44 protein-coding genes and 3 pseudogenes (2 of these 47 cut by a window edge) are annotated in these 57,671 nt (G+C 70.2%); 15 read left to right on the forward strand and 32 right to left on the reverse strand.

Going from position 1 to position 57,671, the window contains the following annotated elements; all coding sequences use genetic code 11:
• From OG520_RS11390 to OG520_RS11420, 7 genes are all read right to left on the reverse strand, one after another.
• A protein-coding gene (locus tag OG520_RS11390; RefSeq protein ID WP_406013087.1) for a DEAD/DEAH box helicase family protein crosses the window boundary here: on the reverse strand, positions 1-931 show its beginning. The gene continues 2,708 nt to the left of window position 1, outside the view; 931 of the gene's 3,639 nt are visible here — the first part of the coding sequence; it begins with the start codon at positions 929-931; its stop codon lies off the left edge, out of view.
• 144 nt (positions 932-1,075) lie between these two features.
• Positions 1,076-2,230, reverse strand: a complete 1,155-nt coding sequence (locus tag OG520_RS11395; protein ID WP_406013088.1) for a restriction endonuclease subunit S — start codon at positions 2,228-2,230, stop codon at positions 1,076-1,078.
• Complete coding sequence (locus tag OG520_RS11400) at positions 2,227-3,753, reverse strand: N-6 DNA methylase (RefSeq protein ID WP_406013089.1); 1,527 nt, start codon at positions 3,751-3,753, stop codon at positions 2,227-2,229. The genes OG520_RS11395 and OG520_RS11400 overlap by 4 nt, the downstream gene beginning before the upstream one ends.
• Before the next feature lie 89 nt (positions 3,754-3,842).
• The gene (locus OG520_RS11405) at positions 3,843-4,163 is read right to left on the reverse strand and encodes a DUF397 domain-containing protein (protein WP_406016462.1); all 321 of its coding nucleotides are present in this window, start codon (positions 4,161-4,163) and stop codon (positions 3,843-3,845) included.
• A 414-nt stretch (positions 4,164-4,577) separates the two neighbouring features.
• Complete coding sequence (gltX, locus tag OG520_RS11410) at positions 4,578-6,050, reverse strand: glutamate--tRNA ligase (RefSeq protein WP_406013090.1); 1,473 nt, start codon at positions 6,048-6,050, stop codon at positions 4,578-4,580.
• A complete protein-coding gene (locus OG520_RS11415; RefSeq protein ID WP_399333206.1) occupies positions 6,043-6,819 on the reverse strand; it encodes a fumarylacetoacetate hydrolase family protein in 777 nt (258 codons plus the stop codon). The genes gltX and OG520_RS11415 overlap by 8 nt, the downstream gene beginning before the upstream one ends.
• A gap of 148 nt (positions 6,820-6,967) precedes the next feature.
• The gene (locus tag OG520_RS11420) at positions 6,968-7,156 is read right to left on the reverse strand and encodes a hypothetical protein (protein ID WP_266427080.1); all 189 of its coding nucleotides are present in this window, start codon (positions 7,154-7,156) and stop codon (positions 6,968-6,970) included.
• Between the two features lie 579 nt (positions 7,157-7,735).
• On the opposite strand from OG520_RS11420, the gene OG520_RS11425 reads away from it, so the two are divergent.
• The 9 genes and pseudogenes from OG520_RS11425 to OG520_RS11465 all read left to right on the forward strand — a co-directional run bounded on the left by OG520_RS11425 (position 7,736) and on the right by OG520_RS11465 (position 19,687).
• Complete coding sequence (locus tag OG520_RS11425) at positions 7,736-11,491, forward strand: nitrate- and nitrite sensing domain-containing protein (protein WP_406013091.1); 3,756 nt, start codon at positions 7,736-7,738, stop codon at positions 11,489-11,491.
• Positions 11,492-11,914: a roadblock/LC7 domain-containing protein gene (locus OG520_RS11430; protein WP_003966009.1), complete on the forward strand. Its 423-nt coding sequence runs from the start codon at positions 11,492-11,494 to the stop codon at positions 11,912-11,914.
• 133 nt (positions 11,915-12,047) lie between these two features.
• The gene (locus tag OG520_RS11435) at positions 12,048-12,455 is read left to right on the forward strand and encodes a DUF742 domain-containing protein (protein ID WP_003966010.1); all 408 of its coding nucleotides are present in this window, start codon (positions 12,048-12,050) and stop codon (positions 12,453-12,455) included.
• The gene (locus tag OG520_RS11440; RefSeq protein WP_072487286.1) at positions 12,436-13,017 is read left to right on the forward strand and encodes an ATP/GTP-binding protein; all 582 of its coding nucleotides are present in this window, start codon (positions 12,436-12,438) and stop codon (positions 13,015-13,017) included. Before OG520_RS11435 ends, OG520_RS11440 begins: the two co-directional genes overlap by 20 nt.
• Positions 13,018-13,364: 347 nt before the next feature.
• Positions 13,365-16,508 (forward strand): nitrate- and nitrite sensing domain-containing protein, encoded by a 3,144-nt coding sequence (locus OG520_RS11445; protein ID WP_406013092.1) that lies wholly within the window; start codon positions 13,365-13,367, stop codon positions 16,506-16,508.
• A gap of 10 nt (positions 16,509-16,518) precedes the next feature.
• The gene (locus tag OG520_RS11450) at positions 16,519-16,932 is read left to right on the forward strand and encodes a roadblock/LC7 domain-containing protein (RefSeq protein WP_006127847.1); all 414 of its coding nucleotides are present in this window, start codon (positions 16,519-16,521) and stop codon (positions 16,930-16,932) included.
• A gap of 89 nt (positions 16,933-17,021) precedes the next feature.
• Positions 17,022-17,645 carry a DUF742 domain-containing protein gene (locus OG520_RS11455; protein WP_406013093.1) on the forward strand — a complete coding sequence of 208 codons (624 nt, stop codon included), beginning with the start codon at positions 17,022-17,024 and terminating at the stop codon, positions 17,643-17,645.
• On the forward strand, positions 17,626-18,207 hold the full coding sequence (locus OG520_RS11460) for an ATP/GTP-binding protein (protein ID WP_014048542.1): 582 nt from the start codon (positions 17,626-17,628) through the stop codon (positions 18,205-18,207). Before OG520_RS11455 ends, OG520_RS11460 begins: the two co-directional genes overlap by 20 nt.
• A gap of 302 nt (positions 18,208-18,509) precedes the next feature.
• A pseudogene (locus OG520_RS11465) lies at positions 18,510-19,687 on the forward strand (IS30 family transposase).
• Between the two features lie 69 nt (positions 19,688-19,756).
• Here OG520_RS11465 and OG520_RS11470 read toward each other — a convergent pair.
• From OG520_RS11470 to OG520_RS11510, 9 genes are all read right to left on the reverse strand, one after another.
• Positions 19,757-19,960: an acyl-CoA carboxylase epsilon subunit gene (locus OG520_RS11470; RefSeq protein ID WP_399333216.1), complete on the reverse strand. Its 204-nt coding sequence runs from the start codon at positions 19,958-19,960 to the stop codon at positions 19,757-19,759.
• A gap of 69 nt (positions 19,961-20,029) precedes the next feature.
• Positions 20,030-21,613: an acyl-CoA carboxylase subunit beta gene (locus tag OG520_RS11475; RefSeq protein WP_072487290.1), complete on the reverse strand. Its 1,584-nt coding sequence runs from the start codon at positions 21,611-21,613 to the stop codon at positions 20,030-20,032.
• A gap of 153 nt (positions 21,614-21,766) precedes the next feature.
• Positions 21,767-23,035 (reverse strand): carbohydrate ABC transporter substrate-binding protein, encoded by a 1,269-nt coding sequence (locus OG520_RS11480; protein WP_406013094.1) that lies wholly within the window; start codon positions 23,033-23,035, stop codon positions 21,767-21,769.
• Entirely contained in the window at positions 23,032-24,036 is a 1,005-nt protein-coding gene (locus tag OG520_RS11485) for a hypothetical protein (RefSeq protein ID WP_406013095.1), read from the reverse strand. The genes OG520_RS11480 and OG520_RS11485 overlap by 4 nt, the downstream gene beginning before the upstream one ends.
• A complete protein-coding gene (locus tag OG520_RS11490; protein WP_406013096.1) occupies positions 24,033-25,442 on the reverse strand; it encodes a hypothetical protein in 1,410 nt (469 codons plus the stop codon). The genes OG520_RS11485 and OG520_RS11490 overlap by 4 nt, the downstream gene beginning before the upstream one ends.
• Positions 25,443-27,788 (reverse strand): tetratricopeptide repeat protein, encoded by a 2,346-nt coding sequence (locus tag OG520_RS11495; protein ID WP_406013097.1) that lies wholly within the window; start codon positions 27,786-27,788, stop codon positions 25,443-25,445.
• Entirely contained in the window at positions 27,785-29,167 is a 1,383-nt protein-coding gene (locus OG520_RS11500; RefSeq protein ID WP_406013098.1) for a serine protease, read from the reverse strand. Before OG520_RS11500 ends, OG520_RS11495 begins: the two co-directional genes overlap by 4 nt.
• A gap of 163 nt (positions 29,168-29,330) precedes the next feature.
• Positions 29,331-33,206 carry an endo-alpha-N-acetylgalactosaminidase family protein gene (locus OG520_RS11505; protein WP_406013099.1) on the reverse strand — a complete coding sequence of 1,292 codons (3,876 nt, stop codon included), beginning with the start codon at positions 33,204-33,206 and terminating at the stop codon, positions 29,331-29,333.
• A gap of 141 nt (positions 33,207-33,347) precedes the next feature.
• Positions 33,348-34,406 (reverse strand): GlxA family transcriptional regulator, encoded by a 1,059-nt coding sequence (locus OG520_RS11510; protein WP_406013100.1) that lies wholly within the window; start codon positions 34,404-34,406, stop codon positions 33,348-33,350.
• A gap of 158 nt (positions 34,407-34,564) precedes the next feature.
• On the opposite strand from OG520_RS11510, the gene OG520_RS11515 reads away from it, so the two are divergent.
• Together OG520_RS11515 and OG520_RS11520 are read left to right on the forward strand one after the other, a co-directional pair.
• On the forward strand, positions 34,565-35,401 hold the full coding sequence (locus OG520_RS11515; RefSeq protein WP_406013101.1) for a S1 family peptidase: 837 nt from the start codon (positions 34,565-34,567) through the stop codon (positions 35,399-35,401).
• Positions 35,402-35,502: 101 nt separating this feature from the next.
• Positions 35,503-36,474 carry a GlxA family transcriptional regulator gene (locus OG520_RS11520; protein WP_266427040.1) on the forward strand — a complete coding sequence of 324 codons (972 nt, stop codon included), beginning with the start codon at positions 35,503-35,505 and terminating at the stop codon, positions 36,472-36,474.
• Positions 36,475-36,484: 10 nt separating this feature from the next.
• Here the strand turns inward: OG520_RS11520 and OG520_RS11525 are convergent, their stop codons facing one another.
• Together OG520_RS11525 and OG520_RS11530 are read right to left on the reverse strand one after the other, a co-directional pair.
• Positions 36,485-37,357, reverse strand: a complete 873-nt coding sequence (locus OG520_RS11525; protein ID WP_399335616.1) for an MBL fold metallo-hydrolase — start codon at positions 37,355-37,357, stop codon at positions 36,485-36,487.
• Between the two features lie 92 nt (positions 37,358-37,449).
• Positions 37,450-37,860: pseudogene (locus OG520_RS11530) on the reverse strand (ATP-binding protein); the annotation flags it as partial.
• A gap of 111 nt (positions 37,861-37,971) precedes the next feature.
• Here OG520_RS11530 and OG520_RS11535 point away from each other — a divergent pair.
• The 3 genes from OG520_RS11535 (at position 37,972) to OG520_RS11545 (ending at position 40,496) form a co-directional block, all read left to right on the forward strand.
• Complete coding sequence (locus OG520_RS11535; RefSeq protein WP_406013102.1) at positions 37,972-38,796, forward strand: helix-turn-helix domain-containing protein; 825 nt, start codon at positions 37,972-37,974, stop codon at positions 38,794-38,796.
• Positions 38,793-39,056, forward strand: a complete 264-nt coding sequence (locus OG520_RS11540; RefSeq protein WP_406013103.1) for a DUF397 domain-containing protein — start codon at positions 38,793-38,795, stop codon at positions 39,054-39,056. The genes OG520_RS11535 and OG520_RS11540 overlap by 4 nt, the downstream gene beginning before the upstream one ends.
• A 210-nt stretch (positions 39,057-39,266) precedes the next feature.
• Positions 39,267-40,496 carry a glycoside hydrolase family 64 protein gene (locus tag OG520_RS11545; protein WP_406013104.1) on the forward strand — a complete coding sequence of 410 codons (1,230 nt, stop codon included), beginning with the start codon at positions 39,267-39,269 and terminating at the stop codon, positions 40,494-40,496.
• Positions 40,497-40,559: 63 nt separating this feature from the next.
• On the opposite strand, the gene OG520_RS11550 is transcribed toward OG520_RS11545, so the two are convergent.
• The 3 genes from OG520_RS11550 to OG520_RS11560 form a co-directional block, all read right to left on the reverse strand.
• On the reverse strand, positions 40,560-40,754 hold the full coding sequence (locus OG520_RS11550; RefSeq protein WP_406013105.1) for a hypothetical protein: 195 nt from the start codon (positions 40,752-40,754) through the stop codon (positions 40,560-40,562).
• 83 nt (positions 40,755-40,837) lie between these two features.
• Positions 40,838-41,449 carry an ALF repeat-containing protein gene (locus tag OG520_RS11555; protein WP_406013106.1) on the reverse strand — a complete coding sequence of 204 codons (612 nt, stop codon included), beginning with the start codon at positions 41,447-41,449 and terminating at the stop codon, positions 40,838-40,840.
• Between the two features lie 218 nt (positions 41,450-41,667).
• A complete protein-coding gene (locus OG520_RS11560) occupies positions 41,668-42,192 on the reverse strand; it encodes a hypothetical protein (RefSeq protein ID WP_266427027.1) in 525 nt (174 codons plus the stop codon).
• A gap of 272 nt (positions 42,193-42,464) precedes the next feature.
• Between OG520_RS11560 and OG520_RS11565 the strand changes: the two genes are divergently transcribed.
• Positions 42,465-43,091: a YceI family protein gene (locus OG520_RS11565; RefSeq protein ID WP_399335604.1), complete on the forward strand. Its 627-nt coding sequence runs from the start codon at positions 42,465-42,467 to the stop codon at positions 43,089-43,091.
• A 102-nt stretch (positions 43,092-43,193) separates the two neighbouring features.
• On the opposite strand, the gene OG520_RS11570 is transcribed toward OG520_RS11565, so the two are convergent.
• The 11 genes and pseudogenes from OG520_RS11570 to OG520_RS11620 form a co-directional block, all read right to left on the reverse strand.
• Complete coding sequence (locus OG520_RS11570) at positions 43,194-44,204, reverse strand: NAD(P)/FAD-dependent oxidoreductase (protein ID WP_399335641.1); 1,011 nt, start codon at positions 44,202-44,204, stop codon at positions 43,194-43,196.
• Positions 44,205-44,335: 131 nt separating this feature from the next.
• Positions 44,336-46,972, reverse strand: a complete 2,637-nt coding sequence (locus OG520_RS11575) for a SpoIIE family protein phosphatase (protein WP_406016463.1) — start codon at positions 46,970-46,972, stop codon at positions 44,336-44,338.
• Between the two features lie 200 nt (positions 46,973-47,172).
• On the reverse strand, positions 47,173-48,561 hold the full coding sequence (locus OG520_RS11580) for a hypothetical protein (protein WP_406013107.1): 1,389 nt from the start codon (positions 48,559-48,561) through the stop codon (positions 47,173-47,175).
• A gap of 54 nt (positions 48,562-48,615) precedes the next feature.
• Positions 48,616-50,070 (reverse strand): GH1 family beta-glucosidase, encoded by a 1,455-nt coding sequence (locus tag OG520_RS11585; protein WP_406013108.1) that lies wholly within the window; start codon positions 50,068-50,070, stop codon positions 48,616-48,618.
• A gap of 72 nt (positions 50,071-50,142) precedes the next feature.
• Positions 50,143-51,393 (reverse strand): ABC transporter ATP-binding protein, encoded by a 1,251-nt coding sequence (locus OG520_RS11590; RefSeq protein ID WP_406013109.1) that lies wholly within the window; start codon positions 51,391-51,393, stop codon positions 50,143-50,145.
• Positions 51,354-52,193, reverse strand: a pseudogene (locus OG520_RS11595) (ABC transporter permease); the annotation flags it as partial. The gene OG520_RS11590 and the pseudogene OG520_RS11595, both read right to left, overlap by 40 nt.
• 3 nt (positions 52,194-52,196) lie before the next feature.
• The gene (locus tag OG520_RS11600) at positions 52,197-53,177 is read right to left on the reverse strand and encodes an ABC transporter permease (protein WP_406013110.1); all 981 of its coding nucleotides are present in this window, start codon (positions 53,175-53,177) and stop codon (positions 52,197-52,199) included.
• On the reverse strand, positions 53,174-54,232 hold the full coding sequence (locus OG520_RS11605) for an ABC transporter ATP-binding protein (RefSeq protein WP_406013111.1): 1,059 nt from the start codon (positions 54,230-54,232) through the stop codon (positions 53,174-53,176). Before OG520_RS11605 ends, OG520_RS11600 begins: the two co-directional genes overlap by 4 nt.
• 30 nt (positions 54,233-54,262) lie before the next feature.
• Positions 54,263-55,936 carry an ABC transporter substrate-binding protein gene (locus OG520_RS11610; protein WP_399335592.1) on the reverse strand — a complete coding sequence of 558 codons (1,674 nt, stop codon included), beginning with the start codon at positions 55,934-55,936 and terminating at the stop codon, positions 54,263-54,265.
• A 79-nt stretch (positions 55,937-56,015) separates the two neighbouring features.
• Positions 56,016-56,990, reverse strand: coding sequence for a LacI family DNA-binding transcriptional regulator (locus OG520_RS11615; RefSeq protein ID WP_406013112.1), 975 nt, complete (start codon positions 56,988-56,990; stop codon positions 56,016-56,018).
• Between the two features lie 481 nt (positions 56,991-57,471).
• On the reverse strand, positions 57,472-57,671 hold the 3' end of the coding sequence (locus tag OG520_RS11620; protein WP_406013113.1) for an IS1380 family transposase. The gene runs 1,198 nt beyond the window's last position; the window shows 200 of its 1,398 coding nt (coding positions 1,199-1,398); its start codon lies off the right edge, out of view — the gene reads right to left on this strand; the stop codon is at positions 57,472-57,474.

Raw genomic sequence — 57,671 nt, forward strand, 5'->3', positions numbered from 1 at the left:
CGTAGCCCTTGCCGGAGGCGGTCTGCATGCCGGTCACCGGACGCTCGACGGTGAGCTTGCCCGCCGGGTCGGTCCCGGTGGCCGCCAGATCCCAGCCGGCCTCCTTGAGGAGGAGGTCTATGAACGTGTCGCGGGTGGCGGCCTCGTCATAGTCGTGGGTGTCCTGGACCTTCTGGTTCGCGGCCTTGGCGGCGGCGACCTGGGCCCGGAGCCCGGCGAGCTGGGCGGCGAGGGCTTCGCTCGCGGCGCGGGCCTTGCCGAGCTCTTCCGCCTGCTGCTGGTAGCGCTTCTGGTCCTCCTCCGCCTGCTTGCGCAACTCCGTCTGCTTCTTGAGGCGGGCCTCGGGAGAGAGCGGGCGCGGAATGGCGGTGGAGTCGAACTCCATGCCCGCGGTGGGAAGGTCGCGGGCCTGGCCCGTGTAGGTGCGGGCGAACCAGTAGAGCGAGTGGAACAGCTCGCGCAGGCTCGCGACGGCGGCCTGCGGGGGCACGGGGGTCTGCTTGTGGACCGCGTGATTGCCCTGGCGGCGGATGATGTCCATCTTCGCGTTCACGGTGGGCCCGACGAGCGTCCGGAACGACGGCTCGTGGAGCATCGCGTTGAGGTCCATCTTGTACGGGGCGCTGAGCGAGGCGTCCTTGTCGTACATCCAGTGCACGGCCAGCTCGATCGCCCGGCGGGCGTAGAAGCAGGCGGTCCGGGGGTCGGCGTAGGCAAGGCGCTCGGCGCGGCCGGCTTCTTCGTAGAGGGCCGGCCACTCAGCCTCGAGGAACCCGAAGTTCCCGGCGGGGCGGGCGAGGTGGCGGGCGGCGGCTTGGTCGGGTGACCGGTACGCGGTCGGGGGGCCGGGAGTGGGGCGGGGGCCCGGCTTGGGGCGACTCGACTCGCCCCTGCCGCCGCCGACGCCGTCGTTCCCCTGATTGCTGGCCATCGCTGTGGCGCCCCTCTCCCCTTGCTCCGGTCGCGGTACGCGGCCGTGAGCTACGTGATGTGGCAGCGCCGACCGCGACCCGGGTCTCCCCAGACCGGGCGCGGTCGGCGTGGTGGTGCAGTGATTTGCGTGCGGTGTTACGGGTTATGCGGCTTCATGATCCCAGAGCCGGCCGGCGAAGGCACGTCGTTGGAGCGATTCGGAGAGTTCATCGAGGGTGGCGAGATACTTCTCATGCAGCATCCGGCTCTTGCGAATTCCGGCGACTCGTCGCACATATTTTTGCTGCACTTCTAGTGGCGGAAGTCGCACAGGCAGGGCTTTGATCAAACCCATATTGAGGCCTGACATAATCGCCCCCTTAGCCACCTTCGACAAATATGAGCGACTCTCGGGATGTTCTAGGAAATAGCTGTGCAAAAACTCGGGAAGGCACTTGGTTCTATCAAGCGTAATACAGCACAAGTGCTTGGTATTAATAGAAACAGGAATATCGTCCGGAACGACAGCAGACCGGCCACAAGTTCCCATGATGGTGATCAGAAGATCTCCGGGGTGCACCGTATAGCGAGAAAGCTCTTGATATTTTTCTTCTGAAATATATCGACGCTCGCCCCATCTGAATTCATTCTTGACGGCGTTATCGATGCCAAGGACCGAGATGCCCTCATCGGTGAACTCCTCACGCAGGAGCTGACTCCCAAACGGCCCAGTCCTCATACCCCCCTTCTCGGAGACTGCAAGATCTGCGACATGGACCTTTCGCCAGTCCTGCTGGAGGGTGCCGAACATATCGAGGAAGGTGGACCGGACGAGTTCGTCAAGGAGGGCGATGGCCTCGCGGCGCTTGGCGCGGAGGGTTTCCACCTGGTCGAGAACTGCGGCGATACGCTTCTGCTGCGCGATCGGCGGCAGCATCACTCTTTTCGCATATGCGTCGTCGCGGTTCAGACCAGGAATCGCTGCCGCCCGATTCATTTTCGTGAGCCCCAAGGTAGGGAGCAAGTGGCTCAGCCACTTCAGGTCGACCGAGGTCGCCCCCCTGTCGATGAAATACGTAGTATCGATGGGCCAACACGCTTCTGACGAATAATGAACTTCGCCGAATGAGCCCTTTCTCCCGATGATAATGGCCGTACCGTCGGTGAGGGCAGATGAGTGGCCGCCCACCGGCCCATTCGATCCATACACGCTGAACGGGCCACCATCCCGGCTGCCGGCGGGGAGGCTCTTTCCATATTTGAACTCGCAAATATCGCCGAGCGAGACGCTACTCCAGCGAGGAGGGGTTGCAGTCATGCCAGCATCCCCTTAAGGTCCTCCGCACCCTTGGCGATCTCGGCATCGAGGCGTTCCAGGTCGGCCAGGATTTCGAGGGGGGATCGGGTCCTGATCTCCTCGTGGACGATTTCCTTGTAGCGGTTCAGGGAGAGGTCGTAGCCCTCGGCGGCGATGTCCGCCTTGGGGACGCAGAAGCTCTGCTCCGTCCTTGCGCGGTCGCGTTCTGAGGTGTCTCGGTTGAACCAGCGGGTCAGGACGTCCGGGAGGTTGTTCTTCTCGTGCTCCTCCTCGGTCAGAGGCTTGTCCACAGGCATCGGGCGGACGCCGAGGCGGTCTTCCGGGAGGAGTTCGTTGCGCTTGTCGTCCAGGGAGAGGCCGTCGGCCTCAACGTCGTAGAACCAGACGTCCTCCGTGCCACCACTGTCGGTGCGGGTGAAGAAGAGGATGGCCGTCGAGACACCGGCGTACGGCTTGAAGACGCCGCTTGGGAGCTTCACCACCGCTTGGAGCTGCTGCTCCTCGACCAGCGTGCGGCGCAGCTCCTTGTGGGCCTTCGTCGAGCCGAAGAGCACACCGTCCGGGACGATGACCGCAGCCCGGCCGCCGGGCTTGAGGAGGCGCAGGAACAGGGCCAGGAAGAGGAGTTCCGTCTTCTTGGTCTTGACGATCGACTGAAGGTCCTTCGCCGTCGACTCGTAGTCGAGGCTGCCCGCGAAGGGCGGATTGGCGAGGATCAGGGAGTACTTCTCGGACTCACCGGCCGCCGACTCCGCGAGAGAATCGCGGTAGCGGATGTCTGGGTTCTCCACACCGTGAAGGAGCATGTTCATCGAGCCGATGCGGAGCATCGTGGAGTCGAAATCGAAGCCGTGGAACATCGACTCGTTGAAGTGCTTGCGCTGTTCCGCGCCAAGCAGAGCTTCCTTGTGGGTGCGCTTGACGTACGACGACGTCTGCACCAGAAAGCCCGCCGTGCCGCAGGCCGGATCGCAGACCTCGTCGCCGGGGCCGGGCCGGGTCATCTCGACCATCAGGTCGATGATGTGCCGAGGCGTGCGGAACTGGCCGTTCTGGCCGGCCGAGGCGATCTTCGCGAGCAGGTACTCGTAGATGTCGCCCTTGGTGTCGCTCTTGTCCATGCCGAGGTCGTCGAGGAGGTCGACGACCTTCGCGAGAAGGTTCGCGTTCGGGATGGTGAAGCGGGCGTCCTTCATGTGGTGCGAGTACGTCGAGTCGTCGCCGCCCATGCGGCGCAGGTACGGGAAGACGCCTTCGGCGACCAGCCCGTACATGATCTCGGGGTCGCGGACCTTGAAGTTCTGCCAGCGCAGGTCCTGCTGGTCCGCGTCGAAGAACGGGGCGGGGTCAGGCATGCCCGTGGCGTTCGCCCTGCGGTCCTTGACCGTCTGGAGCTCGTCCAGGCGCTTGATGAAGAGCAGGTACGTGATCTGCTCCATCACCTCCAGCGGATTGGAGATGCCACCCGACCAGAACGCGTCCCAAACGCGTCCCACCTTGCTCTTCACTTCACCAGTAATCACCCTGCGAGCTTACTTCCGCCCACTGACACCGGGACGCCGCTCCGGCAGACCCGACTCTACGTTCCGTAGCGGCGGAGTCACAGCATCACTCAGGGTTGCGCCCCGAGGCTCTCGTTCTCCTTGATCGATGCGACCGGAGCGGGCAGGCCGGCCCGGGTTGCGACGAGTATCACGTCCGGGTCGTCGCTCTCACGCAACCGGAGCGTGCCGTCTGGCGCAGCGGCCGCATTGACGCAGTTCGCGGCCTCGCCGCTGAACGATGACGGTGTCCAGCTGCGGAAGCGGGCCACCGGACCGGACGATGCCGTGGCCGGCGCCGGAAAAGGTTCCGATCCCGAAGGGGACCACGAAGCCGGTAACGGGCAGACGCTCGATCCGGCCAAGCCGGATGCGCCGCCCGTACTCGTCATCGGCGGATTCACCGTTCCCCGCTCCCAAGTCAAGGAGCTGACCTGGGACTTCCTCAACGTCCAGAAGCACTACCGGTCCCAGTTGCAGCACGTCATGCATCTGTCCGGGCTGATCCAGCACCTCCGTGGGGTCGTTGACCGAGACGTTCCAAGCTCAGCCGGCCCACGAACATTCACGCGGGATGATGGTCCTCGACAGCCGCACCAAGGTGAAGAACGCGCCCAGCGTGCACTGCGTGACCGGCGCACCGCGCAGTCCTCCAGCCTGATGTTCGGCGACGGGAAGCGTGGGGGAGCTGGGGCCGTCGTCCCCGGGCAGCAGTCCGGCCCGCGCGGGTGCCGCAGTCGCCGTGAACGGCCGGAGGCCGGGGCTCCCCTGAGGGAACTCCGGCCTCCGGTGTACGTACCGGACCGTTACGCGGCCAGCTTCGCCAGGGCCGCGTCCACGCGGGCCAGGGTCTTCTCGCGGCCCAGGATCTCCAGGGACTCGAAGAGCGGCAGGCCGATCGTGCGGCCGGTGACCGCTACGCGGACCGGGGCCTGGGCCTTGCCGAGCTTCAGGCCGTGCTCCTCGCCCGCGGTGAGGACGGCGTTCTTCAGGGCGTCCGCGTTCCACTCGGCGTCGGCCAGCTTGGCGCGGGCCGTGGTGAGGAGGGCGTCGGAGCCCTCCTTCATCGCCTTGGTCCAGGACGCCTCGTCCGTCGCCGGCTCGTCGAGGAAGAGGAAATCGACGTTGGCCGTGATGTCCGAGAGGACCGTGACGCGGGTCTGGGCGTGCGGGGCGATGACCGCGAACCGGTCCGCGTCGAAGGCCTCCGGGGCCCACGGGGCGAACGGGGCCTTCAGCCAGGGGCCGCAGGCCTCGGTGAACGCCTTCACGTCCATCCTGCGGATGTGCTCGGCGTTGATGTGCTCGCACTTCTTCAGGTCGAAGCGCGCCGGGTTGGCGTTGACGTCCTCGATGTCGAACGCGGCCACCATCTCCTCGATGGAGAAGATGTCGCGGTCCTCGGCGATCGACCAGCCCAGCAGGGAGAGGTAGTTGAGCAACCCCTCGGGCAGGAAGCCGCGCTCGCGGTAGAGGTTGAGCGAGGCCTGCGGGTCACGCTTGGAGAGCTTCTTGTTGCCCTCGCCCATGACGTACGGCAGGTGGCCGAAGGCGGGGGTGTCCTTGGCGATGCCCAGCTCGATGAGCGCCTTGTAGAGGGCGAGCTGGCGCGGGGTGGAGGAGAGCAGGTCCTCGCCGCGCAGGACGTGGGTGATCTCCATCAGCGCGTCGTCGACCGGGTTGACCAGCGTGTAGAGCGGGGCGCCGTTGGCTCGGACGATGCCGTAGTCCGGCACGTTCTCCGGCTGGAAGGTCAGCTCGCCGCGGACCAGGTCGTTGAAGGTGAGCGCCTCGTCGGGCATCCGGAAGCGGACGATGGACGTCCGGCCCTCGGCCTCGTACGCGGCGATCTGCTCGGCGCTCAGCTCACGGCAGTGGCCGTCGTAGCCGGACGGCTTGCCGGCGGCGCGGGCGGCGTCGCGGCGGGCGTCGAGCTCCTCGGTGGTGCAGTAGCAGTGGTACGCGTACCCGCCCGCGAGGAGCCTGTCGGCGACGTCCTTGTAGATGTCCATGCGCTGCGACTGGCGGTACGGGGCGTGCGGGCCGCCGACCTCGGGGCCCTCGTCCCAGTCGAAGCCGAGCCAGCGCATCGAGTCCAGGAGCTGGTTGTAGGAGTCCTCGGAGTCGCGGGCGGCGTCGGTGTCCTCGATGCGGAAGACCAGCGTGCCGCCGTGGTGCCGGGCGAAGGCCCAGTTGAACAGGGCGGTGCGGACCAGGCCCACGTGGGGGTTGCCGGTCGGGGAGGGACAGAAACGTACACGGACTGGTGCGTTAACCACGCTTGATCACCTTGTTGGTGAGAGTGCCGATGCCTTCGATGGTGACGGCGACCTCGTCGCCGACATGGAGGGGTCCGACCCCTGCGGGAGTGCCGGTGAGGATCACATCGCCCGGGAGCAGCGTCATGGCTTCCGTGATGTGGACGACCAGATCCTCGATCGAGCGGATCATGTCGCTCGTACGGCCCAGTTGGCGTTGCTCGCCGTTGACCGTGGCCTGGATGGTCAGGTCGTGGGGGTCGAGGTCGGTCTCCACCCAGGGGCCGAGCGGGCAGGAGGTGTCGAAGCCCTTGGCCCGCGCCCACTGCTTCTCGCGCTGCTGGGCGTCGCGGGCGGTGACGTCATTGGCGCAGGTGTAGCCGAAGATGACGTCCTTCACGCGCTCGCGCGGCACTTCCCGGCACATGCGGCCGATGACCACGGCCAGTTCGGCCTCGTGGTGGAGTTCGTTCGAGAAGGAGGGGTACTCGATCGCGTCGCCGGAGCCGATCACCGAGGTGGTGGGCTTGAAGAAGGCGACGGGGACGTCCGGTACCTCGTTGCCGAGTTCCGCGGCGTGCTCCGCGTAGTTGCGGCCGATGGCCACGACCTTGTTGGGGAGCACGGGCGGCAGGAGGCGGACCTTGCTCAGCGGGACCTTGGTGCCGGAGAGCTCGAACTCGGCGTACGGAATGCCCTTGATGATGTCGAGGACGAGACCATCGGGCCCCTCGCCCTCGACGGCGCCGAAGGCGACATTGCCGTCGATGGAGAACCTGGCGATGCGCACGGGATGCTGTCGCCCCTCACTTGCTGGCTGAAGACTGACGCTCCAGGCTAACGCGTTGCCCGGCGGGGATTGCCCCAATTGCCGGGCGGCGTGACGGGCCGGCCCCGCCGGGCGGGGCATCGGCTCGGGTGAGGGGACGGCTCCCGCGTCACTCCGCGACGGCGGCGGTGACCGGGGCCACCATGAGGATGGTGCGCCGGGGGTTGGCCGTCTGGGTGGGCAGGTCCACGGCGTGCTCCGGCTGCTCCGGCGTCCGCAGATCTTCGGCGTCCTTGAGGTGCGCCAGCGTGGTGCGCCGGGGGTTGGCAATGTTGCGGAACATCATCGTCGTCTTCATCTGCCGTTCGGACCCTGTCGGTACGGGCGCCGCCCGGAGGGGCGCCGGTTGTCGGATTTGCCATCCCTGTAAAGCGTCAGGCTAAACATCCAATTCCCTGCGGGAGCCCGGATGAGACGGCGATCATCATGTGAGTTTGCTCACGACCGCGCCGACAATTCCCTCATTTCAGGCGCTCGATCACATCGACAGAAACGGACATTACGGCACTGAATCAGCCATTCCACTCCTGACCATGGCGACTGGGACACCCTTTACGCTTCGCCGATTCAACCGTAATCGTCCGCTTTATCCATGATCACGCTCCACTGCTTGTTACTCAGTCATCACAACGCGTCACCCAGGTCACGGCCCGGCACGGGGCCCTTGTTGGAGATCCGGCACTGTGCTGGAATTCCACGCACCGCCGCGGGTTTCAAGCCGGCGCGCAGGGGGCGCAACGGAGCGCCGAGTGGCGGCGGAAAGGGGAAGGACGCCGGTCACTCACGACCACCATGGGGCGGGTACAACGTCCCACGACGCCGACACCGTTCCACCGCTTCGCGCGGAGGAACGCCTGGTCCAGAGGTTGCGACGCTAGTGCAGGGACGTTTCAAGAGGGATGGCAGCGCTGCGGCGGAGCAGGAGCCGCACGGCGGGACCGACCGCGGTCCCTCGGCCCAGCACGCCCAGAACTCCGGGCCTGCCGCGGCCGGTGACAACGGCGACCGCGCTCAGCGCCCCGGTGCCACGGCGAACGGCGACACCGATCCGATCTCGTCGCTCAAGTCCCGCAGCCCCGTCAGCACCGGCTCGCGAGTCGCTCTTCGCAACTGGCGTATCAGTACGCGCCTGGTCTCCCTGCTCGCCCTTCCCGTGGTCGCCGCGACCACGCTGGGCGGACTGCGGATCAACGACTCCATGAACGACATCCAGCAGCTGGACCACATGCAGCTGCTGACCAAGATGACCAAGCAGGCGACCTCGCTCGCCCAGGCGCTCCAGGAGGAGCGCGACCGTTCGGCCGGTCCGCTGGCCAACGGGGTGAAGCCCGACGACTTCAAGGTCACCGAGCCCCGCAAGAAGACCGACCGGGCGAAGACGGCCTTCCTCGACGCGACGACCTCGATCGGCGACCCCTCCGGCGACGAGGCCCTCGAAGGCATCTATTCGAGCGTCACCCAGATCGCGAGCCAGCTGGCCGAGATCCGCGACATCCGCAAGGCGGCGTACGGCAAGGACACCCCGAGTCTCCAGACCGTCGACCAGTACAGCCAGCTCATCACCTCGCTGCTGAGTCTCTCGCAGGACATGGCGCAGGCGACCAGCAACTCGGAGATGATCAAGCGGACCCGGGCGCTGGCGGCCTTCTCCTCCGCGAAGGAGTACGCCTCGGTCCAGCGGGCGATCATCGCCGCGGCGCTGCCCGGCGGCAACGACAAGCAGCCGCACCTCGACGAGAACGACAAGCAGTTCGGCCGTGCCGCGCTGCGCAAGGAAACCTCGGCGCTCCGCTCCTTCAAGGCCGTGTATCAGGCGACCGGCAACAACGCCGACGAGCTGACCGCCACACTGGACGAGGGCAACCCGGAGATCAAGGCGGCCAACACCTACGCGAAGAAGGTGCTGGACAGCCCCTCGGGCATGACCGGCACCGCGCGTCGCTCCTACCTGGACTGGTACGACCAGAGCTCCACCAAGATCCAGGCCATGAAGACCATCGAGGAGACCCTCCTCAGCGACATGGAGGGCAAGGCCCGCGAGCTCCGCGACGAGTCGAAGCGCGAAGCGATCATCAGCGGTGCTCTCATCCTGCTGGTGCTCGGCGTCTCGCTGGTCGGTGCCTTCGTCGTCGCCCGGTCGATGATCCGTTCGCTGCGCCGCCTCCAGGACACCGCGACGCGCGTAGCCCAGGACCGGCTGCCCGAGCTCGTCAAGCAGCTCTCCGAGGCCGACCCGCAGGACGTGGACACCTCGGTCGAGTCGGTCGGTGTGCACTCCCGGGACGAGATCGGCAAGGTGGCCGCGGCCTTCGACGACGTGCACCGCGAGGCCGTCCGTCTCGCCGCCGAGCAGGCCCTTCTCCGGGGCAACGTCAACGCGATGTTCACCAACCTCTCGCGCCGCAGCCAGGGCCTCATCCAGCGTCAGCTCTCGCTCATCTCCGAACTGGAGTCGCGCGAGGCCGACCCGGACCAGCTCTCCTCGCTCTTCAAGCTCGACCACCTCGCGACCCGTATGCGCCGTAACGGCGAGAACCTCCTCGTCCTCGCGGGCGAAGAGCCGGGCCGCCGGTGGACCCGGCCCGTCCCGCTGGTCGACGTGCTCCGTGCCGCCGCCTCCGAGGTGGAGCAGTACGAGCGCATCGAACTGGCCGCGGTGCCCGCCACCGAGGTCGCGGGCCGCGTGGTCAACGACCTCGTGCACCTGCTCGCCGAGCTGCTGGAGAACGCCACGTCGTTCTCCTCGCCGCAGACGAAGGTCCGGGTCACCGGTCACGCACTGCCCGACGGGCGGGTGCTGGTCGAGATCCACGACACCGGCATCGGCCTCTCCCCCGAGGACCTCGCCGCGATCAACGAGCGGCTCGCCTCGCCGCCCACCGTGGACGTCTCGGTCTCCCGCCGCATGGGTCTGTTCGTGGTCGGCCGGCTGTCCCTGCGCCACGGCATCCGGATCCAGCTGCGGCCCTCCGACTCCGGTGGCACGACCGCGCTGGTCATGCTGCCCGTCGATGTCGCGCACGGCGGCAAGCAGCCGGTTCCCAAGCAGGCACCCGGGCAGCAGTCCGGCGGCCTGCTCGCCGGTGGCGGCGCGACGGGCGCGGGCAACGGCCCCCGTCCCGGCCTCGGCGGCGCCCCGTCGGGCCCGGCCGGCCGTCTCGCCTCGGGTCCGGGCGCCTCGCGCGGCCAGGTCGGTGCGGGCTCCGCGCCGCGTGCCGCACTGCCCTCGCGCGACGGCGGCCCCCGCCACCAGCAGAACCCGCAGGGCCAGCAGGGCCAGCAGGGCCAGCAGGGCCAGCAGAACGCCGGATTCCAGTCCGCCGGGCTGTCCAACACCGGACCGCAGGGCGTCTCCCGCCCGGAGCCGCAGCGTCAGGGCGGCGGCCTCGCCGGCGCCTTCGGCAACGGCGCCCGCCTCGGTGCCCGCGGCCAGGGCGACGGAGCGGGTCGTACGGACTCGGGCCGGCCCGACCTGTTCGGCCAGAACCGCCAGGGCCAGGACCAGAACGGCCCGCAGGGCGGCCGGCCGAACGGCCCCGCCCCGTGGCAGCCGGCGCAGCCGCAGCAGGCCCGGCAGAACCCGGTCGGCCAGGGCGGCTTCCAGCAGCCCGGCGGCCAGGGCGAGCCCGACCGTCAGCTGCCCCCGGTCGGCGGCCCGCGTGCCGAGCTGCCCGGTGGCAACCCGCAGCCGCAGCGTCCGCAGACCACCAGCTGGGGCACCGAGGAGCCGTCCGCGCCGCGGCGTACTCCGCTGGACGCCCCGCGCGGTCACGAGGAGCCCGAGTCCACCGGTCAGTTCCAGCGGCCGATGAACCCGCCGCTCACCCCGCGGGCGCCCATGGACGACCGGCAGGGTCCCGGCTCCACCGCCGAGTTCGCCCGCCCGGACTTCTCCGCCCCGGCCCCGCAGGCCCACGCCCCGCAGGACCTCTCCGCCCAGGACCCGGCGGGCACCGCGCAGTTCGCCCGTCCCGACTTCGGGCAGCCGCAGCCCGTCCGGGCACAGGACCAGGGCCTGCCGGCCCCGCGTCAGCGCGGCCGGGACGACGAGGACTTCGGTGCCCCGCGTCCGCCCGCCGGCGACGCGCAGTACCGCCCGGTGCTGCCGCCGCAGCCGCAGCCCGAGGCGCTGCCTCCGGCGGCCGGGCCCGGGGACGGTCGTACGCCGCTGTACGACACCCTGGAGACGAACTGGTTCCACGGCCCGCAACAGGGCGGCCAGCAGCCGCCCGCCGAGCCGCAGGCGCCCGCGCCCCTCCCCCAGCAGTCGGCCCAGGAGCCTTCCGCTCCCGCGGCGCCGCAGCGCGGCGGAGGCGACCCGGGCAGCACCACAAGTTCCTGGCGCCCCTCGCCGAACGACGAACTCGTACGGCAGGCGGAGCGGGTCAAGAAGCCCGCGGCGGGCGGAGTCACCACCTCCGGACTGCCGCGCCGTGTGCCTCGTGCCAACCTGGTGCCGGGCACCGCTCAGCAGCAGAACCATCAGTCCGGTCCGCAGGTGTCACGTGCCCCCGATGATGTACGCGGGCGGTTGACCAATCTCCGCCGGGGCATCCAGCAAGGGCGGCAGGCCAACAACGGCCAGTCGACCGGCAGTTTCCCACTCGGCCCCACTCACCAGCAGGAGCGTTAGTTGAGCCCGATGAGTCAGGCCGCGCAGAATCTGAACTGGTTGATCACCAACTTCGTGGACAACACCCCCGGGGTGTCGCACACGGTGGTGGTCTCCGCCGACGGACTCCTGCTGGCCATGTCCGAAGGATTTCCCCGTGACCGTGCCGACCAGCTGGCGGCCGTCGCCTCCGGGCTGACCTCGCTGACCGCGGGCGCCTCCCGGATCTTCGAGGGCGGCGCCGTCAGCCAGACCGTGGTGGAGATGGAACGCGGGTTCCTCTTCCTGATGTCCATCTCGGACGGCTCCTCGCTGGCCGTCCTCGCCCACCCGGACGCCGACATCGGTCTGGTGGGGTACGAGATGGCCCTGCTGGTCGACCGTGCCGGCACCGTCCTCACCCCCGACCTCCGTGCCGAGCTCCAGGGCAGCCTGCTCCATTAGGCGGCCGTGGATCGATGACAGACTCGATTGCCCCAGGTAACGCCCTCAACCCTCGCCCGTCCGGCCGCTTAGAGCCCCCCACCGGCCCCTTCAGACGGCAAGCCGACGCACTGCTGTCACGCCCGGAGGATTCATGACCCCGCCACCCGCCTCACCCGATCCGTACGGCGCACTGCACCACGCGTCGTACGACGGTGAAGGCGACCAGCCACTGGTCCGCCCGTACGCCATGACCGGTGGCCGGACCCGGCCGCGCTACCAGCTCGCCATAGAGGCACTGGTCTCCACCACTGCCGACCCCGCGCATCTGGGGACGCTGCTGCCCGAGCACCAGCGGATCTGCCACCTCTGCCGTGAGGTCAAGTCGGTGGCCGAGGTCTCGGCGCTGCTGTCGATGCCGCTCGGTGTGGCCCGGATTCTCGTCGCGGACCTGGCGGAAGCCGGCATGGTGGCCATCCACCAGCCGGGCAATGGAGAGGCCGGCGGCGCGCCGGATGTGACACTGCTCGAAAGGGTGCTCAGTGGACTTCGCAAGCTCTAGTGGCGGTGCTGCCCGCGCCACCACCTCGGCGAAGATCGTGGTGGCCGGGGGCTTCGGCGTGGGCAAGACCACGTTCGTCGGTGCCGTCTCGGAGATCAACCCGTTGCGTACGGAAGCCGTGATGACGTCCGCGTCCGCGGGCATCGACGACCTGACGCACACCGGGGGCAAGACGACGACGACCGTCGCCATGGACTTCGGTCGCATCACCCTGGACCAGGACCTGATCCTGTACCTCTTCGGTACGCCCGGTCAGGACCGTTTCTGGTTCATGTGGGACGACCTGGTCCGCGGCGCCATCGGCGCCGTCGTCCTCGTCGACACCCGCCGCCTCGCCGACTGCTTCCCCGCCGTCGACTACTTCGAGAACAGCGGCCTTCCCTTCGTCATCGCCCTCAACGGCTTCGACGGACACCAGCCCTACACCCCCGACGAAGTACGCGAAGCCCTCCAGATCGGCCCCGACACCCCGATCATCACGACGGACGCGCGACACCGCGCCGACGCCAAGAGCGGTCTGATCACGCTCGTCGAGCACGCGCTCATGGCACGGCTCAAGTAAGCACAAGTCGGTATTGCCATACGGTAGTTACCGTAGTCGGGCGGGGGTGGACTGTGTCCTTTGACACGATCCACCCCCGTATTCATAACGTTTCGACAGAGAATTGCCCAGCGTTCGACACCCGACGCATCCGATTGGTGCCACTGCGCTCACCTGAGCCCCGCCTTTTGACGGGGCTCGTTCTTTATGCCCGTTTTATCTGAGGCCTGGGCCACTCGGAATGACAGGTTCCGACTGTTTGGAACGCGGCCGGTCCCCGTGCTGGAATTCGACGAACTCCCGAGTAGTACGGCCCTGAACAAAACACGGCACAGCGTAGGTGCCGACGCCGAGAGGTTGTTGGTCGAGTGAGGCGAAACAACGCGGGCTCCACGGCGCAGCAGGAGCGGGGCAACTTCACCCCGCCGCCGCGCGCCGCGGCGTCGTCCGCCGATGCGTCCGATGCGGCGGTGTCCGGCGGCGGCAGCGGCTTGTCCCCGCGCAACTGGCGGGTGCCCACCCGGCTGAACGCGATTCTCCTGATCCCCGTCCTGGTCGGCCTGGTCATGGGCGGATTCCAGGTGAAGGGGTCGATCGACACCTGGCGCGAGGCACAGGACGCCGAGAAGACCGCGCTGATCGTGCGTGCGGCCGCCGGGTACGGCCAGGCGCTCCTCAACGAGCGTGACCTCTCCGCCCAGCCCCTCCTCTCGAACAAGCGTGACGCCGCCGTCATCGGCCAGGTCCAGGCCGCCACCGACAACGCCGCGGGCAAGTTCAACGAGGCCGTGAAGGGCATGCCCCGGAAGCAGGGCCTGGAGCGGCGCCTCCAGCTCTTCCGGCTGGAGGAGCCCACCCTTCCCGAGCTGCGCAAGGCCGCCTTCGCCGAGGCCATGGACCCGGTGAAGACGGAGGAGGGTTACGTCAAGGTCCAGCACTCCCTGATGGAGTTCAGCAACGAGCTGGGTCTGGGCACCGGCAACATCACCAGCTACGGCCGTACGGTCTACGCGATCGAGCTCGCCAAGGCTGCAGAATCGCTTCAGCGCTCCATCGGTATGCATCTGCTGGTGCGTCCGAGCCAGGAGGGCGCCAAGTTCGATGCCCAGGTCAAGGCCTTCGGCTCGTACAACTACCTGGAGCAGATCGCGCTCGGCGAGTTCACCTCCGGCGGTACGGAGGCCGACGCGGCCCGGCTGAAGCAGGTCCTGGCCGCCAAGGCGGACGAGGGCGCCGAGCAGCTGAAGAAGGCCAAGGAGAAGGCCGACGCGGCGGGGGCCCCGTTCGTCGCCCCGCCCAGCATCGACGGCTCGGTGTTCGACGGCATGGCCCAGCAGATCGGTCAGGGCAAGTCGCCCGAGAAGCTGGCCGCGAAGGGCATCACGCCCGAGACCTGGATGGCTGCCGCGACCGCCAAGTTCGACGGCTACACCACGGTCGAGAACGAGCTCGTCGACAAGGCGGTGACCGAGGCCGCGGACATCTCGTCCAGCGCCCGGAACGACGCCTTCGTCAACGCCGCCGTCGTGATCGTCGCCCTGCTGGCCGCCTTCGTCCTGGCCGGCCTCATGGCCCGGCAGATGAGCCGCTCGATGCGCCGGCTGCGCACGGCCGCCTTCGGGATCGCCGAGCAGCGGCTGCCGATGCTGGTCGACCAGCTCTCCCGGGCCGAGCCGGGCCGGGTCGACACCCGCGTGCAGCCGATCCCGATCCACAGCCGCGACGAGATCGGCGAGGTCGCCCGCGCCTTCGACCAGGTGCACCGCGAGGCGGTCCGGCTGGCGGCCGAGCAGGCCATGCTGCGGGGCAACGTCAACGCGATCTTCACCAATCTCTCCCGCCGCAACCAGTCGCTGATCGAGGGCCAGCTGACCCTCATCACCGACCTGGAGAACAACGAGGCCGACCCGGACCAGCTGGAGAACCTCTTCCGGCTCGACCATCTGGCCACCCGCATGCGCCGCAACGGCGAGAACCTCCTGGTCCTCGCCGGCGAGGAACCCGGCAGCCGCTGGAACCAGCCGGTCCCGCTGGTCGACGTGCTCCGCGCCGCCTCCTCCGAGGTGGAGTCGTACGAGCGCATCGAGCTCTCCGGGGTGCCCGAGACCGAGATCCACGGCCAGTCGGTCACCGACCTCGTGCATCTGCTGGCCGAGCTGCTGGAGAACGCCACCACGTTCTCCTCGCCGCAGACCAAGGTGCGGGTCACCGCGACCCGGCTGCCCGACAGCCGCGTGATGATCGAGATCCACGACAAGGGCATCGGCCTCACCGCCGAGGACTTCGCCGACATCAACCACAAGCTGGCCAACCCGCCGACCGTGGACGCCGCGGTGTCGCAGCGGATGGGTCTGTTCGTGGTCGGCCGGCTCTCCGACCGGCACGGGATCCGGGTCCAGCTGCGCCCCTCGGGCGAGCAGGCCGGAACCACGTCGCTGGTCATGCTGCCGGACGCGATCACCCACGGCGGCGGCGGCGAACCGGCCGCCGCGGCGGACGACTTCACCGTCTCCTCGATCATTCCGGAGCAGCAGAGCTTCGAACAGCAGCCGTCCCAGCCGCACATGCGCACGGCGGCGGAGCTCGGCTTCGACGACTCCCGCTACGAGCAGCCCTCGGCGGAAACGGCGCAGCTGGACCCGGTGGGCCGTTCGCTGATGCGCGAGGAGCGCCGGGCGGCGCTGGGGGCGCAGACGGCGGGCGAGCACCCGCAGTTCCCGCAGGATCCGTACGCCGACGGCCAGTACGCCGGGAACGGATACGCCCAGGAGTCGCAGCAGGCACCGTACGAGGGCGGCTACGCCCCCTACCGCGCCGACCCGGGCTTTGCCCAGCAGCCCGAGCAGCGTCTGCCCGGTGGCTATACGGAAGCCGCGTACGCGACCGGTGAGACCCTGCAGCCGTCGTACGAGGAGCAGTTCGCTCCCCAGCCCCATCAGGACGACTGGCCGGATCAGGGCGCCTACCAGGGTGCGTACGAGCCGTCGGCACCGGCGGAAGCGGAATCCGTCCCGAGCGCCCCCGCCGAGCCGCAGGAGCGCGTAGGCTTCGACCGTCCGGGGCCCACGCCCAACTCCGGCCACGAGCTGACCGAAGCCGGTCTGCCGCGCCGGGGCGGTCAGCAGCACTGGCAGCCCACCGGTCGTGGGAACAACCGGCCCGGCGCGCAGCAGCAGCCGCAGCAGCAGGAGGAACTGCCGCAGCAGCCGTCGCCCGCGCAGCAGGACGGGAACGGCTCCGACGACTGGCGCTCGGCCAACGACGAGCGCTGGGAGCGGGCCGAGAAGCTCCGGGAGCCGAAGGCGGGCGGGATCACCCCGTCCGGACTCCCCCGGCGGGTGCCCAAGGCCAATCTGGTCGAGGGCACGGCGGAGCAGACTCTGCAGGGCGGCCCTCAGGTTTCCCGTGCCCCCGAGGACATCCGCGGCAGGTTGAGCAACCTGCGGCGGGGCGTACTCCGGGGACGCAGCGCGGGTTCGGACGACAGTAATACCTACAACCAGGAGCGTTAGTGTGAGCCCGATGAGCCAGGCGGCGCAGAATCTGAACTGGTTGATCACCAACTTCGTGGACAACACCCCCGGGGTGTCGCACACGGTGGTGGTCTCCGCCGACGGACTCCTGCTGGCCATGTCCGAGGGATTCCCCCGTGACCGTGCCGACCAGCTGGCGGCCGTCGCCTCCGGGCTGACCTCGCTGACCGCGGGCGCCTCGCGGATCTTCGAGGGCGGCGCGGTGAATCAGACAGTTGTGGAGATGGAGCGCGGATTCCTCTTCATCATGTCCATTTCCGACGGATCGTCCCTTGCCGTTCTCGCACATCCGGACGCCGATATCGGTCTGGTTGGGTACGAAATGGCCCTTCTCGTCGACCGTGCGGGCAGTGTCCTCACCCCGGACCTCCGTGCCGAACTGCAGGGAAGTCTTCTTAACTAGTAGACAGACAGTGCGTTTCACGCCACCGGGCCATAAGGTGCGGTGGCGCGGACCCACTGGGATCGGGACCGGCAGTCGGAGGAGGAATCGTGGACACACCCCAGGGCGGACACCCGTACAACGGTGGCCGACAGGTACCGGGTGAGCACGGGGACAACCGGTTCAACTTCCCCTCGGCACCGAGCGGACAGGGCGCCCAGCAGCCTTACCGGCCCTACCAGCAGCCGCAGCAGCCTCAACAGCCGCCGCAGGGCAGCCGGCAGGCTTCCGGGTGGCCCCCGCAGCGTCCGCACCGTTACGACCCGCCCCGGACCCCCCGTATTCAGCCGGTGCAGCCGCGGCAGACCCCCGAGCCTGCCGCGCCCTCCGCGCACAATCCGCTGGTTCGTCCGTACGCCATGACCGGCGGCCGGACCCGACCGCGCTACCAACTCGCCATTGAGGCGTTGGTCAGTACCACGGCCGATCCGTCCCGGCTGCAAGGGCAGTTGCCCGAGCACCAGCGGATCTGCCGGCTGTGCTTCGAGATCAAGTCGGTCGCCGAGATTTCGGCACTGCTCTCGATCCCGCTCGGCGTTGCCCGGATCCTCGTAGCCGACCTGGCAGAGGCCGGACTCGTCGCTATCCATCAGCCCGGCGGCGACGAGTCCGCCGGCGGCCAGCCAGATGTGACACTGCTCGAAAGGGTGCTCAGTGGACTTCGCAAGCTCTAGCGGCGGAGCAGCCCGCTCCACTACCTCGGCGAAGATCGTGGTGGCAGGGGGCTTCGGCGTGGGTAAGACCACGTTCGTCGGTGCCGTCTCGGAGATCAATCCGCTGCGCACCGAAGCCGTGATGACGTCCGCGTCCGCGGGCATCGACGACCTGACGCACACCGGGGACAAGACCACCACCACGGTGGCGATGGACTTCGGTCGCATCACCCTGGACCAGGACCTGATCCTGTACCTCTTCGGTACGCCCGGTCAGGACCGTTTCTGGTTCATGTGGGACGACCTGGTCCGCGGCGCCATCGGCGCCGTCGTCCTCGTCGACACCCGCCGCCTCGCCGACTGCTTCCCCGCTGTCGACTACTTCGAGAACAGCGGCCTTCCCTTCGTCATCGCCCTCAACGGCTTCGACGGACACCAGCCCTACACCCCCGACGAAGTACGCGAAGCCCTCCAGATCGGCCCCGACACCCCGATTCTGACCACGGACGCGCGACACCGCGCCGACGCGAAGAGTGCGCTGATCACGCTCGTCGAGCACGCGCTCATGGCGCGGCTGCGGTAGCGGGCCCACGGTCCGGACGTACGAAAGGGCCCCGCACTCCCGAAGGCGGGTTCTAGCGATCCCCGCAACACCCTGGATTTCAGGGAGTTGCGGGGATCGTGGATTTTGAGGAGTTGAAGGCGCGGTTCTTCGAGGCGCTGGACCGGGAGAACGGGAGTGTCTCGGGTGCTGCTCGGGCGGTTGGGGTGAGCCGACACACGGCGGCGGGCTGGGCGCGGAAGGCCGGCGTCCGTGGTCGTGGGAAGACGGGCACCAGTGGGCATCCGGGGCGGGCGGAGTACGACCGGCTTCGCGCGTCGGGGGTGCGACGACGGGATGCCGCGGCGCAGGTCGGGGTCCACGAGCGCACAGCCAAGGACTGGGACCGCGGGATCCGGAAGATCGGCAACGCGCGCCTGCACCCCGATGGGCGAAGGATCGACTACACAACGGGCATGACCAGCACCGTCGCCGTCACGTCGGCGCCCTCTCTTGCGGCAGTCGAAGCCGAGCTGCACCCACGGTTCCTGACGGTGGCCGAGCGGGAGTTGATCGCCGACATGCGTCGTGAGGGCCGCTCACTGCGGGCGATCGGACGGGCACTGGGCCGGCCGGCATCCACCGTCAAACGTGAGATCGATGCCCGTTGCGTCGAGGGCGTCTATCAGCCCCACCGGGCACAGCGGGCCTGGGCGAAGAGCCGGGCACGCCCCAAGCAGTCCAAGCTCGCCCACGACGGTCCGCTGCGCGAGTACGTCGCGGGCAGACTGCAGCAGCAGTGGTCACCCGAGCAGATCTGTCACGCTCTGGTCATGGAGTTCCCCGACGACGAGGGTATGCGGGTGAGTCCGGAGACGGTCTACCAGGCGATCTATGTCCAGGCCCGTGGCGGGCTGCGGCGCGAGATCGCACTCGCGCTGCGCACCGGGCGCACCCGCCGCAAGCCACACCGTGGCCCGGAGCAGCGCACTCGCCGGTTCGTCGACGAGATGGTGATGATCTCCGAGCGGCCTGCCGAGGTCGAGGACCGGGCGGTGCCCGGCCACTGGGAGGGCGATCTGATCGTCGGCCCCCGCAGCGAGAGCGCGATCGTGACGTTGGTCGAGCGTTCCACCCGCTACGTCATGCTCGGGCATCTGCCCGGCGGACACACCGCCGAGGAGGTCCGTGACGTGCTGGTGCCCTTGATCCAGACCCTGCCCGCGCACCTGCGCGGCTCGCTGACCTGGGACCAGGGCTGCGAGATGGCCGCGCACAAGCAGTTCACCGTCGCCACGGGAGTACCGGTCTACTTCTGCGATCCGCACTCCCCTGGCAGCGCGGATCGAACGAGAACACCAACGGTCTGCTGCGGCAGTACTTCCCCAAGAGCACCGACCTGTCCGTGCACAGCGCCGCAGACCTCGAACACGTCGCTCAGCAACTCAACGGCCGACCACGCAAAACGCTCGGCTGGAGAACCCCAGCCGAGCGCCTGCGTGATCTACTGACGACCGCATAGGCCATCAGGTGTTGCGAGGACCCCGAGAATCCGCCCGAAGGAGTGCGGGGCCCTTTCACGCGTTGCGGGTCAGCCCTGCCAGGAGTGCGGGGCGCGGAAGCCCGGCGTGCGCTCCAGGCGGCGCCACCCGGCGGTGTTGCGGCCGCGGTGGGCGGCGGGCGCGGCGGGCCGGGCTGCGGCGCGGGCGAGCAGGACCGCGGTTATCGCAGCCAGCTCCTCGGGGCCGGCGAGGCCCTTCTCGACGCGCAGGACGGACTCGGCAGCAGTGGTCATGGGTGGTTTCTCCGTCTTCTCGGCAGGCAGGTCTTCGCGGGCTCGGCAGGGGACTGCGCGGAGTGCGGACTACTGCGGGGGGTTGCCGTGCTTACGGGACGGCAGGTCGGCGTGCTTGGAACGGAGCATGGCGAGCGAGGCGATCAGCACCTCGCGGGTCTCGGCGGGATCGATGACGTCGTCGACCAGGCCGCGCTCGGCTGCGTAGTACGGATGCATCAGTTCCGCCTTGTACTCCTTGACCATGCGCTTCCGCATGGCTTCCGGGTCCTCGGCGTCGGCGATCTGCCGACGGAAGATGACGTTGGCGGCGCCCTCGGCGCCCATCACCGCGATCTCGTTGGTCGGCCAGGCGTACGTCAGATCCGCACCGATGGACTGGCTGTCCATCACGATGTACGCACCGCCGTAGGCCTTGCGCAGGATCAGCGAGATCCTCGGCACCGTGGCGTTGCAGTACGCGTAGAGCAGCTTCGCACCGTGCCGAATGATTCCACCGTGCTCCTGATCGACCCCGGGCAGAAAGCCGGGTACGTCCAAAAGAGTGATGATGGGAATGTTGAATGCATCACACATCTGGACGAAGCGGGCCGCCTTCTCGGAGGCCTCGATGTCCAGGACCCCTGCGAGGGACTGCGGCTGGTTGGCGACGATGCCGACGACCTGGCCGTCCATGCGGGCCAGGGCGCAGACGATGTTGCGGGCCCAGCGTTCGTGGATCTCCAGGTAGTCGCCGTCGTCGACGAGCTCCTCGATGACCTTGTGCATGTCGTACGGGCGGTTGCCGTCGGCCGGGACCAGGTCCAGCAGGACGTCGCCGCGCCGGTCGGCGGGGTCGTCGCTCGCGGCGGTGGGCGGGTTCTCGCGGTTGTTGGAGGGCAGCATCCCGATCAGGTAGCGGACCTCGGCGATGCAGGTCTCCTCGTCGTCGTACGCGAAGTGCGCGACGCCCGAGGTCTCGGCGTGCACATCGGCGCCGCCGAGCCCGTTCTGGGTGATCTCCTCGCCGGTGACCGCCTTGACGACGTCCGGTCCGGTGATGAACATCTGCGAGGTCTCGCGGACCATGAACACGAAGTCGGTCAGCGCCGGGGAGTAGGCCGCGCCGCCCGCGCACGGGCCGAGCATCACGCTGATCTGCGGGATGACACCGGAGGCCCGGGTGTTGCGCTGGAAGATCCCGCCGTACCCGGCGAGCGCGGAGACGCCCTCCTGGATACGGGCGCCCGCGCCGTCGTTCAGCGACACCAGCGGGGCACCGGCCGAGATGGCCATGTCCATGATCTTGTGGATCTTCGTGGCATGGGCCTCGCCCAGCGCACCGCCGAAGATCCGGAAGTCGTGCGCGTAGACGAAGACCGTACGGCCGTCGACCGTGCCCCAGCCGGTGATGACACCGTCGGTGTACGGCTTCTTCTCCTCCAGGCCGAACCCGGTCGCCCGGTGCCGGCGCAGCTGCTCGACCTCCTTGAACGAACCCTCGTCGAGGAGCAGCGCGATGCGCTCGCGCGCCGTCAGCTTGCCCTTGGCGTGCTGCGCCTCGGTCGCCCGGTCACTCGGTCCGCGACGGGCCTGCTCACGCAGCGCCAGCAGTTCGGCCACACGGCCACGGGTGTCGCTCGGCTCGCCCGGGGTTTCGTCCACAACGGTCATGTACCGACCCTACGAAGCCGAGCAACTAAACCCTGCCGTCGACTCCGTACAGTCTCCTGACCCGTTTCCTGGTGGAGCCCGACAGAATCCGGGCGGCGTGCAGGCGAAGTACCAGCCAGTACGGGTCAGTCTTTGTGCGAGTCCGACAAAGGATCACTGTGGCCCGCTGCACACGCCTGTCAGCCACTCGGTGTGGTCCGGTCGGGCGTTCCGGGCGCGTTCGGAGTCCCGGGCGCGTTCGGCGCTCTGAACACGTTGGATGTCGTCCAGCCGTTCGCGCACCGGGGCATCGGGGTGGGCGATGGTCAGCAGCACCGCCTCGTAGAAGGCGTCCCGTACGGCGGCGGGCATCACGTCGGACGCGTCCAGACAGAGCGGCACCTGCCGGTCGGTGAGACGATCGCTGATCTGCTTCTCGACCGTACCGCTCCTGGCGGGCACGTCGGAGTTCGGTGAGAATACCCCGGCTCTGCGGCCCCACTCCTCCTGGGCCGGGCGCGAGGTGAGCCGGGTGAGCAGATCGCGGGCCTGTGCGGAGTCGCCGAAGAGGGCGGCGAAGTCGGCGGACACCTCGCGGCCCCTGATCTTCGGGCCCGAGGGCAGCAGCGGCGCGGAGTCCGTGAAGGCGGCCCGCCCGCTGTGGTCCCCGTAGAAGGACCGGGCGAAGGAGCCCTGGTGCTCCAGGTCGCAGCCGCCGTCGAAGAGCAGTCCGCGCCCGCCGGGGCCGCCCCGGTGGTCGCTGAGCAGGGCCCGGCGGGCGGCGTCGGGGTCCTGGGCCAGCAGGCCGGCCCACAGGCTCCAGGCGTTGACCACTGGACCGGCCGTCCAGTCCAGGTCCCCGGTCGCCCATCGCTCGTACTTCACCCGGCCCGCCGTCTGCAGGATCAGGTCCTCGATCCAGTCGCTGCCCGGCCAGCCCGAGGCCCCGTCGTCGCCCATGCCGATGCACCAGGAGGTCAGCGGTGTGGGGTGGGCGGGCGGCGGCCGGTCCTTGCGGTACCAGACGATGCTCTTGAGGTCCGCCTTGAGCGGCACCCAGAGATCCGCCTCTATGCCCCTCGCCTGCGGTTGCCAGGGCCTGCCGTACTTCGCGGCCGCGCCCTTGCCCAGCGGGTACAGCCGCCCCTCCGCGGCGTACTCGACGAGGTCCCCGACGCCCGGCAGGATCGCGATGTCGGGCGGGTTGCCCGCCTGCACCGCGGCGAGCAGGACCTCCCGGGTGGCGGCGGTGCCCTGGTAGGTGTACGGGGTGCCCAAGGTGTCCAGGACGGCCTTGAAGTGGGTCTCCTGGTTGTCGGTCCACGGCCCGAGGATCGTCACCTTCGGCTGGTCGTCGCCGCCGCCGGGCGCGGCGAGTCCGCAGCCCGCCGCGGTCAGCGCCAGACACAGGACGAGCAGGAGGGCGCGGGCGCGCAGCATCATCCGGTCCTCCAGTAGTCGGCGTTCAGGTGCCGGCCGATGCCGATGGCGGGCAGCAGCACGATCAGGGCACCGGCCGCGAGCGCCCCGTAGTAGATGCCGCTCTGCCAGCCCTGGGCGGCCAGTCCGGCGCGGACCCGGGTCGATGTGTCGGTGACGGCCTGCTGGGATCCGGCCAGGTCGCTGTGGTCGTGGGCCTGTTGCTCGATCCGGATCAGCCCGTCGCGGGCGGCGCCCAGCCGGTCCTGGGTGTTGCTCGTCGCGATCAGCGGGCCCGTCGCCAGGAAGACGATGGCCAGCAGCGAGACCAGCAGGCAGAGATCGAGACTGTGGCCGCAGCGGGTGCGCAGCACCCACAGTGCGGAGAGGGTGATCAGGACCATGGCCAGCAGGCCGAGTTCGGCGACCGCCCAGCCGGACCACTGCGAGGGGCTCATCGAGCTGAACGCGTCGATCCGGGCCATCTGGTGCCCCTGGAGGACGTCCAGGCGCGGCACCACACCGGTGCCCTCGCGGGTGAGGAGCATCTCGGCCTCGGCGAACTTCTCCTTCTGCATCAGGTCGTCCGACACGTACTTCACGGCGCCGGGGGTGATGGAGCTGCTGTACGAGGTGAGCACCCCGTTCACGGTTTCAAGTACGCCCCGGCCGCGGTCCCCGTCGATCTGTACGTCGGAGAGCCGGGACAGGCCCTGGTCGGCGGCGGCGAGCTGGTTCTCGTAGCGGGCACCGGCGCCGACCACATCGGCGATGCCGCTCTTCACGGAGCCCTCGGCCTCCTTGTGGGCGCGCAGCAGGGCGAGCTGGGTGGCGGCCACGCCCTGCACGGCGGGGGCGCCATGGGCGCGCATCTCGCCCGCCGAGATCTGGACCTCGCGGTACGAGACGAGCAGGGCGCTCATCGAGACCAGGGCGGCCACCAGCATCGCGGCCAGGTGCCGCTCCAGCAGCCGCCGGGTCCTGGACCGGTAGGCGCTCCTGCCCGATCCGGGTCGGATCCTCACAGCGGCCTCCCGCAGTCGATGCAGAACACGGCCGCGGGTCCGGCCGGATGGTCGCAGTGCGGGCAGGGGACCGCCGGTCCGTCCCGGGTCGTCGCGGGCAGCTCCACGGGGTGTCCGGAGGTGATGCTCAGCATCCCCTGGCGGACGGCGCCCGGGTCGACGGTCGGCCCGACCCGGACGACGCCCCGCGGGCCGTCCACGATGCGGGCGACCTTGCGGACCTCGGCCAGGGCCCAGTCGGCGGCGATCTCGGTGGCGAGCCGGACGGCGAGTCCGAGCTGGGCCTCGGCCCGCTCGCGGCTCTCCAGGTCGAGGGCGGCGTACCCGTGGTTGAGGGCGGTCCGCATCTGCGTGGAGACGTTCATGGTGTGGACGTCGCGGTCGGCGGCGCCGGAGATGCGCGCGGTGGCCGCGGCCGTTCCCGACGGCAGCCAGCGGACCACGACCGCTTCGGTGGCGCCGCCGACGGTGACCGCGGCGAGCTGGAGGGGCACGCCCAGCGGGTCGTTGCTCGCGTCGACCCGGAGCGTGAGGAGGTAGTCGCGGGACTCCGGTTCCCACTGGTGGGTGCGGAACTCCAGCCGGCGCGGATCGTCCCGGACCGGGTCCGGCTCCAGCCGCTGCTGGTGCGGTGCGGTCTCGGTGAGCGTCACTTCCCGCACCGCCGGGCGCACGGACACCTCGATGGGGAGCTCGGGGCTGCGGACCCGGCGCAGCCTGCCCAGGGCCGTGGCGACGGCGGGGGCGAAGGCGTCGGGCGAGGAGACCGCGGCGCCGTGCAGCCGTTCCGCTACGGCGATCAGCGGAGCCGGGTCCCAGCCCGCTCCCGGAGCGATGACATCGGCGGTGAACTCTCCCTCGCAACGGGTGAGTTCGGTGCTCAGCGCGCTGTCCGGGCGGGCGGCGTCGTCCTCCTCGGCCCGGCTGCCGCCGTCGGTGACGAGCAGCAGATGCCGTACGGGAAGGGCGCGTTCGGCGAAGAGTTCACGGGCCCTGGCCAGCCAGCTGGTGTATCCGGCCGGCTGCCGCCCCTCGTCGGCGGCGGCGATCCGTCCGACGCTGAAGGCGGCGTGGCGCCGGTCGTCGGGATCGGCGAGCGCCCACCGGCCGCGCAGCGGGTAGCACTGCGCGGCCCCGCCGCCCAGCACGGTGTAGGAGATTCCGTCGGGCAGGGCGCCCACCGCTTCGGTCAGCGCCGCGACGGCCGCGTCACGCCGCCCGGCGGCCACGTCCACCGCGATGACCAGGGCGATGTCGACGGCGGGAATCCGGTCGCGCGGCCCGACGGCGACCGCCCGGACCCTCACATGGGCGTCGATCCGGGCGTCCTGGTCCGGCCGGTGCCTCTTCGCGACCTGGACGGACAGGCCGATTCCGAGGCCGGACAACGCGGCGGTGCGGCCCATTCAGCTGCCTCCGGGGGTACGGCGTCGGGGCGGGAACCAGAAACGGGTCTGCGGGCGGACGGCGTGCGAGAGGTCGATGAGCTTCTCGTGGTCGGCGGTGTCCTTGCACTGGCGGGCCATCCAGCGGTAGCACCGCGCCAGTTCCTCCCGTACGGCCGGTTCCCCGGGCACCGGTGCCGGTGGCAGTCCGCGCCGCCACCAGCGGCCGTCGTACCGCGGGCCGCGGGTCTCGGCCCGGACGGCGTCGAGCTTCCACTCGTACAGTTCGGTGCGCAGCAGCCGGGCCGCTTCGTCGCCCGTCACCACGGACGCCGGATGCGGTCCCGGGCCGCCCTCGCGCAGCGGGACCGCGGCGAGCACGGCGTCGATCCGCCGCTTCCCGGGCAGCGGCCGGTCGCCCGCCGCGAGCCGGGCCGCCCGGATGCGCAGCGCGGCGATCCGGGCGACGGTGTGGTCCCGCGACTCGTCCGGCACCAGGTCCAGGACCTCGACCGCCGCGTCCCGGTCGCCGCGCGCCAGGGCCAGCCTGGCCAGGCCCAGCGCGGCACCGACGTGGGAGGGGTTGCGGGCGTGCACGGCCCGGAAGAGTTCGTACGCCGACGGGATCGCACCGGCCGGACGGTCCGGGCCGAGCTGTTCCGTGACGTAGGCCAGGGCCAGCTTCGCGGCGTACTCGCCGGGCAGCGCCCGGTGGACGGCGGCGAAGTGCTCCAGGGCGGCCTCCAGCAACTGCCGCCGGTCGTCCAGGACCTCCGCGCTGCGCAGCGCGACGAGCCCCCAGTGCCAGCTCAGCCGCCACTGGCGCACCGGTCCGGGGCCGGGGATGGCGTTCGCCGCCTCCACCTGTTCGCGTGCCCGGTTCAGCGCGTCGCTGCCTTCCTGGCCGAGCAGCAGCCGGGCGTTGTGCAGGCAGATCTCCACCGACCGCTCCCCCTCGGCGGGCTGGGCCAGCAGCCGGCCGGGGTCGTAGCTGCTCACCAGGAACCGGGCGGCCTCCGGGTCCCCCGGGTAGGGCCTGGGCACCGGCAGCCGCCGGGCGATCTCGGTGGGGGTGGGGAGCCCGGAGTCCAGGGCGGGCGCCTCGCGCGTCTCGTCGCGGCGGTGCGGGGTACGGCCCAGCCAGTGCGCGTAGTCGGGGACGGAGCCCAGTCCGGCGCCGAGCAGTTCGGTGGACGGGGTGAAGTAGGCGGACGGTTCGGTCCGGTCCCCTTTTCCGCGCAGCGCCCGGATCTCGCGCAGCACTCCGCGCAACTGGCCGGCCATCTCCTCGGCGTCGGCGAACCGGCGTTCCGGGTCCCGGTCGGTCGCCCGCTCCACCACCAGGCGGAACGAGCTGATGCCGAGGCCGGGTACGTCGTCGCCGACCGCCCAGCCCGCCAGTTCGGCCAGGGTCACCCCGACCGTGTGGATGTCGTGGGCGATGGTCAGCGCACTGCCCCTGACCGTCTCGGGCGCGGCGTACCTGGGGGTGATGACGGGCGGCGGCCCGGCGGACCGGCTGCCCCGCACCCCGCCGAGGTCGATGACCTTGATGCCGTCGTGCTGGTGGACGACGTTGGACGGCTTCATGTCCCCGTACAGGAATCCCATGCCGTGCAGATGGGCGAGGGCTTCGAGGATCTGGCAGCCGTAGGTGATGACGTGTTCGATGTCGAGGACGAAATTGCCCTGCCGGGTCGATTCGACGACGGCGGAGAGCGTGCGGTCGCCGACGTCCTGCATCACGATGTAGCCACCGGACACCGTGCCGTCCGCGCTGCTGGTGCTGACGAAGTCCCGGATCTGGACGATGCGTTCGTGCCGGATGGCGACGAGGCTGCGGCGTTCCTCGGCGGCCTGGGCGGCGCCCCGTTCCGCGTACCGGTTCAGCATCCCCTTCACGGCGACGAGGTCTTCCAGGTGGGTGTCGCGGGCGAGGTAGACCCAGCCCTGGCCGCCGTGGGCGATGGGGCCGAGGATCTGGTACTGGTCCTGGAGCAGCGGCCCGTCCCGGTCGAGTTCGGGGCGGTAGGAGTACGGGGCGCCGCACCTGGGGCAGTGTCCCTCGTCGGGCGGTGGGGCGGCGGTGTACGGGGCGACGAAGTACGTGGCGCAGGACTTGGCGGAGCAGCTCATCCTGACGTGCGCCTGTGTCACGGCGGCGCTCAGCCGCTGTGCGGGGGTGCTCGGGCGGAGCCGGGGCAGTTCCAGCAGTGCCCTCGGCCCGCACTTGTCGGGGGCGGTGGGCAGCGGCGGGAGTCCCGGGCCGTCCTCGGAGCGGCCGCAGGTGTCGCAGTGGCCGGTGGGCTGCACGGCGCCCTCGCAGGGGGCCCCGGTGAACCGGCGGTGCGGGCAGGGAATCCTCATCGGCGGCCGGCCCTGCCCTGGTCGCCGCGCGGTCCGGGTACGCCCGCCGGGCCGCGCCTCGCCAGATCCGCCCGGAGCTCGCGCAGCAGCGCGCGCAGGGCGCCGAGCCGCTCGTACGGGTCGCCGACGGTACGCAGTCGTGCCAGCTGCTGCCGGCGGCGGGCCGCGCCGGTGCGCGGCAGGGGGCTCAGGGAAGCCGACTCCACCAGGCCGTTCAGTCCGGCCCACTCCGTCTCGATGTCCTCGACGCGCCGGACCAGTTCGGCGGCCCGCTCGTCGAGGGCGGGCAACAGCAGGTGCCGCGCCACCTCGGCCGTCTCCTCACCGCCGCTGTCGCGCACGATGACGAGCACCCGGAAGCCGAGCTCCCGCACCCGTGCGAGCAGGGGCACCAGCCGGAGCGGCTGCCGGTCCTCGTCGAGTCCGATCACGGCGAGGCTGGGCCCCGAACTCCCGGGCTCCCCGTCCGCCGGCCGCCTGGGCGCGGTGCCGCCCGCGAGCAGCCAGTCGCGGTATGCCTGGGCCTGGTGGCGGGGCGGCCGGAGCCTGGTCACCAGCTCGTCGACGAAGTGCTCGGGGGTGGTGCGTCCGCCCCGGTAGACGAGATGGGCGCGGTGCAGATGGTGGCTGAGGGTGCGGTCGCGCCCGCCGCCGCGCGGTACGACGCTGAAGCGCACCGCGGGCTCGTCGCCCCCGGCGAACCACCTCCGCAGCCGCCGGTCCAGCCCGTGGTCCCAGCCGTCCGGCCCGCTCAACTCCGCCACCAGCGGCACGAGTTCGGCGATGCGATCGACCGGGATCATGTACGAGAAGGCCAGGTCGTTCTCGGCGGGCGGCGCCAGATCGAGGTCGCCGCGCCAGCTGACGACCATCCCGACGACCCGCTCGGGCGATCCCGACGGTCCGCCGCGCACCTGGACCGCGGCCCCGCTGAACCCCGGTTTCACCACCTGCTCGTTGCGCGCGGCGTCGAGCTGGATCCACGCGCCGTGCGCTCCGCTGATCCGCCCGGTCAGCCACATCCCGTCGGCGAAGGACCGCGCGTACCCGCCGATCCACACCTCGTCGCCGCGCTCCAGGCTCCGTTCGAGTGTCGCGGGGGTGGCGTGCGGGCGCGGGCTCTCCAGGGCGAGTACGGCGACGTCCTCGCGGGTCGCGCCCAGACCGGGCAGCCAGCCGCCCTCCGCCACATGTGCCCCGACCGGGGCGATGGCGGGGTTCTCGGCGAATTCCACCCAGATCCGGGCGTCCGGCTCCCCCACCACGTGCGCGCAGGTGAGCACCCGGTCCCGGGTGAGCAGCACACCGGCCCCGCAGACCGGCCCGTCCGCGTCGCCCCGCCGTAATCGGATCCGCCAGTCCGCCTTCAACTCCCCCATACCGCAAGAGAATACGCGCGTAGCGGGCGCCGCACCCAGCCCCTGGACGTACTCCGGTCACCCGGCGTCCACCGGTTGTCACGCGACGGGGAGGCCCGCCCCGGGCACGCGTGAGGCGGGACGGGTGCGCCCGTGGTGCGCGCCCGCCCCGCCTCACCGGGGTTCAGCCGCCGCAGTGGAAGCGCGCGTCGCCCCAGTCCGCGTGGTCGTTGCCGTTGCCGTCGCCGCCGTCGCCGACAACCAGTTCGACGTACTTGGCGCCGGTGACGTCCGCCGTCAGCGACCAGGCGCTGTCGGCCGCCTTCAGCACGGGCGACTTCACCTTCTCGGTGCCGTCGGCCGTGACGGAGAACTGCACGCTGCCGGCGCTCTTCTGCACGTCGTCCACGCCGACCCGGGCGGTGAACGAGGTGCACTTCCCGCCCAGGTAGTAGCGGACCTTCGCCGGTGCGTGGCTGCCGAGGCCCTTGGCGTAGACGGTGCCACCGATGGTCAGCGGGGAGCCGTCACCGGTGCCGGTCTCACCGTTGGAGAGGTCCTTCTCCACCGGGCCCCAGCCGTTCTCGGAGGCCGTCCAGTCCAGGTCGCTGGCCCAGCTGTCGGTGGTGGGCGGCGGTGGCAGGGTCCGTACGGAGGTCTGCGCGCGGAGCGTGCGCTGTGCGCCGCCGACGGTGTACTTCGCCTCGGAACTCAGACTGTATGCCTGGTACTTGGCGTCGACCGGCGGGGTGACCTGCCAGCTGCCGGTGACCTTGGCGCCCGCCGCGACGGAGTCGAAGGTGACGGCGCCCGCGGGCTCCGCCTGCCAGCCCTCGGGTACGGACAGGCTCAGGGCGACGCCGGTCGCCGCCGTCGCCTCGTAGTTGGTGAACGAGGCCTTGACGGTGTTGGCCGTGCCCGGCTCCAGGGTCTCGGCGGCCGGGTCGACGCCGAGGGTGCCGCAGGCGGCCTGTTCGGAGGCGGGGGCCTGGCCGAGGTCGGTCACGGTGAAGGAGTCGAGGACGAAGTCGGCGCCCTCGGGGGCGTCGTCGCGCTTGCGCAGTCCGGTCCAGGTGTCGCCGCAGCCCGCGGTGACGGTCTCGGCGAAGTGGCCGGTGGTGCGCTGCTGTCCGATGGCGGTGGTCCGGGTCTCGACCGAGTCGGGCTTCCCGTCGGCGGTGATCCGGTCGTAGCCGTCGACCCACTCGTAGGCGCCCGCGTGGCTGGACTGGTAGTCGTACTCGACCTTGTAGCGGTGCCCGTCCGTCATCGGCACGGTCCAGGGGGCGGTGCGGTAGACGAGTCCGGCGTTCTCCTCGTGGGACTTGAGGGACTCCTTGCCGCTGATCACGTCGTCGATCAGCTTTCCGTTCCAGCCTGCCTGGGTGTACGGGGCGTGCAGCTGGGAGATGACGGTGCGGGGGTCGGTGGAGCCGCCCGCGTCGCCCTTGAGGAAGGGGCCCCAGCCCTGGTCCACGGCCTCGAAGTCCTCGTAGGAGAGGGTGTTCTCCTTGGTCTTCGGGGCGCCCGCGACGATGCGTACGTCATCGGCCCGCACGCTTGCGGCGCTTCCCTTGGCCGCCTCGATGCGCAGGGTGGTGCGGCCGTTCGCGGGGGCGGTGAAGTTCACCTTGGCCCGCTGGAAGTACGTACCGTGCCGCTCGGACGCGGCGACCTGGTCCTTGGCCGTGGAGCGGTCCACGGCGACGGACCCGCCGCCGATCGAGAGCGTGGTGTGCCGGGTCTTCCCGGGCTGGACCTCGATGAGCGCGGACGCGGTGTAGCGCTTGCCGGGGGCGAGGCCGTCGATGCGCTGCGAGAGTGCCGCGGTGGCGCTGCCGGAGAGCTGGGCGCTGTTGAGGCCGTTGCCGTCGGTCTCCCGGGCGACGGTTCCGGTCTTCGACCAGGCGCCGAGCCCCTTGTCGTTGAAGCCCGGGTCGTCGACCGGGGTGCCCTCGCCCCACTTGGGGTCGGCGGCCTTCGGCGCCTGATGCGGGTAGAGGACGTACGGCTGACCGGCCTTGGCGGTCAGCGTGATCCTCCCGCCGGACGGCTTGACCGTGCCGGCCTTGACCCGCCCGTTGTCGGTGAGCTCGTAGACGGTGTACGTGCCGTTCGACGGCACCGCCCAGCTGCTCGTGCCGCCGGACTTGCTGTAGTGGTAGAGCTTCTTCCCGCCGTCCCACGGCAGCAGGTAGTCGGTGCCGCTCAGGACCTTGCGGCCGTGGTCGTAGAAGGTCCGCCTGCCGTCCTCGACCGTGCCCCGGACACCGCCGGTGAAGGTGATGTCGTTGCCGTCCCAGCGGGTGATGCTCTGCTGCTGGAGGTACTTCGCAGGCAGGTTGCGCTGCCAGATGTTGTTGCTGAAGGCATTCCAGTCGGTCTCGCCGGTCCAGCCCTCGAACTCCTGGATCGCGGTCTGGCCGAGGACCGGGTCGTTGTTCCAGACGTCCTTCTCGCCGTTGCGGATGAACCGGATGATCTTCGAGTTGAGGCCCTTGTTGGTGGCGGGGCCGTAGTCGAGGTCATTGGCCCAGTGCGACCAGAGCGAGCCGCGCTCGAATTTGTCGGCCCACTCGGTGGCGACGTTCCAGCCCTGCTTCTGCACTTCCTGGAGGGTCTTGTCCGGGATCCAGCCGTGCGTGTAGTAGACGTCGAAGTAGAGCAGGCTGAGGTTGCGGTCCGTCTCGTCGCGTAGCTGCTGTATCCGCTTGGCGAGGTCGCCGCTGTTCACGTCGCGGCGCTGGTCGATGTAGTAGCTCTGGCCGAGCCAGTTCCAGCCGGGCTTGGCCTTGTCGACGAGCTTCTCGTCGAAGGCGTCGGCCTCCGGGTACGCCTCTGTGTCGTTGATGTGGACGCCGAAGGTGGCACCCCACTTCTTGCCGTCCTTCAGGAGCTCGTTGAGGTCCTTCAGCCCGCCGGCGCGCTTGTTGTAGTTGCCGCCGTAGTCGGGGTGGGCGGAGTCGTGGCCCTCGGAGGCGTACCCCTTGAGGAGCGCCATCTGCCCGAGACCGTCGGTGGCGAGCGAGATCCGCTTGACGTCGTCCAGCGTGCGCAGGAAGGGGTGGGTGGCCTGGCTGGCGAAGTTGAACGGAATGTGGGTGATGACCCGGTCCGGGGTGTCCTTGCTGCCGGGCGCCGTGACGCCGATCGAGCGGAACGCGACGGCTCCGTCCTGCCAGTCGACCTGCTTGTCGCCGTTGGCGTCGGGAGTGACGACGACCTTCGCCCAGGGCAGGTTGTCCCCGCTCTCCGGCTTCGGCGCCCCCTCGCCGCGGTAGGTCCACTGGCCGGACCAGACACCGACCCGGACGCTGCCGTCGTCGGCCTTGCGGGCCTGGTGCCAGAACCGGGCGTCGTCGCCGCCGGTGGCGCCGGACGGCTTGTCGTACGAGGAGTTGGACTCGACGGCCGCGGCGAGCGAGCCGGTGTTGACGATCGCGTACGAGGCACCCACCGGCGCCTTGTCGGCGGCGGTGTCCGCGGTGACCTTCGAGAAGACGTCGGCGGTCTTCGTCGAGTCGTTGTCCAGCCGGGTGAAGGCGGTGGCCCCGCCGGTGTCCGCGGAACCCACGGAGACCAGGTCGTGGCCGGGGATGTCGATGGTGCCGACCCGGAACGCCTCGGTGTCGCGCACGGCCGTCACCTTGAAGGTGGTGGCGCGTCCGGAGACGGAGAGCGAGGCGTCGATCTCGATGCCGGGCAGGTCGGTGAAGACCAGCGTGTAGCGGGCGGCCGAGGCGGTGACCCGGGGGGCGCCCTTGAGCTTCACCGGGTGCGCGGTGCCGTTGAGGGTCACGGCGGTGACCGGCTGGGTGCTGCCGAACAGCTGACTGCCACTGGCCCTGTCGGTGTACGCCAGGACGCGCGGGAAGTCGTCGGCGACGGCGACCGAGAGCTGCGCGGATCCGATGACGGTGGCGCCCGCGGGCACGGCCGGCTCGACTGCGGCGGGTGAGGGAGCGGAGGCGGCGGTGGCGGGGAGCGCGGTCCCCACCAGCGCCAGGACGGCGGCTGAGGCGGCGGCGACAGCGCCCGCCGAAGTGAATCTTCGCGACATGTGCTCTGAGTAGTCCCCGTGACTGGACAGCGTCAACGACGTGCGGCTTCTGGGGGCCCTCCAGTCCAACAACCGCGTTGCGTAAGTCCAAGTGGACGGTACGTGTCCGCAGTTCGGCGCGTGGGGTGCGCGGCGCGGGCGTCAGCCGTGTCGTCCGTCGGTACCGGGGTCCTCGGGGCCGCCGGACGCATCCGGCTCCGCCGCTTCGGTGTTCTTGCCTTCCGCCCAGGTCAGGGTGGCCACCAGGGACCGGAACGCGGTGCGGTAGACGCGCGGACCGGTGCCCGTGTGGTGCTGGAAGTGGTGGCGCAGGTTGGCAGGTGTGCCGAAGCCGGTGCGCGCGGCGATGCGCTCCACCGGCTCGTCCCCGCGCTCCAGCAGCCGCTGCGCCGCCTGGACGCGGGCGCGCAGCAGGTACTGGAGCGGGGAGAGCCCGGTCTCCGCCTGGAAGCGCCGGTTCAGGCCGCGGACGGTGAGCCCCGCGTGGTCGGCGATGTCGTTCAGCGCCAGCGGGTGGTCGAGGTGGGCCTCCATCCACCGGATCGTGGGCCCGAGGGAGTGCGGGCCGGCCCGGAGGCGGGACGCGGCGGGCGGGGCCTCCTCGGCATCGGCGTCGGCGGGTGCGTGGAGCTGCATGAAGACCTGCCGCTCCGTCTCGATGGCGACCGGCACGCCGTGGTCCAGGGTGATCAGGTGCAGGCAGAGATCGAGGCCGCCCAGCACTCCGGCCGCGCTGTGGAAGGGGTCCGCGTCCACGACGGCCCCCTCCGGGTCGACGTCGATCAGGGGATGGCGCCGCGCCAGCTCCGCCGCGTACGGTCGCCCGGTGGCCGCCCGGCGCCCGTCGAGGAGCCCGGTGGCGGCGAGGGCGAACGTCCCGGTGCCGAACGCGCCGATGCGGGCTCCCCGGTCCGCGGCGGCCCGCAGAGCGTCGGCGACCCCGGCTTCCGGCTCGTCGCGGAAACCGGCGTGGCCGGGCAGCAGTACGGTGTCGGCGTCCGCCAGCCCTTCCAGCCCCCAGGGCGTGTCGATGACGAAGGGCGCCGGGGAGCCGGTCCCGCGAAAGCCGGGAGTGGTGCAGTACCGCAGCTCGTACGCGACATGCGGGTGCTGCCGGGCGGCGGTGCCGAAGCACATTCCGGGCCCGGTGAGTTCATGGCCCGGCACCCCGTCGAGCGCGAGGACGGCAATCACTGGCATGTCCAGAATTTAGCCGAGGGTGACATCAGGGCCGCTTTTTCCGGACGGGCCCGGTACGCAGGATGGGTGTTGCGCGGCACCGGAAGCGAGACGACGCCCGGCAGCCGGTTCGCATACCCACCACGCGCATGACGCACCTCGGAACGAAGGAATCACCCGTGTTCACACGCAGTTCGACGTCCGCCGCCCCGTCCCGGTCCCGTAAGTCCCGCTCCCGTCGTGCGGGACGGTGCGCCGCCGTCGCCCTGGCCGCGACGGCCTGCGTCACGGCCCTGTCCGGCAGCGCCAACGCCATCGTCAACGGGCAGGAGGCCACGCAGCATTACCCGTTCATGGCCACGCTCCCGCAGTGGGCGGGCGAGGTGCACGCCCAGTGCGGCGCCTCGCTGATCAACTCGCGGTGGCTGGTGACGGCGGCCCACTGCGTCAACCCGAAGACATTGGACGGCATCGTCCGCATCGGTTCCAACGACCGCGAGTCCGGCGGCACCGTGCGCCACATCAAGCGGACCGTCACCCACCCCGCCTACGACGTCGAGTCCAACCCCAGCAGGAACGACATCGCGCTCGTCGAGCTGGACCGCCCGGTCAAGGAAAAGCCCATCCGCATCGCCAAGTCGGTGGGCGGTCCCGGCACCCCGACGCGCCTGCTCGGCTTCGGCACCGTCCTCGACACGGACGACCTCTCCAAGGCGGTGTTCCCGGACAAGCTCAAGCAGCTGGACACCCGCATCGGCGCCGTGAACGAGTGCTCGCCCGGCCGCGCCGACAAGACCCGGATCTGCACGATCAGCAAGACGCCCGGCGCCATGGCCTGCTTCGGCGACTCCGGCGGCCCGCAGATCCAGCACGGCCGGGACGGACGCTGGGAGCTGGTCGGCGCCACGTCGGGCGACGGCGACACCGACCCGACCTGCGGCACCGGCCCCGGGATGTACACCAACGTTCCCGCGTACGCCAAGTGGATCGACAAGACCATCCACGCGCACCGCTGACACGACACGCACCCGGGCGGACAGTCCGTCGGCCCGCCCGCCCGGGTGCGCCCCGATCACCGCAGCCGCCCGTCCCCTTTGCCCTCGGATAGATTCTGAACATGTCCGTAATCGCCGTTCTTGTGCCCGACAGGCTCCCCGGACACCAGCTGACCACCCCCGGGCTGGTCTTCGGGACAGCGACGACCGGCCACCCCGGCGCCGACTACGAGGTACGCCTCTGCGCCGCCCCCGGCCTCACCACCACGGGCGCACCCGCCCCGCTCCGGATCTCCGTCCCGTGGGGGCTCGACGGCCTCGCCGACGCGGACATCGTCCTGATCCCCGGCCAGGACGGCGACGGCCCCCGCGACGAACCCACGCCCGAGGTGCTCGCGGCGCTCCGGGCCGCAGCCGCGCGCGGCTGCCGCATCGGCGCGATCGGCACGGGGGTCTTCGCCCTCGCAGCCACCGGCCTCCTCGACGCCCGCCGCGCCACGACCGGCTGGCGCCACACCGAGGAACTGGCCCGCCTCCACCCCCGTATCGAGGTCGACCCGGTCGGCACGGTCGTGACCGACGGCCGGTTCCTCACCTCGGCCGGGATCTTCGGCAGCATGGATGTCTGCCTGCGCCTGCTGGCCCAGGACCACGGCGAGCGGGTGGCCGGTGAGACGTCCCGGGAACTCCTCACCCCGCTCCTCCCCCACGGCGACCGCGTCCAGGAGACCATCGACCGCGAACTCACGGAGAGCGCGGGCATCGAACCGACGCTGCGCTGGCTGGAGACCCGCCTGCACCTCCCGCTGACCCCGGCGGACCTCGCCGCGCACGCGGGGATCAGCGTCAGCAGCCTCAACCGCCGCTTCCACGCACAGACCGGCGCCACCCCGCCCCAGTACCTGCTGCGCCGGAGGCTGGAGCGGGCCCGCGAACTGCTGGAGGACACCGACGAGGGGGTGGAGCGGGTGGCGGCCCGGTGCGGCTTCGCCTCGCCGGCCGGCCTGCGCCACCACTTCTCCCGGCTGACGGGCACCACACCGCGTGCCTACCGCAAGAGCCACCGAGCGGCGCACCCGGCGGCCGATGCGTGACGGCCCCCGCTCACCAGCGCAGGGCCGTGAAGTCGATCGGCCGGGGCCGCAGCAGCGCCGTGCGTTCCGCCAGCGCGTGCAGCCGCCGGGACATCTCGTCGGCGTCCCGGCGCTGCCGGTCGCCGTGGCCGGGCAGCACCCACTCGAACCGCAGCTGCCCCGCCGTCCGCGCCAGTGAGGCGGCCAACTCCTCGATGGAGTACCAGGTCACGCTCTCCGCGACTTCGAGATCATCGGTCGTACGCGACCAGTAGAAGCTGTCGCCGCTGAAGCAGTACCGGCCGTCCGCGAGATAGAGCACGCTGCCCCGGGTGTGGCCGGGCAGCGGATGGGCGGTGACGCCCTCACCGATCTCCACCGGGTCGAGCCCCCGGATCACCCGGTCCGCGTCCGGCGCCGCGTCGAGGTCCCCTTCGTGAATCCACAGCCGGGCGCCGAAGTGGTCGGCGTATCGGCGCCCGTGCGCAACGTGATCGCGATGGGTGAGCAGCACATCGGTGACGGGCCCGGTCGTCGCCACGTACCGCTCGGCCAGTCGGGGGCTCCAGCGCGGGGTGTCGATCATCATGACCGTGCCGGACGGGCGCCGCAGGAGGTAGGAGTTGGCGCCGGCGGTGTGTTGCGAGTTGTGTCCGCAGATCAGTACGCCGTCGTCCAGCGCCATCGGGAACGGGTCGAGCGAGGGGTCCGGCTGTCCGGACGCGGGCCGGATCGAGCGGGTGTGGCAGGCGAAGACGGCAGCGTGTAAGCGCCGGTTCTCCGCCTCGTCGCCCGGCTGCCGCAGGATCCGCGACGTCCCTTCCTCCTCTCCGATCAGCTCGGGTGCGAACTGTCGGGCCACGTCGCAGTTGGTGCAGCGGTCGTCCACGTACCAGTCGTCCACGGCAGGGTTCCTTCCACTTCCACGGGAACGGCCCCGTCGAGGGCCGCCCCTCCAGGGATAGCCCACGCGCGGCCGGAACCGGTAGACCCCGCCGACACCTCGAACTCGCACCACACCACCTTGCCCGGGTTCCGCTCCCCCACCCCCCACTTGTCGGCGAGCGCCGCCACCAGCCGCAGCCCGCGGCCCCCTTCCTCATCAAGATCCGCCCAGGAATCGGCGACACGGACCTCCCCGTCACCGCTGTCGTGGACCTCGATGCGCAGGATGCCGTCGACCGGTTCCAGGTGGATCCGGAGGCGGAATCCACGACCGGGCGGTACACCGTGCAGCAAGGCATTGGTGACGAGTTCGCTCACGCAGAGCAACACGTCGTCCGTCCGCGCCTCGCACGCCCAGTCGACGAGCGCCGCACGCACGAACTGCCGTACGAGCGGGACGGACCGGCGTTCCCGGCGGTGGAACACCTCGCGGAAGTGGGGGAGTTGAGTTGTCTCGATCACGCTTCCAACGTCACACAAAGTCACTACGGTTGAGCAGCGCGTCGGGTCGTACAGCGGCGATGTACGACTTCTGACGGGTCATCCGGGGTTCGTGACGGGGAGAGGCAGTTCATGCAACCGGCAAAGAAGAAGAGCAAGCGGATCACGTCCTGGCACCTGATCGGCGCCCAGCTGGCGATGTTCCGAAGGGCGGCCCGAATGACCCAGGCGGCCCTGGCCGAACGGTGCTCCGTGGGCGAGGACACGATCGCTTCGATCGAGCAGGGGCGCAGAGCGCTGCAGTGGGACTTCGCGGTCCTGCTGGACGAACTGCTGGACACGAAGGGGGCGTTGCAGGTTGCGGTGGAGAAGGTGCCGAAGAAGGAGCGGTTCCCGGCGTTCGTTCAGGACTTCATCGACTACGAGCAGGAGGCACTGACCCTGCTCTCGTACGAGAACCAGGTGGTGCCGGGACTGCTTCAGACCGAGGAGTACGCCCGGTTCATCTTCTCCTGCCTGTACCCGCCCCTGGAGGAGGACGAGCAGGAGGAGTGGGTAGCAGGCCGAATCGATCGGCAGAAGCTCCTCAACCGCAAACCCCGCCCCATGCTCCACTTCCTGCTGGAGGAGAGCATTCTGCGCAGCAAGATCGGCGATCCCGCCATGATGCGGGAGCAGATCCGCCATCTGCGCCGGTGCATGGAACTCCCGTTCCTGGGGCTCCAGATCATGCCGATGGAGCTCCCGAAGCATGCCGGGCTGGCGGGGCCGATGGTGCTGCTGGAGACCCCAGATCACGACCACCTCGTCTACGTGGAGGGTCAGCTGACCAGCTACCTCCACGAGGACCCAGATGACGTCAGTGTGCTCCAGCAGAAATATGGGATGCTGCGTTCGCAGGCGCTTTCCGTCGAGGCGAGCGCACGCCTACTGGACGAACTGCTTGGAGAGAGATGACCCGCGCAGCACACCCGGCCCGTCGTACCGCCGCCCTCGCCTGGTTCAAGTCCAGCTACAGCAGCGGCCAGGGCGGCGACTGCGTCGAAGTCGCCTACGACTGGCACAAGTCGAGCTACAGCAGCGACCAGGGCGGTAACTGCGTAGAGGTGGCCGCCCACCCCGCCGCCGTCCACATCCGCGACTCCAAGGTCACCGACGGCCCCGTCCTCACCGTTCCCCCCACCTCCTGGACCGCGTTCCTGGACGCCACGGTCTGACGGTACTGCGGCCCGGCGCACCGGGCCGCGCCCCCCTCTCGTTGTATCGAGTTGTGAAGACTTCCCATTTTTGAGAGCGCTCTCAGTCACAAGTCTTGACTCATACCTGCGACCGTCACGAGAGTGGTTCGCACCACGGACGCCCCGTCGACTTCACTCCCCGCACGATCACCCCGTCCGTGGCCCCCCACACACCTCGGGAGTCCTCTCGTGATTTCGCGCAGACTGTTCCTGACGGGCGGCGCCGCCGCCACCGCGACCGCCCTCACCTACCCGGCCTGGGGCAGCGCCCTGAGCCCGAGCGCCTCCGCCGCCCCCGCCACCTGTGAACTGGCCCTGGAGAACCGCTCGTTGCCGGGCAGGGTCAATGCCTATGTCACCGGCCACGAACACGGCACCGACCGCTGGGTCCTGCTGCGGGCCGACGGCAGCGTCTACCACCCCGACTCCCCCGCCGCACCGCAGACCCCACTACCGGTCGACTGCGCCATCCCACTGAACCCGGCAGGCGGTGCGCCGGTGGTTCTCACGCTCCCCCAGATGTACGGCGCCCGCGTCTACTTCGTACGCGACGACACCCTCACGTTCTATCTCAACCCCGGCCCCGCCCTGGTCGAGCCGGCGTTCGCGACGTCCACCGACGCCAACTACGGCCGCACCTGGTCCTTCTGCGAGTTCACCTTCAATCCTCAGCAGCTGTACGCGAACATCAGCTACGTCGACCTGGTCACCGCACTGCCGATCGGCCTGACCCTGACCGGCGACGCGACGCACACCGTGGCACCGCTCCCGGACGGCGCGGTGCAGCGGATCGCGGACGGCCTCACTGCCCAGGCCGCCGCCGACGGCCAGCCGTGGGACAAGCTGGTGATCCGCAGCGCGGACGGCAACGTACTGCGGGTGATCTCGCCGCAGAACCTGATGGCACCGTTCTTCGACCGCCCGGACGAGATGCCGTTCCGGGACGTGTTCACTTCCTACATCGACCGGGTCTGGGAGAAGTACCGCTCCACCGACCTGCGCATCGACCTCCAGGGCGGCCGGGGAGTACGCACCGGCCGGGTCAGCGGCGACCTTCTGACCTTCGAGGGCGGCCACACCTTCACCAAGCCCGTCTCCAAGGACGTCTTCACCTGCAACCACGGCCCGTTCGCCAACAACCCGGGCGACCCGGACGACAAGAAGGCCCTGCTGGCCCGCTTGGCTTCCGGCTTCAACCGCTCCCTGATGCTCACCCACCCCGACCAGCCGAACGGCACCTCGACCGCCGACTACTACCAGGACCCGGCCACCAACCACTGGTCCCGCGTCGTCCACGCCAACACCCCGATCGGCTACGCCTTCCCCTACGACGACGTCCGCCCCGACGGCGAACCCGACGTCTCAGGCGCCGCCAACGACGGCAACCCCCGCCGCTTCACGGTGACCGTGGGGGCCTGACCCGGCGACTTCGGCCCGCACCGAGGCGCGGCGGATGAGGAGTTCGCCGTCGACGTCGTAGAGTTAGGTGGTGCCCAGGGCGGGCTTGGTGCCCACTGCCGGTTCGGTGGTGGAGGCGAGTTCGCCCTCGGTGTTCCAGCCCAGGGTCTGGGTGCCTTGAGTGCCGGAGCGATGGGCCTGGCGTCCGGGGCCGGCCGCGCGCTGCATGTGGATGCCGTACTCACCGCCGTGGTGCTGATATTCCTGCCCGCCGCCCACACCTTCTTCCGCGCTCGCGGTGCGGGGCAGACCGCCCCGCACCGCGGCCGCGTCCGCCGAATCGCCGCCGGGGGGCCGGCCGGTCAGCCCGAGGTGGGCGGGGTTCGGCCGTCCACCTCGTACTGGCCGACTTCGATGAAGTGGCGAAGCTCTTCCGGGGTGCCGTCCACGATTTTCTGGGCCGCCGCGCGCAGGGCGTCGCTGATGTTCGGGTCGGCCAGGATCCTGAAGACGGCGACGCGGTCGTCCTCGGCCTGGGCGATCCGGAGGCCCGTCTCCAGGAAGTAACGCAGGTCCTCGGGCGTGCCGTCCAGAGCCTTCTGGGCCTCCCGGTAGACACCCTTCCCGGTCTTCGGGTCGGCCAGGATCTTGAGAATGGCGACGCGGTCGTCCTCGGCCTGGGCGATCCGGAGGCCCGTCTTCAGGAAGTTGCGCAGGTCGTCGGCCGTACCGTCGAGGGCCTTCTGGGCCTCCCGGTAGACACCCCTGCCGATGTTCGGCTCGGCCAGGATCTTGAGGACGGCGATGCGGAGTTCCTCCTCCGACATCGAATCGTAGGGGGACTCGTCGTCCTGTGTGGCCGACGCGGTGGCGGGCGAGGAACCCGCTGCGGCGGCGAAGGACGGGGTGGAGAGCAGCAGGGCCGGGGCCAGGGCGCCTGCGGCCACGGCCAGCGCCGCACGGGTGAGTCTCATGTGGGTACCTGCCTCGGGTGGAGGAATGGCCGGTACGTCGCGCACCGGCAGCCGCGCGGTCCGGCGGCGAGGCATCTTCCCAAGGAGCGGCATCCGGCACATTTCCTGGACCGAGCAGTGTTCGCCGCCGGCTCGTTGCCGACGTGATCACGCACCCGTGCGGGTGCCCCGACCGGCGAAGGGGGCACCCGCACGAACTGACGCTCGCTGCGCGGAAGTCAGCAGCCGCCGCAGTTGTAGAACGTCACATCCCAGTGGCTGCCCTCGTCGGCGTAGATGTTGCCGGAACCCGCCTTGTACTGGGGGGCGCCGTCACCCCGCACACCGATGTAGGTGAAGACGTTGTGGATGTAGTTGGTGAGGCAGGTCGACTTGGCGAAGTCGAGCTTGTAGCCGTTCCAGTGCGAGTACGTGCCACTGGCGTGCCCGGTCTCGGTGCCGCCGGTGATGTTCAGCGCGCAGCCCGTGGCGCTCTTGAGGGTCTGGGCGCCCTGGGCGGTGGCCAGGTTGAGCTGGTCGAACGAGGTGCAGGTGGCGACGTTGCGGTTGGAACAGCCGCCGGAGGACGACCAGGTGACCCCGGAGGAGTTGAACCGGGCGGCGGCGTCGGCGTGGGTGAGCTTGGTGTCGGCGTGGGCCTGGGTGGCGCCACCGCCGAGGACACCGACGCCCGGGGCGAAGAGAACGCCCAGGACAAGGGCGAATGCGGTCAGGACGGGGCGCAGTCTCATATGGGACAGCATGGGGGGACTCCTCCTGCTCATGACAAGTACGGGCAGGGAGATACTGCCCGAGTTCTACGCGCGTCCGCCAGAGGGTGGCGGCAATGACAGGCGGCAATTGGGCTGCCGTTCGGCCGCCGTTCGCAACATCTCGCAGTTTCGTTCGCGACACACATCGCCCTTGATGTTGAACATTGAACTAGATCGCGCTACAGTCCATCTCGTTGAAGGTTAAACAAAAGCTTCGACCACCGCTCGACCCCGCGCTCGATCACGTCCCCCGAGGAGGAGCCATGGCTCTGTTCAACCGCAAGAACAACAACGCCCCGTCCGCCACCGCCACCATCGCCCCCGCCGTGGACCCGGCCCTCGCCGCCCTCACCGGTGACTACGCGATCGACCCGGCCCACAGCAGCATCGGCTTCACCGTGCGCCACGCCATGGTCACCAATGTGCGCGGCACCTTCGGCGAGCACGAGGGCAGCCTCAAGCTGGACGGCACCGACCCGGCGAACTCCACCGCGTCGATCGACGTCAAGATCGCCAGCGTCGACACCGGCATCTCCGACCGGGACGGCCACCTGGTCGGCGGCGACTTCTTCGACGCCGCGAAGTTCCCGCTCATGACGTTCCGCTCCACGCGGGCCGAGCAGCTCGGCGGGGACACGTACCGCGTCACCGGTGACCTGACCATCAAGGACGTCACGCGTCCGCTCGCCATCGACCTGGAGTTCAACGGCTCCGCCACCGACGTCTACGGCAACGAGCGGGTCGGCTTCGAGGGCAGCGCGGACATCCTGCGCTCCGACTGGGGCCTGACCTGGAACGCGGCACTGGAGACCGGCGGCGTGATGGTCAGTGACAAGGTCAAGCTCAACTTCGACATCTCCGCCATCAAGTCCGCCGCGACGCAGGCCTGACGCCCCCGACACTCCGTCGCCCGGCACCTCACGGCCGAACCCGAGCGCGCCCGTCCTCCCCTCCCCCGCCGGGGAGGGAGGCGGGCGCTCGGCGTGCCCCGGTCAGGCCCGGCGGGCGGCGACCGCGCGGCTCACGTCTTCGGCGATCAGGTCCGCGTTGATCGCAGCGGCGGCCTGCACCCCGGCGGCAGCGGCAGCGATGACCTTCCCCTTCGGGTCGGCGACATTGCCGGCCACCCAGACGCCGGGCACCTCCGTCGCCCCGACCGGGTCGGCGGCGACGTACGTCCCGATCACCTGATCCACCGCCTTCATCTCGGCCGCCACCAGGCCCAGGTCCGCGAGGAAGTCCGCGCGGGCGGTGAAGCGGGGCTGCACCACGACGGCCTCGCACGGGACCACCCGGCCGCCCGCCAGCCGCACCCCGGTGAGCCGGTCGTCCGTCACGTCGAGGGCGACCACCTCGCCGTCGACCACGGCGATGCCACGGGCGGCCAGCTGCTCGTACTCCTCGTCGGTGGGCTCGGGCCCGGTGTGGCGGAAGAGGGTGACGTCCTCGCTCCACTGGCGCCACATCAGCGCCTGGTGCACGGCCATCGGCCCGGTGGACAGGACGCCGATCGGGCGGGAGGCGACCTCCCAGCCGTGGCAGTACGGGCAGTGCAGGACCTCGCGCCCCCACCGTTCGGCCACACCCGGCACCTCGGGCAGTTCGTCGACGAGGCCGGTGGTCACCAGGAGCCGGCGCGTCACGACCGCGGTCCCGTCCTTCCGTACGACGCGGAATCCCTCGCCGTCGGGCAGCCGCTCGGCGGCCACCACGGCGTCCTGGACGACCTCGCCCCCGTAACGGATCACCTCGTCCCGGCCGGTGGCCAGCAGCTCCGAGGGCTGGACGCCGTCGTGTCCCAGGTAGCCGTGCATGTGCGAGGCCGGGGCGTTGCGCGGGTGCCCCGCGTCGATCACCAGGACCGAACGACGCGCCCTGGCCAGGGTCACGGCCCCGCTCAGCCCGGCGGCTCCACCGCCGATCACCACCACGTCGTGGCGCCGGTCCGCGCCGTCGCCCCCGGTCACCTCGTTGCCGCCGTTCACGCCGTCGCCTCCGGTCATGTCGCTCATGAGAAGCACCTCCCTTTCACTGGGAGCGTCCACGAAGCAGCACCATTTCGGCAAGCTTCGTTGCCGTAACAGCAAACAGCGGAGATACGGGCTCCGTCCGGGAACCCCGGTCCTGGACTGCCCTAGAGGTTGCTCTCCTCCGGTTCGCCGACCGTCTGCTCCGACCAGATGACCTTGCCCGTCTCGGTGTAGCGGGTGCCCCAGCGTTCGGCGAACTGGGCGACGAGGAACAGGCCCCGGCCGCCCTCGTCCGTCGTCGCCGCGTAGCGCAGATGCGGTGAGGTGCTGCTGCTGTCGGACACCTCGCAGATCAGGTTGCGGTCGTAGAGCAGGCGGACCTCGATGGGAGCCGTGCCGTAGCGGACCGCGTTGGTGACCAGTTCGCTCAGGATCAGTTCGGTGGCGAAGGCCTCCTCCTCCAGGCCCCGGTCGGTGAGCCACTCGGCGACGTTCTTGCGGACCCCGGCGACGGCCGCCGGATCGGTGGCCACGGCCCATTGCGCGACCTGGTCCGGATCGAGCGTGCGAGTGCGGGCCACGAGCAGCGCGACGTCGTCGTCCGGCTGATCGTTCAGCAGCGCGTCGAGCACGTCGTCGCAGGTCTCCTCCGGTGTCCGGTCGCGGCCGGCGAGAGCGTCGCGCAACAGGTCGAGGCCGGTGTCGATGTCCCGGCCCCGCCGCTCGACGAGACCGTCCGTGTAGAGGACCAGGCGGCTCCCCTCGGGTACGTGGAACTCGGCCGCCTCGAAGGGCATGCCGCCGATGCCGAGGGGAAGTCCGGTCGGGACCTCGGGACACTCGACGGTGCCGTCCGGCAGTACCAGCACGGGCCCGGGGTGACCGGCCCGCGCCACCGTACAGTTCCCGGAGACCGCGTCGTAGATCGCGTACAGGCAGGTGGCTCCGGCGATCTCGATGTCGCCCTCTTCGGTTTCGTCCCGGTCGATCCGGGCCACCAGCTCGTCGAGATGCCCGAGGAGTTCGTCGGGCGCGGGGTCCAGCGAGGAGAAGTTGTGGACGCTGGTGCGCAGCCGCCCCATGGTGGCCGCGGCGTGCAGCCCGTGCCCGACCACGTCGCCGACGACCAGCGCCACCCGGGCGCCGGACAGCGGGATCACATCGAACCAGTCGCCTCCGACCCCCTCGTACGCCGGCAGATAGCGGTGGGCGACATCGAGGGCGTTCTGCTCGGGCAGGACGCGGGGCAGCAGACTGCGCTGCAGCGTCACGGCCATTGCATGCTCCCGCGAGTAGCGGCGGGCGTTGTCCACACCCACCGCGGCCCGTGCCACCAGTTCCTCCGCGAAGGACAGGTCGTCGTCGTCGAACGGTTCCGAATCGCCCGAGCGCCAGAAGTTGGCCATGCCCAGGATGACGCCGCGCGCGTGCAGCGGCACCGACATGAGCGAGTGGTATCCCTGCTCCCTGATCCGCTCGGCCACGTCGCGGTCCCAGTTCCGCCAGCCCAGCTTCATGAAATCGCTCTGCAGATCGGCATCGTCGCTGTGCACCCGCATGGCCCGGGTCCGGCTGGGGACGAAACCCACCACATGGTCGACCGGATACAGCGGGTGGTCCGCGTGGACCGCCGCGACGGCGATGCGGCGCATCTCCAGCGTGCCGCCGTCCGGTGTGACCGGTTCGTCCCCGTGCAGTACGGGATCGGCGAGGTCGACCGTCGCGGCGTCGGAGAATCCGGGGATCGCCACGTCCGCGAGTTCCTGCGCCGTCCGGGTGACATCGAGCGTGGTGCCGATCCGGGCACCGGCCTCGTACAGGAGCAGCAGTCGTTCGGTCGCGAATTCCGCCTGTCCCGTGACCGCGCGGAGCTCGGTGGTGTCCCGCAGGCTCACCACGGCGCCGGGCGGGCCGCCGTGCGCGTCGGTCGGACGGAGATTGACGGCCAGCAGCCGGTTGCCGGCCCGCAGCACCTCGTCCGTGACGGTGCGGCCGGAGACGAACAGTGCGGTGGTGCCGGGGTCCAGCCCCAGGTCCGCGACCGCCCGGCCCTCGGCGTCCGGGGGCAGGTCGAGGAGTCTGCGGGCTTCATCGTTGGCCAGGGTCAGCCGGTCGGCCTCGACGATGAGGACGCCCTCGCGGACCGCGTGCAGCACCGCGTCGTGGTGCTCGTACATCCGGGTCATCTCGGCGGGTCCGAGCCCATGGGTCTGACGGCGCAGCCGTCTGCTCAGCAGCGCCGCGCCGCCCGTGGTGAGCGCGAGGGCGACCACCCCCGCTCCGGCGCTCAAGGGGATGGAGCGGTCCGCCACGCTGTTCACCGACTCGACGGTGACCCCCACCGAGACCACTCCGGCGACCGAGCCGTCGGGCCGGGTCACGGGCACGACCGAGTTGACCGAGGGCCCGTGGAGTCCTCCGAAGGTCCGGGTGAACCCGTGCCCCGCCAGTGCCTCCTTGTAGGGGCCGACGATGTGCTTGCCGATCAGTGCGGGATCGGGGTGGGTGTAGCGGGTGCCCTGGGGGCCCGCCACGACGACGTACTCGACATGGGTGAGTCTGCGGACCTCCTCGGCGCTCTGCTGCAACAGTGCGGTGGGGTCCTTGCTGTCCAGCGCCGGTGCCACCCCGGGCGAGTGGGCGAAGGTCTCGGCGACGCTCAGGGTGTGGGCGCGGGCCTGGGACATGCTGTCGCGGCGACCCTGCACGACCAGCGCGACCGCCCCCGCCATGACGAGCAGCAGTACGAGACCGAGGACGAAGCAGAAGACCTGGCCCGCCACGGTGCGCACGCCGAGCAGGGAGCGCAGTCCGCGGCTCGGGGGCCGATCGGCCAGGCCCCGGCCGGACGGCGCGGGGGCCGCCTGGCCCGAGCGTCCCCCATCGTGCCGATGTGATCGCCGGACGGAGCGACGCAGCCGCGCCCGGAATCGGCCGATACCAGACATAACTTCAGGTCTAGCATGAATCGCACCTGCCCGAGAGGTCGCTGGTCAGCGGCTCAGAACCCGCCCCCGTCGAATCCACCGCCGCCCCCGAAGTCGCCGCCGCCCCCGCCGTCGAAGCCTCCGCCGTCGAAGCCCGACGGGTCGAAGTCGGACCCGGAGAAGTCGCCGCCGCTCCAGTCCCCGCCGGAGCCGAAGTCGCCGCCGCCGTACTCCGCCGCGTACGCGGGACTCGACAGCATGGAGCCGAGCACCGTGCCGACGAGCAGGCCGGGGAGCAGGCCGCCGCCGAAGTAGCCGCCCGCCCAGGGACCGTACGCAGGACCCGCCTCCCAGTACGGGCGGCGGCCCTCACCGGTGTCGACGGTGCGGCTGAGCGGCTCCTCGCCCTCGCGCAGCCGGAGCTCGTCCGCCGCGCAGACCGGGACCTCGCGCGCCGCGCCGCCGGACGGGGACCACCGGACGTCGGCGACCGAGGGGCCGTGCCGCGGGTCGAAGAAGCACGGCGGGCGGCGGGCCGGCGGTTCGCCGCCGGTGCGGCGGGCCTCCAGTACGGCGAGGGAGAAGCGGCCGTCCTCCAGGGCCCGGGTGACCCCGCGCACGTCGGACGGATGCCGGGCCCTGTCCATCCGGGTCTTCGCGGTCTCGTACGAGTCGAGGGCCCGCTCGTAGTCGGCGCGCATGTTGTCGTCGGCGCCCGGTTCGGCCGGGTGGAAGTCGAGCCGGTCCAGGGTTTCGCCGTACGCGGTGATGTCCTCGTCCACGACGACCCGGAGCTTGTCGAGGGCGGCCCGCTCCTCGGTCTCCCTGCGCTTCCGGTTGCGGCGGACGAGCGCGTAGGCCGTGCCACCGCCCAGCACCAGGAGCGCGCCGACCGTGATCAGCCCGGCGGCGGACGAGGGCCCGCCGCCCCCGGCAGCGCCCCAGGAGGCGGGGGCGCTGCCGCGGGCCTGCTCCACGGCCCGGTCGACGAAGGCGTTCAGCTGCGTCGCGGCGTCGGTGTCCGCACCGGGCGTCTCCACCGCGGCGGTGAGGTTGTGGACCGCCCGGGTGGACATCACCTGGGGGTCGGCGCCCGCGTCGAACCCGTTGCCGAGGCGGACCGCGTAGACGTCGGTGATCCCGGTGTCGGTGCGCAGGGTGGTCAGCAGGGTCTTCGCGGGGAACGCGGAGGTCGGCGGCAGCACCGCCACGAACACCGGCTTGTCGGCGTCCTTGATCTTCTTCGTCAGGGTGGCGGCCTGGCCCGGTGAGAGCTGGTCGGACGCCGCCGGGTCGACGTACACCGGGCCCTTGCGCAGCGCCTGCGCGACGTCGTCGACGGTGGACGCGGCCACGGTGGATGCTCCCGCCGGCGCCGGCGCGCCGGATGTCATGCCGAGGACGGCCGCCGCCAGGATCAGCAGCAGGCCGGCCAGCATGGTCGGGAACAACCTGTTCCGCATACTTCGAAGCTAACCCGGACGGGTGAGGCGTGCGACAGCCGTCACGCGCGGTGCTCACCGGCTCCGGGTGAGCCGGATGGTGTCGCGGTACCACTTGGCGCTGTCCTTGAGCGTCCGCTCCTGCGTGTCGTAGTCGACGCGGACGATGCCGAACCGCTTGCCGTAGCCGTAGGACCACTCGAAGTTGTCCATCAGCGACCAGGCGAAGTAGCCCCGGACGTCGGCCCCCGCGGTGCGGGCCGCGGCGACGGCGGCGATGTGGTCGGCGAGATACGTGGTGCGGTCGGCGTCGTGGATCTGCCCGTCCTCGGAGACGGTGTCGTCGAACGCGGCGCCGTTCTCGGTGATGACCGTCGGGACGCCGTACTCCTTCTCCAGGCCCACCAGCAGGTCGGTGAGGGCGGTGGGGGTGATCTCCCAGTCCATCGCGGTACGCGGCAGGTCGCGCTCCACGCCGCGGGTGACCGGCAGTCCCTCGGCGTCCACCGGGGAGCCCTCCTCCGTGACGCCGGAGAAGAGGGTGCCGCGGTAGAAGTTGACGCCGAGGATGTCGATCGGGGTGGAGATGACGTCCAGGTCGCCGTCCCGGACCGGGAGCTCGGCGTGCCGCAGGGCGAGGTCGGCGACGACGTCCTCGGGGTAGGCGCCCTTGACCAGCGGGTCCAGGTAGAGGCGGCGGCCCATCCCGTCGGCGCGGCGGCAGGCCTCGGCGTCCTCGGGGCTGTCGGTCTCGGGGGTGGCGGTGCCGAGGTTGAGCGTGATGCCGAGTTCGAGTTCGTTGCCGCGGGCGGCGGCCGTCTCCCGGATGTACCGCGCGGCGAGGCCGTGGCCGAGGAGCAGATGGTGCACGGCCCTGATCGCGTCGCCGAAGTCCTGCCGGCCGGGCGCCTGGTTGCCGTACGCGTAGCCGAGCATGGCCGAGCACCACGGCTCGTTCAGCGTCGTCCAGTGCTTCACCCGGTCACCGAGCGCGTCGTAGGCGAGCGCGGCGTACTCGGCGAAGCGGTGGGCGGTGTCGCGGGCCGGCCAGCCGCCCCCCGCGGTGGAACCGCCGATGTCGCCGGTCTCCAGCTCCTGCGGGAGGTCCCAGTGGTAAAGGGTGATCCAGGGGGTGATGTCCCTGGCCTCCAGCTCGTCGACCAGGCGCTTGTAGAAGTCCAGCCCCTTCGCGTTCGCCGGTCCGCGCCCGCCCGGCTGGATGCGCGGCCAGGACAGCGAGAACCGGTACGTGTCGACACCCAGGTCCGCGATCAGCCGCACGTCCTCGGGCATCCGGTGGTAGTGGTCGCAGGCCACGTCGCCGTTCTCGCCGCGGACGACCATGCCGGGCACCCTGCAGTACGTGTCCCAGATGGACCGGGTCCGGCCGTCCTCGGCGGCGGCGCCCTCGATCTGGTAGGCGGCGGTGGCGACGCCCCAGCGGAAGTCGGCGGGCAGGCCGGGGACGGCCGCGGCGGCGATCTCGCGCGCGTATTCCTCGGGGGTGGTGACGGGGGTGACGATGTTCATGGGTCTCCTGTGGTGTGCGTGGGGTCGCTGCGGGCGTGCGGGCGTGGGGTCGCTGCGGGCGTGCGGGCGTCGCTACGAGCGGGGGGTCGCGGTCGCGGTCGCCGCCGTCGCCGGGGCCGGCCGGTGGAGCCAGCAGGCCACCGTGCGGGAGCCGTCCGCGCCCGGCGCGGCGAGCACCGGGACATGGGCGGCGCAGGCGTCGAGCGCCTTGCCGCAGCGGGGGTGGAAGGCGCAGCCGGCCGGCATCGCGGACAGGTGCGGGGGCGAGCCGGGGATGCCGGTGAGTTCGCGGCGGGCGCCGTGCAGCGCCGGGAAGGAGTGCAGCAGCCCGTCGCTGTAGGGGTGGCGGGGGTCCTGGTAGATCGCGGAGGCACCGGCCTCCTCGACGATCCGGCCGCCGTACATGATCGCGATCCGGTCCGAGAATTCGATCAGCAGCGAGATGTCATGGGTGATGAAGACGACCGAGAAGCCCAATTCCTCGCGGAGTCTGACCAGTTGACGCAGGATCTGGCGTTGCATGACGACGTCCAGGGCCGTCGTCGGCTCGTCCATGATGACGATCTCGGGCTCCAGCGCGAGCGCCATCGCGATCATCACGCGCTGGCGCATCCCGCCGGAGAGCTGGTGCGGGTAGGCGGCGAGCCGGTCGGCGGAGATGCCGACGAGTTCCAGCAACTCCTTGGCGCGGGCCGTCCGTTGGTGCCTTTTCATGTCCGGGCGGTGGGCCCGGAGCACGTCGGTGAGCTGACTGTGGACGGTGTGCACCGGATTGAGCGAGTTCATCGCGCCCTGGAACACGATCGACAGCTCCTGCCAGCGGAAGGCCCGCAGCTCGGCGGCCGGCAGGGCCAGCAGATCGAGCGCCTCGCCGTCCCGCCGGTGGTAGTGGACCTCGCCGCCGGTGATCACCCCGGGCGGCGACAGCAGCCGGGTCACGGCGTACGCCAGCGTCGACTTGCCGGAGCCCGACTCGCCCGCCAGGCCCAGGACTTCGCCCCGGTGCAGGGTGAGGTCGATGTCGCGCAGCGCGTGCACGGCGCCGTCCCCGGTCCCGTAGTCCACGTTCAGCCCGCGGACGGTGAGGACGGGCTCGCTGCCGCTCATGAGCGGGTCTCCTTGTCGTGCGTACCGCGTGCCGGGGATGCGTGTGACACGGATGCGCGCGCCACGGGGGTGAAGCCGACCCTCATCCGGACCTTCCCGGACGCGCCGGACTCCGTACGCAGGCGCGGGTTGACGAACTCGTCGATGCCGAAGTTGATCAGGGCGAGCGACATGCCGAGCAGGGCGATGCAGAGCCCGGCGGGGACGAACCACCACCACGCGCCCTGGGCCAGGGCCTGGTTGGACTGTGCCCAGAACAGGACGGTCCCCCAGTTCCAGTCGGAGATGTCGGCGACGCCGATGAAGGCGAGGGTGATCTCGGAGAGGATCGCGAAGATCACGGTGGAGACGAAGCCGGAGGCGATGACGGCCGTCAGGTTCGGCAGGACCTCGAAGAAGATGATCCGCCAGGTCGACTCACCGGTGGCGCGGGCCGCCTCGACGTAGTCCCGGCGACGCAGCGACAGCGTCTGGGCGCGCAGCACCCGGGCTCCCCAGGCCCAGGAGGTGAGGGCGATGACGGCGGCGATGAGCAGATCGCCCGCCTCGGAGACGAAGCTGGCGATGATGATGATCAGCGGCAGTCCCGGGATGACCAGGAAGACGTTGGAGAGCAGCGAGAGCAGCTCGTCGGCCGTGCCGCCGAGGAAGCCGGCGCTGACCCCGATCAGTACGGAGAGGATCGTCGCGAGTATCCCGGCGACGAAGCCGACGACCAGGACTCCCCGGGTGCCGACGAGGATCTGCGAGAGCACGTCCTGACCGGTCTGCGTGGTGCCGAACCAGTGGGCTCCGGAGGGTGGTTGGAGCAGTTGGTCGCTCATCGTGTCGGGGTCGTACGGGGCGATCCACGGTCCGACGACCGCGATCACGACGAAGAAGGCGAGGATCCCGAGACCGACGACGGTCTTGCGGCCGCGCAGAAAGCGCAGCCTGCGCCTGCTGGGCGCCGGGTTCCCGTTCGGGTCGGTCCCGGCCGGGTCGGTCGCGGCGACCTCGGCGGTGGTGACGGCCATGTCCTAGGCCTCCCTTCGGGTACGGGGGTCGAGGACCATGTAGATGACATCGGCGAGGAGGTTCGCCGCGAGGACGGAGAGCGTGATGATCAGGAAGACGCCCTGCATCAGGGGGTAGTCCTTGGCGCCCACGCCCTGGAAGAGCTGGTAGCCGATGCCGGGGTAGGAGAAGACCATCTCCACCAGCAGGGTGCCGCCGACGATGAAGCCCAGCGAGAGAGCGAAGCCGGAGATGTTGGGGAGGATCGCGTTGCGTGCGGCGTACCCCAACATCACCCGGCGCTCGGAGAGCCCCTTGGCCTGGGCGACCATGACGTAGTCCTCCGAGGACACCGTCACCATCATGTTCCGCATGCCGAGGATCCACCCGGCCACGGCGCTGAGCACGATGGTGAGGCCGGGCAGCGCCCCGTGGTAGAGCGCGCTGGAGATGAACGGCCAGTCGAAGGCGGGCACGAGCGAGCCGTCGTAGCCCCCGGCGGCCGGGAAGAGCGGCCACTTCACGGCGAACAGGGCGATGGCGATGAGCCCCAGCCAGAAGTACGGGATGGCCGAGATGAAGGTGGTGACGGGCAGCAGGCCGTCCATCCAGGAGCCGCGCCGCCAGCCGGTGAAGACGCCGATGCCGGTGCCGAGCAGGAAGCTGATCAGCGTGGTGATGCCGACGAGCGCGAGCGTCCACGGCAGCGACTGGGCGATCACCTCGCTGACCGGTGTCGGGAAGAAGGTGAAGGAGAGACCGAGGTCGCCGTCGAGCAGATGCGACCAGTAGTCGGTGTACTGCTGCCAGAGCGACTGGTGCTTGTCGAGGCCGAAGAGCGCCTTGAGCGAGTTGACGGCGTCGGTGTCGAGCTGGCCCTGGAACCGGGAGAGCAGCGCCTGGACCGGGTCGCCCGGCATCATGCGCGGGATCAGGAAGTTGATGGTGATCGCGGCCCAGGCGGTGACCAGGTAGAAGGCGAGCCGTTGGAGCAGGTATTTCACTTCGCGCTCTCCTTCCGGCGCTCGTCGGCCGTTTCCGCACCGTCCGCGTACAGCCAGCAGGCCGCCCACTGGCCGCCTTCGAGGTCGAAGCGGGGTGGCGGTTCGGTGCGGCAGCGCTCCATGGCCTTCGGGCAGCGGGGGTGGAAGCGGCAGCCCGCGGGTGGGGCGATGAGCGAGGGCGGTTCGCCGCTGCCGGTCTCCTCCTGTTCCGCCTCGACGACCACCCGGTCCGGGTCGGGCGCCGAGGCGATGAGGAGCTGGGTGTAGGGATGGGCGGGGCGCTGGGTGACGGTCTCGCTGTCCCCGCCCTCGACGATCCGGCCCGCGTACATCACCAGCGTCGTGTCCGCGAAGTAGCGGGCCGACGCGATGTCATGGGTGATGTAGAGGATCGCGAGGCGCAGCCGGTCCTTGAGGTCCTTCAGCAGGTTGAGCACGCCGAGCCGGATCGAGACGTCCAGCATCGAGACGGGTTCGTCGGCGAGCAGGACCTGGGGATCGGCGCCGAGTGCGCGGGCGATGGCCACGCGCTGGCGCTGTCCCCCCGACAGCTCGTGCGGGAACTTGTCCAGGTACTGGTGCGGAGGCGTCAGCTGGACACGGTTCAGCAGGGTGGTCAGGTTCTCTTCCAGTTCCGCCTCGCCGCTGCCCGCCCGGCCGTGGATCCGCAGTGCCCGGGTGAGGTGGTAGCGCACGGTGTGCACCGGGTTCAGTGAGGCGAACGGGTCCTGGAGGATGAGCTGGACCCGGCGTACGTAACCGCGGAAGGAGCGGCCCCGTCCGGCCTTCACGGCCGTGCCGTCCAGCAGGATCTCGCCCTCGGTGAGCGGATGGAGCCGGGCGAGCAGTCTGGCCACGGTGGACTTCCCGGAGCCCGACTCCCCCACCAGCGCGGTGACCGTGCCGCGCCGCAGTTCCAGCGAGACGTCGTCGACGGCGTGGACGGTGCGGCGTCGGCCCGCGAGGAGGTCGCGTCCGGTGCGGCGTACGGGGAAGTGCTTGGTGACGGAGCGTGCTTCGAGCACGACATGGTTCTGTGCGGGCTGTTTCGACATGGCCGGTCCCTGTGTCCCGTATCCCTGGCTCTACTTGGCGGGCTGGAGCTTCAGCACGATCTGCAGCGCGGACGGCTGGGTGTGCTGCGGCGGGGCGTACGGGTCGGCCTCGGTGGGCCAGCCCACCCAGTTCTTCGTGGAGTACTCGGCCCCGATGGGGGCAGCGGCCGTCGGGATCACCGGTGCCTGCTCGACCATGATCTTCTGGAGGGTGTTCATGGCCTCGGTGCGGGCGGAGTCCTCGGTGGCGCTCGCGAAGTCCTTGAGCGCCTCGGTGGCCTCGTCGCTCTTGAAGCGGCCGAAGTTGCCCTGCTGGGAGGCCTTGCCGACGGGCTGGAGCAGCGCGCCGTCCATGATGTTCTGGTACATGTCGTACGGGGTGGCGCCGCTGTTGGTCCAGTGCAGGGTGGCGTCGAAGTTGCCGTTGGCGACGTCCGCCCCCCAGGCCTCGGCGGTCTGCGTCTTGACCTTGGCCTCGATGCCGAGCTGCTTGATGTTGTCCTTGATGATCGCGAGACCGGTGATGTAGTCGTTCCAGCCGGCCGGGTCGGTGAAGGTGAGCTTCACCGGCTTGCCGTCCGGGTCCTTCAGTACGCCGCCGCCGAGCTCGAACCCGGCGTCGGCGAGGATCTTCTTGGCGCCCGCCACGTCCGGTGCGGTGGTGGCGCTCTTGTACTCGGGCGCGAGGAAGGACTCACCGGCGGGCAGCGGGATGCCGGTCGGGTTGGTGATCTCCGGGTAGAGCGTGGCCTCGGCCTGGGTGTGGATCGCCTTGCGGTCGACGACCATCGCCATGGCCTTGCGCAGCGCCGGGTTGTCGAAGGGCTTGCGGGCGGTGTTGAACCACAGTCCGTGGATGCCGAGCCCGGAGGGGAACCACAGCTTGTGGTTCCCGGGGTCCTTGCTGATGAACAGCTGCTTGTAGTTGGGCATGAAGACGAACGACCACTCGACCTTGCCGTTCGCCAGCGCCGTGGTCGCCGCACTGTTGTCGTTGTACGCGGTGTAGCGCAGCTCCTTGACCTTGGTCGCGCCCTTCCAGTACGTGGGCGTGGCGGTCAGCGTGGTGGTCTGCGGGGTGAACGTCTTGAGCTTGTACGGGCCCGAGCCGACGGGCGTGCGGTTGGGCCAGGTCTCGGGGTTCTTGACGCCTTCCCAGATGTGCTTGGGCACGATGAACTGCTGGATGATCTTGTTCTGGTTGACGTACTGGGACTCCTTGAAGGTCAGCACGACCTGCTTGCCCCGCACCGCGATCCCGTCGAAGGGGATGCCGTTCCAGTTGAGCGCCGTGTGCTTCTTGAGCAGGTCGAAGGTGTACGCGACGTCGTCGGCGGTCAGCGGCTTGCCGTCGGCCCACTTGGCCCTGGGGTCGAGGGTGAAGGTGACCTCGGTGAAGTTGGACTCCCATTTCCAGCCGGTCGCCAGCCACGGAGCGGCCTTGTCCGCGGGCCGGATCTGGTTCGTCATGGCGAGGGGCTCGTAGATCATGTAGCGGTAGCCGAGCGTGGCCCCCGCCGAGGTGTTCAGGAACGGGTTGCTGTTGTCGGTCTGCGGCCCGTCCGGCTTGCCCAGGGTCAGCACGCCAAAGGCGCCGCCCCCTTTGTTGGCACCCGAGTTGGCGGACGAGCAACCGGCGGCGAGCGCGACCACGGCGGTGGTGATCGAGAGCGCTCTCAGGATGGCGTGACGTCGTGCGGACATGGCGACTCCAGGAAGTACTGCGGTCGGGGAGATCCGGAGGATACGGAGGAGCGGGCGGCCGGAGGCTCCGGCCGGACCGCTACGGCGCCGAGCGGCGCACGACCAGTTCGGTGGGCAGCACGACCGGTGCGTCGGGTACCGGCGTGCCGCCGAGGTGGGCGAGCAGCATCCGCGCGGCCGTCTCACCCATCCGCCGGGTGGGCTGGCGCACGGTGGTCAGGGGCGGTTCGGTGTGTTCGGCCATCGGGATGTCGTCGAAGCCGACCACGGCGATGTCGTCCGGCACCGACCGCCCGGCGGCGCGCAACGCCCTCAGCACGCCCGCCGCACTGATGTCGTTGTGCGCGAAGACCGAGTCGAAGTCCGCGCCGGAGGCGATGAGTTGCTCCACGGCCAGTCGGCCGCTGCGTTCGGTGAAGTCGCCGTGGACGACGAGATCGGTGGGCAGGACCGTACGGAATCCGTCCAGCCGGTCACGTACGCAGCCGAAGTGCTGGGGACCGGTGATGACCAGGGGTCTGGCGCGTCCGGCGGCGAGCAGATGCCGGGCGGCGCTCGCGCCCCCTTCGCGATTGGTGGTCACGACGGAGGGGAACTCGGGGTGGTGGCCGCGGTCGTCGATCAGCACGATCGGCAGACCGCCGTGGTGCAGCGCGGTGAGGTGGTCGAGGGTGTTCTCGGGTTCGACGACCAGGAGTCCGTCGAAGGCGCGCGCCGACACCTGGCCGGTGAAGCGCTGCACGGACTCGGCGCCGCGGTTGCAGGTGAAGAGCAGCAGCCCGTAGTCGGCGGCCTCGACGGTGTCCACGACGCCCTGGAGCACTTCGCCCATCCACGGCCAGGTGAGCGAGGGCACCAGCATGCCGACCGTACGACTGCTGCCGCGGGCCAGGCCGACGGCACCCGAACTGGGTACGTAGCCGAGCTGTGCGATCACTTCACGAACGCGGGCGGCCGTGGAACCGTCCACTTCGCCCTTGGTGTTGATGACCCGCGACACGGTCGTCTTGCTGACGCCGGCCACACGGGCGACATCGGCCATGGTGACGCGCATCGGGGGCCTCCGGGGCAAGGCATGAGGGACAACTGGAACCGGTTCCGGAACCGGTACCGGCGTTGCGGCGTGAGTTAACCCCGCCGGAACAGTGCCGTCAATACTTCACACCGACATTGGTCCGTACCCATCCGGGACCTCATCTCCCGTGCAGGCAAGGCATGTTGTTCGTTCACTTCCTGAACGCGCACTCTCTTGACGCGACCGGCCCGGAAGCGATTCACTCTCGGCTCGATCGACAACTGCTCCCCACAACGACCTGGCTAAGGGCCGTCCCGTCGTCCCTGGTGGCCCGCCAGGGATGACGGGACAGCCCTTAGCCTCGATCCGCCGACGTGGTCTGGAAGTGATCTTCTGACGGGCTTCTGAGCCGGTTTTGGGTCGACCGATGGGCATGGGCGTGCTGCATCCGCTGGTCTGCCCAGCTTTTCCACGGTTTTGGTTCCGGTCGGGCCCTGGCGGGCGGGGTGGGCAGAGACTGTCAGGCGGGTTCGGGTGGGCGGTGGACGGTGTCGAACAGGTGCGTCCAGGCTTTTTGCCAGGGCCAGTTGTGCGGTAGGTGCAGGGTGACGCGCCGTGCGGAGCGGGCGATCCGGGCCGGGACCTGGACCAGGTGGGCGCGGAGGGTGGCGGTGGTGGCCTTGGCGTGGAAGGCGGAGGTCAGTGCCCCGGCGGCCCGCA

This window comes from Streptomyces sp. NBC_00984, assembly GCF_045162475.1.
In the GTDB taxonomy this organism is placed as follows: Bacteria; Actinomycetota; Actinomycetes; order Streptomycetales; family Streptomycetaceae; genus Streptomyces.

Coding starts and splice junctions, on each gene's coding strand:
- OG520_RS11395 (WP_406013088.1), bottom strand. CDS start 2,230: ATGACTGCAACCCCTCCTCGCTGGAGTAGCGTCTCGCTCGGCGATATT.
- OG520_RS11405 (WP_406016462.1), bottom strand. CDS start 4,163: ATGACGAGTACGGGCGGCGCATCCGGCTTGGCCGGATCGAGCGTCTGC.
- OG520_RS11420 (WP_266427080.1), bottom strand. CDS start 7,156: ATGAAGACGACGATGATGTTCCGCAACATTGCCAACCCCCGGCGCACC.
- OG520_RS11435 (WP_003966010.1), top strand. CDS start 12,048: ATGACCCCGCCACCCGCCTCACCCGATCCGTACGGCGCACTGCACCAC.
- OG520_RS11450 (WP_006127847.1), top strand. CDS start 16,519: ATGAGCCAGGCGGCGCAGAATCTGAACTGGTTGATCACCAACTTCGTG.
- OG520_RS11470 (WP_399333216.1), bottom strand. CDS start 19,960: ATGACCACTGCTGCCGAGTCCGTCCTGCGCGTCGAGAAGGGCCTCGCC.
- OG520_RS11475 (WP_072487290.1), bottom strand. CDS start 21,613: ATGACCGTTGTGGACGAAACCCCGGGCGAGCCGAGCGACACCCGTGGC.
- OG520_RS11480 (WP_406013094.1), bottom strand. CDS start 23,035: ATGATGCTGCGCGCCCGCGCCCTCCTGCTCGTCCTGTGTCTGGCGCTG.
- OG520_RS11490 (WP_406013096.1), bottom strand. CDS start 25,442: ATGGGCCGCACCGCCGCGTTGTCCGGCCTCGGAATCGGCCTGTCCGTC.
- OG520_RS11495 (WP_406013097.1), bottom strand. CDS start 27,788: ATGAGGATTCCCTGCCCGCACCGCCGGTTCACCGGGGCCCCCTGCGAG.
- OG520_RS11500 (WP_406013098.1), bottom strand. CDS start 29,167: ATGGGGGAGTTGAAGGCGGACTGGCGGATCCGATTACGGCGGGGCGAC.
- OG520_RS11505 (WP_406013099.1), bottom strand. CDS start 33,206: ATGTCGCGAAGATTCACTTCGGCGGGCGCTGTCGCCGCCGCCTCAGCC.
- OG520_RS11510 (WP_406013100.1), bottom strand. CDS start 34,406: ATGCCAGTGATTGCCGTCCTCGCGCTCGACGGGGTGCCGGGCCATGAA.
- OG520_RS11520 (WP_266427040.1), top strand. CDS start 35,503: ATGTCCGTAATCGCCGTTCTTGTGCCCGACAGGCTCCCCGGACACCAG.
- OG520_RS11535 (WP_406013102.1), top strand. CDS start 37,972: ATGCAACCGGCAAAGAAGAAGAGCAAGCGGATCACGTCCTGGCACCTG.
- OG520_RS11540 (WP_406013103.1), top strand. CDS start 38,793: ATGACCCGCGCAGCACACCCGGCCCGTCGTACCGCCGCCCTCGCCTGG.
- OG520_RS11555 (WP_406013106.1), bottom strand. CDS start 41,449: ATGAGACTCACCCGTGCGGCGCTGGCCGTGGCCGCAGGCGCCCTGGCC.
- OG520_RS11560 (WP_266427027.1), bottom strand. CDS start 42,192: ATGCTGTCCCATATGAGACTGCGCCCCGTCCTGACCGCATTCGCCCTT.
- OG520_RS11565 (WP_399335604.1), top strand. CDS start 42,465: ATGGCTCTGTTCAACCGCAAGAACAACAACGCCCCGTCCGCCACCGCC.
- OG520_RS11570 (WP_399335641.1), bottom strand. CDS start 44,204: ATGACCGGAGGCGACGGCGTGAACGGCGGCAACGAGGTGACCGGGGGC.
- OG520_RS11580 (WP_406013107.1), bottom strand. CDS start 48,561: ATGCGGAACAGGTTGTTCCCGACCATGCTGGCCGGCCTGCTGCTGATC.
- OG520_RS11585 (WP_406013108.1), bottom strand. CDS start 50,070: ATGAACATCGTCACCCCCGTCACCACCCCCGAGGAATACGCGCGCGAG.
- OG520_RS11605 (WP_406013111.1), bottom strand. CDS start 54,232: ATGTCGAAACAGCCCGCACAGAACCATGTCGTGCTCGAAGCACGCTCC.
- OG520_RS11610 (WP_399335592.1), bottom strand. CDS start 55,936: ATGTCCGCACGACGTCACGCCATCCTGAGAGCGCTCTCGATCACCACC.
- OG520_RS11615 (WP_406013112.1), bottom strand. CDS start 56,990: ATGCGCGTCACCATGGCCGATGTCGCCCGTGTGGCCGGCGTCAGCAAG.